Genomic DNA, 57,671 nt, shown 5'->3' with positions numbered 1-57,671 from the left:
TAGGATATAAGCCAAGTGATAAACACAATTTCAATTTCTTATTGACAGGTGCACCACAATACCATGATCAGAATTTTACTAAATCAATTAGTACATATTTGCAATACGGTAGAAAATACAATAATAACTACGGATACTTAAATGGTCAGTATTTATCTGAAAGAACAAACTTTTACCACAAACCGGTAGCTAATTTAAACTGGGATTTCAATATTAATGAAACAACACAGTTATCAACTGTATTATATGCTTCTTGGGGTAGAGGTGGTGGAACCGGTAATTACGGAACCAGATTAAGAACAGCTGATGGTTTAGTTGATTTTGACACAATGTATGCTAATAACCTAGCTACAGCAAACGGAGAAGGATCGTATTCAAACGGAAACTATCTTATCAGAGCTTCAATGAACAACCATGCGTGGTACGGAATGGTTACTAATTTGAAAAAGAAAATTAATGAAAACCTTTCTTTTAATGCAGGGATGGACTTAAGAACCTATTATGGTACACACTATAGACAAGTTGCAAATTTCTTAGGCTTAAATTCATGGACCGAAAGTAGAAACTTAAAAGGACAGAATGATTTACCTACCGGTACTATTGTTTCAAATACAGTTACAGATTACGGTATTGCTAAACCTTGGGAAGCAATGTTTAATACTGTAGGGGAAAGCCAAAGAATTGATTACGATTATAGTGAGAGAATTTCTTACGGAGGAGTGTTCGGACAAGTAGAGTATGCTACAGAAAAGGTATCAGCCTTTTTCCAAGGATCAGTATCTGAACAAATGCACCAAAGATTTGACCGTTATGATTATTTGCCGGAATATAAAGATGCTAAGAAAGTAGACAACTTTGGTTTCAATACTAAAGGTGGTGTAGCTTATAATATTACAGGGCAACACACAGTTTTTGTTAATGCAGGATATTATTCTCGTCAACCGTATCATGATAATATCTATTTGAACTATACAAATGCAGTTAATCCTTTAACAGAAAACGAAAAAATATTAGGGTTAGAAGCAGGATATACATTTACTTCATCAATTTTTACCGCTAACTTAAATGTTTACAGAACATCTTGGAAAGATCGTGTAACTACAACTTCTACTGTATTAACGGCAGATGGAACAATTGGAACCACACCGGTATCAACAGGCGATTTGATCTATACAACCAGTCAAAACGATGAGCAGTTGCATACAGGGGCTGAGGTAGATTTCACATTAAAACCAATAAAAACATTAAGTGTTAAAGGTTTTGCATCAGTTGGAAACTGGGAGTACAGAGGAAATGCTGTTCAAAGAAAATATAATGAAGGCTTAGATGTATTAGATGAATCAAAAGTTGATATTGAAGGAGGTAAAGTAGGTGATGCTGCTCAAACAACTTGGGGGTTAGGTGCTAAATATGAAATCTTTGAACGTTTCTCAATTGACGCTGACTGGAGAAATTACGATAAATTGTATGCAAATGTTTCTGCAAGAAAAGAAAATATAGAGTTACCGTCTTATGATTTAGTAGATGCAGGTATTTCATATAAAATGTTAGTAGGGAAAGATAAAAAGAACTCTGTTGGTTTCAGATTCAATATGAATAACGTTTTCAATGAAGTTTATTTATCTGAATTAACTACAGCAAACAAAGTTCAAGCCGGAGATGAAACTTGGAATGGAATTAATGTTTCAAATGCAGGATATTTCGGTTTAGGAAGAACATGGAATTTCTCAATCCGTTACAATTTCTAATGACTGTTTAGTTTTAATTATAAAAAAGCCCTTTAGCAATTTTGTTAAAGGGCTTTTTAAATTTTATATCTTTGTAAAAACACAAATAAAACTAATCAGTATGTATACAGCCGTTCAAACTGCCCATTCTATTTTTGCTTATGTAGTATTAGCACTATTGTTTTTAGCTAGTATAAACGCCATTGCAGGTTTGGCAAGTAAGAGACTTTTTAAAGATAAGGATCTGCGTTTGTCCTTATTTGCACTTATTGTTACCCATTTACAATTAGTATTGGGAATTGTTGTTTATTTTATCTCTCCGTTAGGATTATCCGCATTCGGACAAATGTCAAACTCTGCTTTGCGACTTACATCTTTAGAACATCCGCTAATTAATGTTATTGCTATAGCATTCGTTACAATCGGTTGGTCTAAGCACAAAAGAGAAGAAAGCAACAACGGGAAGTTTAAAAAAATAGCCCTGTTTTATTCTATTGGGTTCTTGTTGATTCTATCCAGAATTCCTTGGTCAAACTGGTTAGGCTAAAATAGTATGCATCTGTTTTCATGGAATAATAGATTTTTTAGGTTTTCCCTGATAGCTCTCCTGTTAGTAGGGGGCTTATCCTTGAGTTTGGGATTCAAAGCGTCTGAAACAGATGATTCTAATAAAATAAAGCGTGATTCAGTACAACAGGATTCACTAAAAAGAAATAAATTCTACAAAACAAATGTCCATGCGTCTTATTATCATGATAAATTCAATGGCAGAAAGACAGCAAGCGGACAACTATTTGATAATAAATTATATACTGCAGCACATAGAACACTGAAATTCGGGACAAAAGTTAAAGTGATTAATCCCGATACCGATAAATCAGTGATCGTGGTAATTAATGACAGAGGACCGTTTGTTTCGGGTAGGGAAATAGACCTCACCAAAAAAGCCTTTAGTGAAATAGCAGATAGTAAAAGAGCAGGTTTCTTAATTGTAAACCTAGAGATCATAGAGTAAGTCAGGTATTTTGCCTGACTTTTTTCTTTAAGTAAATTTAACAAAACTTTAAGTTCGGTTGCAACCGAACTAACCGAACTATTAATTATTTTTGCGTCAAAATTGTAATTATGGATAATAATGCAGAAAAGGAAAAAGAAGAATTAATAGAAATGTTTGGGGTACATTTTGAAAAGTTTCACATGTTGCCACCTTTAGCAGCCAGAATCTTGGCTACTTTAATTCTGAACTCCAGAGAAAAAGACCTGAGTTTTGAAGATTTGGTGTGTATTACAGGGGCAAGTAAAAGTTCGGTCTCAACAAACATTAATCTGCTACTTAAACTAGAAAAAATCATCTATTATACAATTTGCGGAGATCGTAAAAAGTTTTTTAAACCTGCCAGCCTAGCCGATAGAATTAAAAACCATCTGGTTTTTATAAAGTCAGAACAAAATATAATAAAAAGAATCAGTAGTTACGAAGAAAAGTACAAAAGAAAACCTTTGACGGTTATGGAAGAGAAAAGTCTGGAGATCTATCGTGAATACGTCAATAATTTTGAAGTGCTGCTTCAGGATTCCATCAAGAAAATAGAAGAATTAGAAACCAAATAACCCATTTATTTTATAGTTGAATTTTATGAAAAAGAAGTTTGTTTCAGCCGTAGTGTTTGTTAGTGTTCTTTTTGTTTCGTGTAAAAAAGAACAACAGCAACAAGCGAAACCAGTAATGCCTTATAAAGTTGTACAAATTGCTAAGACCAATACAACATTGCAGGCAGAATATCCGGCTACCCTTGAAGGGGTCATGGATATTGACATCCGTCCAAAGGTTGACGGTTATATTCAAAAAATCTTTGTTGATGAAGGACAGGAAGTAAAAAAAGGACAAGTTCTTTTTAAATTAGAAACCCAATCTGTATCCCAAGACGCAGCAGCAGCAAAAGCAAAAGTAGATGCTGCTCAGGTTGAAGTGGATCGTTTAGTTCCGTTAGTGGAAAGAAACATCATTAGTAAAGTACAATTAGAAACAGCTAAAGCAAATCTTGCAAGCGCAAAAAGCACTTATCAAAGTGTAATTGCAAATATCGGATATGCTACTATAACAAGTCCGGTTAACGGAGTTGTAGGTACAATCCCGTATCGATTAGGAACGTATGTAAACAGTCAGACAGATCAACCGCTAACCCGTGTTTCTGATATCACTAAAGTATATGCTTATTTCTCAGTAAGTGAAAAGCAGCAACTGGATATGGTAATGAATTCCGAAGGAAAAACATTTCAGGATAAAATTGCTAAAATGCCGGCTGTAAGCCTGATCTTAAGTAATGGGATAGAATACAGTCAAAAAGGAAAAGTAGAAACTTTTAGTGGTTTAGCTAACCCGGAAACAGGTTCGTTTAATGTGAGAGCTGGTTTTCCTAATCCGGAAAAGATATTACGTTCAGGAGGAACAGGAACTGTAACAATTCCGACAGATTTAAAAGATGTAATTCTTATTCCTCAAAGCGCTACTATGGAAATGCAAGATAAAACAATTGCTTTAGTAGTTGATAAGGAAAACAAAGTGAAAATGGTACCGGTTGAAGTGCGTCCGGTTCCCGGAGGAAAATTCTTTGTAGTAGACAAAGGCTTAAATGTAAACGATAAAGTTCTTATCGAAGGAGTAGGACTAATTACAGAAGGGACACCTATTAAACCGGAAGTAGTTCCATTGAACGACATATTAAATCCGACTGCAAAATAATCGACTAATCAATATTTGAAAATATTATTTTATGTTAAGAAAATTTATTGACAGACCCGTGTTGTCAACGGTGATTTCTATTATCATCGTGATTTTGGGAATCCTGGGGCTTATCACTCTTCCGGTATCTCAATATCCGGAAATTGCACCGCCAACAGTTACGGTATCGGCTAGTTATCAGGGAGCCAGTGCCGAAGTAGTGATGAACTCGGTAGTTATTCCGTTAGAAGAGCAAATCAACGGGGTAGAAGATATGACCTATATGACTTCTACTTCAAGTAATGACGGTTCGGCAACGATTAATATTTATTTTAAGCTGGGTACAAATCCGGATATGGCTGCGGTAAACGTTCAGAATCGCGTGTCAAGAGCCACTCCGTTATTACCACAGGAAGTTACCCGGGCAGGTGTTACAACAGCTAAGCGTCAAAGTGATAACATTTTGATCTTTGGTTTGTATAGTGCCAATGAAACTTATGATATGACATTTCTCCAAAACTATGCTAATATCAATATTATCCCTAAATTAAAAAGGGTAACAGGTGTTGGTGAGGCTATGGTTTTCGGACAGAAAGATTATTCGATGCGTATTTGGTTAAAACCGGATGTAATGGCTTCACATAGTTTGGTTCCGGCTGATGTAATGAATTTATTGTCGGAACAGAATATTGAAGCGGCTCCAGGACAATTCGGTGAGGATAGTGACCAATCTTTTCAATATACTCTAAAATATAAAGGACGTTTACAAAGTATCAAAGAGTTTGAGCAAATAGTAGTGAAGTCAACAGAGAATGGAGAAGTTTTACGTTTAGGAGATATTGCCCGTGTGGAACTAGGGGCTCAAAATTATGCAAGTAATACTTTGATCAACGGACATCAGGCAGTGGCAGTAGCTATTGCACAGACTGCCGGTTCAAATGCACAGGAAGTTATTGAAGGTTGTTTGAAAGTTTTAGAACAATCAGAAGTAAGTTTCCCTAAAGGAGTTGAATACGCATCTTTGGTTAACGCAAATGATTTCCTGGAAGAATCCATTTCAAAAGTACTTCATACCTTAATTGAAGCCTTTATATTAGTGTTTATCGTGGTATTTGTATTCTTACAGGACTGGAGATCTACATTGATTCCGGCAATTTCAGTACCGGTAGCTATTGTAGGTACATTTTTCTTCCTGAACTTATTCGGATTTACGATAAACATGTTAACCTTGTTTGCATTAGTGTTGGCAGTAGGTATTGTTGTGGATGATGCTATTGTGGTAGTAGAAGCGGTCCATGCTAAAATGGAAGCCGGCGAGCACAATCCTAAAAAGGCAGCTCACAGTGCAATGGATGAGATCAGTGGGGCTATTATTTCCATTACCTTAGTAATGTCGGCCGTATTTATCCCTGTTTCGTTTATTAGTGGATCAGCCGGAGTATTTTATAAGCAGTTTGGTTTAACATTAGCCGTTTCGATTGTTTTATCAGCGATTAATGCACTTACTTTATCACCTGCATTGTGTGCTATTTTCTTAAAACCGCATGATGAACATGAAAACAGTAAGAAAGGACTTTTGAAACGTTTTTACACAGCATTTAATGTTGCTTTTGATTCTACAACCAGTAAATACAAAAGATCAGTTGAGTTTTTCTTGAATCGTAAATGGTTAGCATTCTTCGGCATCATTGTTTTTGCAGGAATCTTCGTTTTCTTAATGAATATTACACCAAAGTCTTTCGTGCCGAATGAAGATACCGGAACAATTATGTCTGACGTGTCATTGCCGCCAAGTACTTCTTTAGAGCGTACGGAAGCTGTACTGTTACAAATTGAAAATGCCGTAAAAGACATTCCTGAAATTGAAAGAGTTTTGCGTATTTCAGGGCGAAGTTTGATCAGTGGTACGGGAAGTAATTACGGAATGATCATCGTAAACTTAAAGCCATGGGCCGAACGTAAAGAAGTGAATCAGGAAATTAATGCAGTTGTGGGCGAATTGTTTAAAAGAACAGCTACGATCAAAGATGCTAGAGTAATTTTCTTTGCCCGCCCTACTTTAACCGGTTTCGGTTTCAGTAGTGGATTTGAATTTCAGTTACAGGATCAAAAAGGAGGAACTATTCAGGAACTGAATACCATTAAAGATAAGTTTTTGGGAGCATTGAACAGTCGTCCTGAGATTAAGTATGCAACGACTTCATTCTCGCCTAACTATCCGCAATATCAAATTGATTTGAATGTTCCGGCAATTAAGAAATCAGGTTTAACAGTATCGGATGTGTTGGGTACTATGCAAGGATATTACGGTGGGGTTTATGCCTCTAATTTTAATAAGTTTGGAAAACAATACCGTGTAATGTATCAGGCCGAACCGGAATACAGAAGTGATCCGGAATCGTTGAACAAAGTAATGGTTCGTACGGCTAGTGGCGTTATGGCACCGATATCACAGTTTATTGATCTGAAAAAAGTATTCGGACCACAGGTAATCAATCGTTTTAACTTATTTACTTCCGTAAATATTAATGGAGCGCCTGCTGACGGATTCAGTTCAGGAGATGCTATTAACGCTATTGAAGAAGTAGCTCAGCAAACTTTACCGATAGGATATGGTTATGAATATTCCGGAATGACTCGTGAAGAGATCAATGCCGGTGGTCAAACAGTCTTTATTTTCTTATTGTGTTTGATCTTTGTTTATTTCTTGTTATCTGCACAGTATGAAAGTTATATGTTGCCGTTTGCAGTATTGCTATCCTTGCCGGTTGGTTTGGCAGGAGCCTTTATCTTTGCTTATTTGTTTAATGTGAGCAATAATATTTACCTGCAAATTACATTGATCATGCTGATCGGTCTGTTAGCGAAAAACGCCATTTTGATTGTAGAATTTGCTGCTGATGCGAGAAGAAAGGGAATGAGTATTTCCCAAGCAGCCGTTCAGGGTGCTGTAGCGCGTCTTCGTCCGATTTTGATGACCTCATTTGCCTTTATTCTGGGGTTAGTTCCGTTGATGTTGGCACAAGGAGCCGGAGCCGTCGGAAATCAGTCGATCGGTACAGGAGCAATCGGAGGGATGTTGATAGGAACTATTTTTGGTGTTTTGATTATTCCGGTGCTGTTTGTTGTATTCCAAAGTTTACAGGAAAAAGTAAGTTCAAAAAATGCATAAATAAGGGCGGCCAAAAAGAGTAATAAATATAAAATTCAGTGATATGAAATAGAATTGAAAGACGGGGAAAGTCATTGGAATTTGATAATCACGATGATATTTTCAACCTGACAGAGCAAACTAAAGAATCAGACAGGTTTGAAGAATTTGCACCGACTTTCAGAGCATTTATGGGAAAACTGAAAGGAAAAAATTAGCCGTAAAGAGAAAAAGATACCACATAACGGGTAAAATAGTCATAAAATGAAAAAAATCATTCTTTTAATAGTTGTAGGGTTGACAATGCAATCGTGTTTTGTTGCCAAAAATTATAAAAAACCCGAAGTAGATACAACTAATTTATATAGAACAGAAGAAGTCTTAGACAGCACTTCCATAGGAACCCTATCTTGGAAAGAGCTTTTTACGGATGTTAAATTGCAAGAGTACATCAACGAAGGGATCCAAAATAATTTAGATCTTCAGATTGCTTTGCAAAACATGGCTTCAGCGGAAGCAGTGTTAAAGCAGGGAAAAGCAGGCTACATACCTTCTTTGACTGGTAATGCAACTTGGACACATCAGGAAACATCCTCAAATAGTCAGTTTGGGCGACTTTTCAGCAGTATCGATCAGTATGAACTATCGGGCGTGTTAAGTTGGGAAGCAGATATTTGGGGTAAGATCAGAAGTACAAAGAGAGGTGCTTTAGCGGCTTATCTTCAAACAGAAGCCGCTAAAAGAACAGTTCAGTCAGAACTAGTTGCCCAAATAGCCTCTTTATATTACCAGATGTTGGCAACAGAAGAGCAAATCAAAGTGGTAACACAAACGTTAGAGAATCGTAAAAAAAGTGTTGAAGTCATCCATGCTCTGAAAGATGCCGGAAATGTTAATGAAGTAGGAGTTAAGCAAACGGAAGCGCAACAATATGCTACCGAAGTAACGCTTAGTGATTTAAAGTACAATCTGAGAGTACTGGAAAACTCATTTAATGTGTTGTTAAACAAAAAACCGGGTTCTGTTGAAAAGGGTAATTTTAATGAACAGAATATAACGGTTGATATCAAAACAGGAGTGCCGGCAATGTTGTTGAGCAATCGTCCTGATGTAGTTTCAGCCGAATTAAATTTCAGAAATACTTTTGAACAAACCAATGTGGCTCGTAGTAATTTCTATCCTTCATTAACAGTAACAGCTACGGGAGGTTTTCAAAGTTTAGAGTTGAAAGAATGGTTTAGTGCGAAATCATTATTTGCAAATATTGTAACAGGTTTAACACAACCGATCTTCAACCAAAGAAAAATAAGAACACAATATGAAGTTGCTAAAGCAAATCAACAAGTAGCTTATTTACAGTTCGAAAAATCGCTTTTAACCGCCGGAAAAGAAGTGTCAGATGCTTTAGCAAGCTATACAAATGAAACAAATAAGCTGGTGTCTCGAAAAAAGCAATTAGATGCATTAAAGGCAGCCGCAAATTATTCAGATGAATTGCTTCAATATGGTATGGTAAACTATTTAGAAGTATTAACGGCTAAAGATAATGCGTTAAGTACTGAGATAAATTATATTGATAATAAGTACCAACAGTTGAATGCTGTGATCAGCTTATACAAAGCACTGGGTGGCGGAGCAAATTAAAAAATAATGCTGTCTGAAAATCCATTTTACTGAATATTTGGTTTTCTGAGAGAAAGGGTTGATTATTTCTTAGGAGGTAAAATGATTTCAGACAGCTTTTTTATTAGATATGGAAACAAAGAAACACGAGTTGATTCAGCGAACATTGGATTATTTCCTGAAATACGGAAGTAAAAATGTTACTATGGATGATATCTCTTCTGAGTTTGGTGTTTCCAAAAAGACGATCTATTCCTGCTTTAAAAATAAGGAAGAACTCGTTCGTGACTGTACCCAATTTTTGTGGGAAAGATTTCTTGAAGAGTTAGATAAAATTGAAGTGAAAGATCCGATCAGAAAAATTATTCTGATCTATCAAAAAGCAATAGAGCATATTAGTTCAATAAGACCTGTGTTTGTTTTCTCTTTAAAAAAGTATCACAAAGAGTCATTTGAGGATTACGATCTCTATAAAGCATATTTCAGAGATCACATTGTATTACCATTGCTTAAACAAGCTCAGGAGGAAGGTAAGATCGATACTGAGATATTACTGGAGCTGTTTTACCAAGTAAACTTTGATGATATCGCAGAGCGATTGTGGCAATTAAAATTCTTTGAAGAATATTCCAATAAAATGGCACTGGAATATTTTGTGATCCAGAAACTTAAAGGCATTGTGAAAGTAGACTATCTGGATTTGTTTTTATTCTCTTAATTTTATTTTTTACCAAGTGGCGTAAGGATGTTGGCTTAAATAAGAGTTGTAATAGCGGGGATCCTGTGTAACTTCTTCACCTAACCATTCCGGTTTTTCAAACTCCTCGTCTTCTGATTTTAATTCCAATTCAGCTAAAACCAAGCCTTTGTTTTCTCCTTCAAAAACATCTACTTCAAAAACATGAATCCCGACCATTACCTCATAACGGGTTTTATCGATCATTCCTTCCTCACAAAGTACTAATAAAGCGTCAGCCTCATGAACATCAATTTCCTTTTCCCATTCAAACCGGCTGATTCCGTTTGCACTACTTTTTCCCTTAACCGTAATGTACCCTTTGTTCGATTTGATGCGAACCCTAACCGTGCGTTCGGGAGCAGAGTTTAAGTACCCTTGAACAATTCGGTTTATACAAGTACTTTCTTTGACGAAATCGTCTGATTTGACCAAAAATTTACGTTCAATCTCTTTCAAAGTTTCTTCTTTTTTATGTCACGAAAGTATTAAAAAATACCAGTATTTGCTATATTTACGGGAGATTTTTACCTATGAAAATTTTTAGAAGAAATACCAACGACACCTTTGAAAGCCTAACGAAATCTTATTTTAATGAATTACACGTCTGGAAAGATACAGAGAATAAAGTAGAGATTTTAGCAGGCCTGATAGATACCATTCGCCCTAAGAAAACAACAAACCTGAAGTTCTTCAATATCGATCCTATAATTGATTTTTTTAAGGAGAATGAGGTAGAACGCCAAAATTTTATAGCTTTTTTAAAAGAAATCTTAGTTTATAAACGAATTAATACCATTTTTTCAGATGCCGGGATTTTACAGGAAACCGATTTCTTCTATGAGGTAAGAAAACGCATTTTTGCAAAGATAATACCTTATCAGGCACCTAAGAATACTTTAGAATTTGTTCTGAATCAGGTATTTTATGACGCTTCAGATCCGGAATGGCTGGAAAAAATTCCAATGATCCAGCTAACGGAACTTTTTTATCTGTTAGAATTCACCAATATTTACGAAGAGAATCAACCGGATTTGTTTTTGGCTGAAGTAATACAATCGATGAATCTGTTATTGCAACGTTCCAGTGGTAAAGCACTAGAAACAGATGTGGTACAAATGGTTCCGGAATATCATGAACATAGAAGTCCTTTTTCCGGTTTTGAAAAAGAACTATATCTTTTAGAAGATATTCTGAAAGAAGAGAATACACCCTGTTATGTTAGCTCTGAAGATATTATTTACAAGCAGTTGAACATTATGTTCCGGCAGTGTAATGATTTTGTAGACAAAGCATTTCATAATGCCTCAAAATACGGGATATCTTTACGGGTAAACCAAAACCTGCTGCGCATTCGACAGCAATTAAAACGCTTGGGAGAACTAATGCCTTTTCTGGTCATTGATAACGAAGAAGACAAGACACCTAAGACCATTCAATTAGTTCTGCTGCTTATCAGACACAATTCCCAGAAAAATAATATTGAAACTTTAGTAAGCGACAGCGTTCAGGTGCTTTCCTATGAAATTACACAGCATACGGCCAAAACCGGAGAAAAATATATTACAGAAACCCGCAAAGAATATTTTAAAATGTTTAAAGCGGCTTTAGGAGGAGGTTTTATCGTGGGAATACTTTGTATTATTAAAGTATTGTTCTCTAAACTTCCGGTGAGCGATTTCGGTCATGCAGTACTCTATAGTATGAATTATGCTTTCGGATTTATAGCGATTTATTTAATGGGATTTACATTGGCTACAAAACAACCCGCAATGACCGCTTCGGCACTTGTTAGAGCCATTCAGGAGGGCATGAAAAAAAAGAAAACCCTTCCGGAAGAAAAACATCATGAATTTGCAGTTTTATTTTCGCATATCTTTCGCTCACAATTTATTGCCTTTTTAGGCAATATTATCATGGCCTTCCCAATTGCATGGTTAGGGATTTGGCTGATAGATACCGCTTTTAGTTATAATATCGCAGAGCAAAAATGGCTAAGACTCATAAATCATTTAAGCCCGGTGAAATCCCCTGCTGTTCTACATGCCGCTATTGCCGGGATATTTCTTTTTCTTTCCGGGATCATATCCGGAAGTGTATCAAACAGAGATAAGCATTTTCAGGTATATTACCGTATCCAGGAACATCCTTGGTTGAAACGGAACTTTGGAAAGGGTATGGCGAAAAGAATTTCAGAATGGTATGAAAGGAAATGGGCCGGAATAATATCTAATTTCTGGTTTGGAGTATTCATGGGAACAACAGCCTCTATAGGTGCTTTTATAGGGCTTAATCTGGATATCCGTCACGTTACATTTTCCGCGGGGAATTTTGCATTAGCGATGTATGGTTCGCAGTATCAATTGACCATTTCACAGATCGCATGGGGATCCGTAGGATTGGTTCTGATCGGATTTATTAACTTTATAGCGAGCTTCGGTTTGTCATTAGCATTGGCCTTTAAATCCAGAAACATACCGTTTCAGGAATTGAGATCGATCAGCAGAGCAGTTTGGAGATATTTCAGAAAAAAACCATTGCGTTTTTTCTTTCCGGCAAAGATAAATGATGCCGAAGCTAAATAGAAATCATTTTTGTTATGGATTCCAATTTGTTTGCCAATCGAAAAATAATCCACATTGATATGGATGCCTTTTATGCCTCTGTAGAACAAATGGATAATCCTGAATTAAAAGGCTTACCGATCGCTGTCGGAGGAAGCGAACAGCGAGGAGTAGTAAGTGCAGCTAGTTATGAGGCAAGAAAATTCGGTGTGCGCAGTGCAATGAGCAGTATTCATGCCAAAAGATTATGTCCGGAACTTATTTTTGTAAGACCCAGATTTGACCGTTATAAAGAAATATCTAAAAAAATCCGGAAGATATTCCTAGAGTATACTGATCTGGTAGAACCCTTGTCATTAGATGAAGCTTATTTAGATGTCACAGTTAATAAAAAAGGGATGCCCAGTGCCACATTAATTGCTCAGGAGATAAGAAAAAGAATCCTTACAGAAACAGGTTTGACCGCTTCGGCAGGGATTTCAATTAATAAATTTGTCGCAAAAGTGGCGTCTGACTACAATAAACCAGACGGGCAAAAAACAGTTAATCCTGAAGAAGTGGAAGCCTTTCTGGAACAATTAGATATTAAAAAGTTCTATGGGATCGGTAAAGTTACAGCAGAAAAAATGTATCAGTTAGGAATATTTACCGGACTGGATCTAAAACAAAAAAGCCGGGAGTTTCTGGAAAAACACTTTAGTAACAGCGGAACTTATTATTATCAGATCTCAAGAGGAATACACCACAGTGCCGTAAAACCGAATCGCACGATTAAATCGGTAGGAGCAGAGCGCACATTCTTTGAGAATCTCTCATCTGAAATTTTCCTGGAAGATAAGATTATAAACATCGCCGATGAATTGGAAAAACGTTTGCAACGCAGTAAAATAGCCGGTAAAACGATCACGCTAAAATTGAAATACTCTGATTTTTCACTACAAACCAGAAGTAAGACATTACCTTATTTTATATCCGATAAGAATTTAATCATTGATGTGGCAAAAGAGCTATTGTATCAGGAGCGACTGAAAAATTCTGTACGGCTTCTGGGAATCTCTCTTCACAATCTGAACAATCAGTTTTCAAAAGACATTGAACCTAAACAAAAAAGTATCTCTATTCAGTTGCAGTTTAATTTTAAGGATTAAAACTTTAACAAAATATACATTTTTTCTGTATCCAATTTAACAAATATAGCACCTATATTTGTTACGGTTAATAGCAGTAATTTTATTTCTTATCAAGAACATCTAGTCCCGAAATCCTTTCGGGACTTTTTGTTTTTATAGATTTTTAAAATTGTAAAAAATAAAATTTCAACAAAATATAGTTTAATAAAGCAATAATGCTACTTTCTTCAATGAATTTGCAAAAACTCTTTATATTTATTGTATAACCTGTTTAGTTATTTTTAAAGTCAACAACAATGTTAGATGTTTTGAAAAAAATTCTAATATTTCTGAATGGGGGATGCTTTTTTTCTTGCTTGTTGTCTCGATAAAAATCATTAAGTTTAGTAAACGAGGTAATAGAAAAAAATAAAAAGCAGGCTTTTGCCTGCTTTTTAAGTAATCAAAAAAATTATAAGAGATTTTTATTCGATTTCAGAAACTCTTAAGGTATTTACCATCCCTTTTTTCATGATTGGCATAGCAGCAAGATTAATTACCATGTCGCCAATATTTAGATAACCTCTTTCTTTACAAATATGATTCAGATCGTCAATAGTGTCGTCAGTACTGACAAATTTATCATAATAATAAGCTCTTACGCCCCATAAAAGGTTTAACTGTGTTAAAATACGCTTGTTAGAGGTAAAAACTAAAATATGGGATTTAGGTCTCCAAGCAGAAATCTGGAAAGCCGTATAACCTGAATTCGTTAATGTTGTAATTGCTTTAGCATTGATGTCATCTGCCATAATAGCGGCATGATAACAGATTGATTTTGTAATGAAACGCTTTGTGCGGATATGAGGTGGGTTTAAAGGTACTTTGATCAACGGCGAATCTTCAACGCTCTCAATAATTTTTGTCATCGTTTCAATAACCTGAACCGGATAGTTTCCTACTGAGGTTTCTCCCGAAAGCATAACGGCATCAGCACCATCCATAACTGAATTGGCAACATCATTGACTTCAGCTCTTGTAGGCGTTAAACTTGTGATCATAGTTTCCATCATCTGAGTAGCTACAATTACAGGGATACGGGCTGTTTTAGCTCGGTTTATCAGTTTTTTCTGAATCAATGGTACTTCCTGAGCAGGTACTTCTACACCAAGATCCCCTCGGGCAACCATTAAACCGTCGCAGAAAGCTACGATTTTGTCGATATTTTCAACTGCTTCCGGCTTTTCGATTTTTGCTACGATCGGAATCTTATGATCAGAGTGTTTAGCAATAAGGTCTTGTAAGTCCTCTAAATCTTTCGGAGTTCTTACAAATGAAAGAGCAATCCAGTCAACATTACATTCAATAGCAAAAATAGCATCGCGAATGTCCTTTTCGGTAAGTGCCGGTAGCGAAACTTTAGTATTAGGCAGGTTAACCCCTTTTTTAGATTTCAAAGGTCCTCCTTGAATTACAACAGCTTCTACTTCTGTCTTTTTATCCGTTTTAGTGACTTCAAAGATCAACTTTCCGTCATCAAGTAAAATGCGTTCGCCCGGGTTTACATCATTAGGAAAGGTTTTATAGTTCATGTAAACGCGTTCTGCTGTTCCTAAAATATCTTCTGCAGTAGTAAAGGTGATTTTGTCTCCTTTGTTTACAACAACATCTTCTTTCATTACACCTACACGAAGTTTAGGTCCCTGTAAGTCAGCCAGGATCGATGTAGTATGTCCCATTTCATCATTTAGCTCACGAATCATATCAATTCGTTCCCTTACATCTGTATAATCAGCATGTGAAAAGTTAATTCTGAAAACGTTAACACCTGCTTCGATCATGTCTTTTAAAATGTGTTTTTCACTACAGGCAGGTCCTAATGTTGCTACAATTTTAGTTTTTTTAGTTGTTGGCATTTTTAATTAAAAAATTAAATTATTTTTTGATTTTAGTTTGTCTTGGTTTATGGTATAAGCCATAGTAATAAATTTAATCCGGCTTAATTGTTTAAGAACAATATCTGAGTCAAAAAAAGAATCAGTATTGTCAACTTTTAAGATGTAATCGGCTTTTTTAAATTCAGGTACTAAATGAATAGTGGCATCAACGTTATCAAACAAACTTGCAGTTTGCTGTTTGGTTGTCAGTACACTTTTGTTTTCAACTAAATGCCAGCAGATATCCTGTATTTCATCATCAAAGATAAAATGCTCAAAAGAGCTTTTGCTATCTAAAACACTTACTTCAATTGCATTCGAATTTTTCTGAAGTTTAATATTGAGTAACTGATTAATAAAATAAGCCAATCTGTAATCTTCCAAATTAGAATGAATGGCGATTAATTCATAATCAGTTGAAATAAAATCGTTTATTTGAATTTTATGAATAGCCATTAGTCCAAATTTGCTCCGTAAATATACTATTAATTAGGTACAAAAATGCTACTTTTGGTAAGAGTTAACGATTTTTTATAAACGAAATCGATATAGTCTCGGTTATTTCTTTTGTATTTTTTCCTGTAGCGCAAAAAAAGCACGTTGGGACGCTTTTTCTTCTGCTTTTTTCTTTGAAGTAGCCCGTGCTTTGCCCATTACTTTATCATCGATTAGTAACTTAACACTAAAGTAACGTTGCTCTTCATTTTTAGTGGTGTCATCAACAGCGTCATAATGGAACGTTTTTTTCTCTTTTTGGCACCATTCTATAATTAAACTCTTATAGCTAATGATTTTGCCTTCTAATTGAGCAATGTCTACATAAGGTTCAATAATTTTCTTTTGGATAAATTTTTCACAATAAATGAATCCTTTATCGAGATAAATAGCGCCGATAAAAGCTTCAAAAATATTTCCGTGAATGTTTTCTCCGAAATACTGAGGATTTACTTTGCTTTCAACAAAATCGATTAATTTAAAATCACGTCCCAGTTCGTTAAGGTGTTCCCTGCTTACTATTTTAGAACGCATTTTAGTTAGATAACCTTCATTTCCGGTAGGGACTTTGTTGTAAAGGTGAGCGGCGATCACACTGCCTAACATTGCATCGCCAAGAAATTCGAGGCGTTCATAGTTGAATGGGTTGCCTTTAGCATCTACTTTATTAGTCGATCGATGTGTAAAAGCTTTTTTGTAATAGGTAAGATTGTTAGGTTTAAAACCCAGAATTTCGTAAAGTTGATCAAAAAAAATCCCGTCTTCAGGAGAACGGGAATTTTTGTATATTTTTTTGAAAAGTTTACGCATGGAATTAATCTTCAAATTTTTTGAATAACACACACGCATTATGACCTCCGAATCCAAAAGTATTACTCATGGCTACTTTGACTTCTCTTTCCTGTGCTTTGTTTAAAGTCAGGTTCAAAGAAGGATCGATCTTTTCATCATAAGTTGTATGATTGATCGTAGGAGGAACAATACCGTGTTTGATGGCCATAATAGAAGCAATAGCTTCAATAGCGCCGGCAGCTCCCAGTAAGTGACCTGTCATGGATTTAGTTGAGTTGATATTGATGTCTTTGGCATGGTCACCGAAAACAGCCGAAATAGCTTTTAATTCAGCCACGTCTCCAAGAGGAGTAGAAGTACCGTGAGTGTTGATATGGTCAACATCTTCGGGATTTATACCGGCGTCTCTCAAACAATTTTCCATTACAGCTATAACCCCGATTCCTTCCGGATGTGGAGCCGTTAAGTGATAAGCATCTGATGATAAACCACCACCGCCTACTTCACAATATATTTTTGCACCACGAGCTTTAGCATGTTCGTACTCTTCCAATACTAATGCACCGGCACCTTCTCCTAAAACAAAACCGTCACGAGTAGCATCAAAAGGTCTTGAAGCCGTTTCGGGTGATTCATTTCTTGTAGAAAGAGCCTGCATAGAGTTAAATCCGCCCATTCCTGCAATAGTTACGGCTGCTTCAGACCCTCCGGACACAATAACATCACACATTCCTAAACGAATGTAATTTAAGGCATCTACAAGAGCATTAGCTGAAGAAGCACAAGCAGAAACTGTAGTGTAGTTAGGTCCCATAAACCCATTTCGCATAGAAATGTGTGCAGGAGCAATGTCTGCGATCATTTTAGGGATAAAGAACGGACTGAAACGTGGCGTTCCGTCTCCCTGAGCATAGCTCATTACTTCATCTTGGAAAGTTTGTAAACCTCCGATACCGGCACCCCAGATGACACCAACTCTTTTTTTATCTACATTTTCCGGTGTTATTCCGGCATCTTTTATAGCTTCATCACTGGCAACTATAGCATACTGCGAAAATTTATCCAGTCTTCGTACTTCCTTACGGTCTATAAAATCTTCAACGTTGAAGTTTTTAACTTCGCAGGCAAATTTTGTTTTATGTTTCTCGGTGTCATAATAAGTAATAGGTGCAGCACCACTTTTACCGTTTATTAAGCCATCCCAGTATTCTTGAAGGGTATTCCCTATAGGAGTTAAAGCCCCAAGACCTGTAACTACAACACGCTTTAATTGCATAAACTAGATTTTTATGTTATATAAAAAAACCCAAAGTGCTTTTAAGGTAACTAAAAGAAACAATGGGTATTACATAATGCTTTATTTAATGATTGTAATACAATCAATGTTTTTAAAATGAATAAAATTTCAAATGCAAATGTAGTAATTACATTGAAAAAATATTAGCGAAAGCTTAGAAAATCAGTTGCTTTTTGGGTTATAATCAACTGATTAAATAATAACACCCGCAATAAGCTTATTACGGGTGTGTATTAATATTATTTCTTAGCTTCCTCGATGTAAGAAATAGCTTGACCAACAGTAGCAATGTTTTCAGCTTGGTCATCTGGAATTTGAATGTCAAATTCTTTTTCGAATTCCATGATTAGCTCAACAGTGTCTAATGAATCAGCTCCTAAATCGTTAGTGAAGCTTGCTTCAGCTACAACTTCGTTTTCGTCAACACCTAATTTGTCCACGATGATCGCTTTTACTCTTGATGCAATGTCTGACATAATCTTTCAATTTTTTAATTTAATTTGTTGGCAAAAATAAAAAACTTTATTTTAAAACAACATTTTTGACGTTAAATGTGTTTACGAAATTAAAAAAAATAATTCACAAAGTGATTTTTTTTCTGTTTTTTACCAATTATTATTCTTTTTTTTGTGCTGTTAAATCAAGGGGTTATGAGAAGAATAGTAATCTTTGCTTCCGGAGCAGGTTCTAATACCGAAAAGATTATTTTGCATTTTAAAAATTCTACTTTTGCAAAGATTTTTGCTGTTTTTTCCAATAAAGCTAATGCAGGAGTTTTAGAAATTGCAAGAAAAAACGGTATAAAAAGTATTGTTTTTGATAGGGAGGAGTTTGAAAATGGTGGCGTTACACGACAAATTGAGGAAATTAAACCGGATTTGATCGTCTTGGCCGGTTTTTTATGGAAATTTCCTGCTGATATTATAGCCTTGTATCCTGATAAAATTATAAATATTCATCCGGCATTGCTTCCGAAATACGGAGGAAAAGGAATGTATGGAAAATATGTTCACGAAGCGGTTCTTCATAATAAGGAAAAAGAAACGGGGATCACAGTGCATTATGTGAATGAACATTATGACGAAGGAGAATATATTTTTCAAAAAGTAGTTAATATAGAACAATGCACTTCACCGGAAGAAATTGCACAAAAGGTTCATGAACTGGAACATGAGCATTTTCCGAAAATTATTGAGAAGTTGTTACAATAAAAGGCTTATCCGATATTATAGTGGGAAAAAAGAAAAAATATTATACTGTTTGGAGAGGACACCATACCGGAGTTTTTGAAACATGGGAAGATTGTCAGGCTCAGATTAAAAATTATCTGGGGGCACAATATAAATCATTTCTTACTTTTGAAGAAGCTAAAAAAGCTTATAAAGACGACTACAAAAATTATATAGGTAAACCAAAGACGTTTAAAAGCGAGCTTGATAAAGCTCAACTTCAAAAGATCGGTTTGCCGAACTATAACTCTATTTCAGTGGATGCTGCGTCCAGTGGTAATCCGGGAATAATGGAATATAGAGGAGTGGATACTAAAACGAAAAAACAAATTTTCATTCAAGGACCGTTTGAAGAGGGGACCAATAACATCGGTGAATTTTTGGCCATTGTACACGGATTAGCATTTTTAAAAAAGCACCAAAGTAATCGTATTATTTATACGGACTCCAGAACAGCAATGAGCTGGGTAAAAAAAAAGAAATGCAATACAAAATTAGAACCTACAGCAAAGAACAAATCTCTTTTTGAGCTCATACGACGGGCAGAAATCTGGTTAGAGAAAAACACCTATACTACGCCAATAGTTAAATGGGAAACTAAAGCCTGGGGAGAAATTCCGGCTGATTTCGGGAGAAAATAACCAGACTTTTAAAGTTTAATCAAGGGAAACCCTTAGATTAAAATTCGACAATTACCCTTAAAAAATCCCTAAAACATTTGGGCAATTTTGCCATGTAAATTATTTACACGCTTTTATTTACAAGTGCTTTCTGTTTAAATAATTGCGATTCTTCAGGTACGGGATCAGGTGATGTGTCGTTTTATAAAATCACTTTTGATGGAATAACTTATGAGAGTGAAATGCTAAGTAGTGCAATGGCAACTTTTACTGAACTCACTACCTTAAATGCAGTGCGAGACTTTATTAGGTACTTTTAACAAGATGAAGAACTAGAATGCAATCACATTTTTTATGAATTGCATGATTTGAAATTGAAGGAAACAACCCTCAGGGGATAAAGACCATAGCCCAAATAGGAATTAATGATCTGAAGACTTGATTAACTTGGTTTTATAGTTTTTCAAAAGTATAAAAAAACTAACAGATTTACTTTTAAGAATTAAGGAAACGAAACCTTGTTTCAGAACAGTTTTTGTTTACTTTTTAAGTTGTTTTCGTAAAATTTAACTTTTGCAACTCTGCTGAGAAAAGATTATCTTTGCACCTTATTTTTTATAGAAATTCAATGAACAAATTATTGATTGTAGGAACGGTAGCTTTTGATGCTATCGAAACTCCTTTCGGGAAAACAGATAAAATTTTAGGAGGTGCGGCAACGTACATTGGTTTAGCTTCTTCTTTTTTTAATGTCGATGCAGGAATTGTATCCGTTGTAGGGGAAGATTTTCCAAAAGAATATTTAGATTTATTAGAGAATAAAGACGTAAATATCGAAGGTGTAGAAGTGGTTAAAGGGGGAAAAACATTCTTTTGGAGCGGAAAATACCACAACGATCTGAACTCTCGTGATACTCTGGTAACGGAGCTAAATGTTTTGGCTGATTTTAATCCTGTAGTTCCGGAAGCCTATAAAAATGCGGATGTAGTTCTGTTAGGTAACTTACATCCTTTGGTTCAAACAGCTGTTTTAAATCAGTTGACTGAAAAACCAAAGTTAATTGTATTAGATACAATGAACTTTTGGATGGATAATACATGGGATGAATTGATGGAAGTGATTAAGCGTGTAGACGTGATAACCATTAATGATGAAGAGGCTCGCCAACTTTCTGGAGAATATTCTTTAGTTAAAGCTGCTGAAAAAATTCATGAAATGGGACCGAAATACGTTGTGATCAAAAAAGGAGAACACGGTGCATTATTGTTCCACAAAAAAGAAGTATTCTTCGCGCCGGCACTTCCGTTGGAAGAAGTTTTTGACCCCACAGGTGCGGGAGATACATTTGCCGGTGGTTTTGCCGGATACATTGCCCAAAGTGAGAATATTTCATTTCACAATATGAAAAACGGGATTATTTATGGATCCAATCTGGCTTCCTTTTGTGTAGAACAATTCGGAACCAAACGAATGGAAGATTTAAAAAGAGAAGATGTTAATACCCGTTTAAAACAGTTTAAAGCATTGACTCAATTTGAAATAGAATTAGACGAGTAAGATTATGCCCCGATTTTTCGGGGCATTTTTAATTTAGATTTTAAAAACAAACCAATAACAAACAACACAACAACTCATGAGCGACGCTATTAAACACGAATGTGGTATTGCTTTACTTCGATTATTAAAACCATTAGAATATTATAAAGAAAAATACGGATCAGCTTTCTACGGAATACAAAAAATGTATCTGTTGATGGAAAAGCAGCACAATCGCGGACAGGACGGAGCCGGTCTGGCTAGTATAAAATTTGATATGGAACCCGGCCAACGATACATCAGCAGAGTGCGCTCCAATGATGCCCAACCGATAAAAGATGTTTTTACTCAAATCAATGACCGTATCAATTTTGAGCTGGAAGAACATCCGGAACTTCATGATAATGTTCAGTTGCAAAAAGAAACTATTCCTTATATAGGTGAACTGTTCTTAGGTCACGTTCGTTATGGAACATTCGGAAAAAACAACATCGAAAGCGTTCACCCTTTTTTACGCCAGAATAACTGGATGCACCGTAACCTGATTGTTGCCGGTAATTTCAATATGACCAATGTTAGAGAATTATTTCAGGATTTGGTAAATCTGGGGCAACATCCTAAAGAAATGGCAGATACCGTAACGGTAATGGAAAAAATAGGTCATTTTCTGGATGATGAGGTTAACGATGTGTATAAAGAATGTAAAAAAGAAGGACTTTCAAAAATGGAAGCCTCAGCGGCTATTGCTGAAAGATTAAACATACAGAGAATATTAGAGCGTGCCTCAAGAAACTGGGACGGAGGCTATGCAATGGCCGGATTACTAGGGCATGGTGATGCTTTTGTGATGCGTGATCCCGCAGGAATACGTCCAACATATTATTATCAGGATGATGAGGTTGTGGTTGTAGCTTCTGAGCGTCCTGTAATTCAAACTGTTTTTGATGTGCCTTTTGATAAAGTTCAGGAATTAGATCCCGGTAAGGCTATAATCGTTAAAAAAAGCGGAGATGTTTCAATTAAAGAGATCAGGACTCCTTTAATTAAAAAAGCATGTTCTTTTGAACGGATATATTTTTCAAGAGGTAGTGATGCGGAAATCTATCAGGAACGTAAAGATTTAGGAAAAAGAGTCTTTCCGGCGGTTTTGAAAGCTATTGATAATGATACAGACAATACAGTATTCTCATATATACCTAATACAGCTGAAACTTCCTTTTTCGGTATGGCCGAAGCGGCTCAGGATTTTTTAAACCAAAGGAAAGCAAAAGCCATTTTAGAAGCGAAAGGACAACTGACAGACGAGCAATTGCATAAAATATTGGATGTTAAGATCCGAACAGAGAAGATTGCGATAAAAGATGCAAAGCTTAGAACCTTTATTACTGAGGATAGTAGTAGAGATGACTTAGTAGCGCATGTTTATGATGTGACTTATGGAGTGGTTAAACATACAGATCATTTAGTAATCATTGATGATAGTATTGTGAGAGGAACAACTTTGAAGCAGAGTATTATTAAAATGATGGATAGACTAAGACCTAAAAGTATTGTAGTTGTTTCTTCTGCACCACAAATACGTTTTCCGGATTGTTATGGTATTGATATGGCTAAGTTAGAAGGGTTGGTGGCATTCAAGGCAGCACTTGAGCTCTTAAAGGAAAGAAATATGCACAATCTTATCGAAGAGGTTTACCAAAAATCAAAAGCACAGGAAAATTTCTCAGATGCAGAAGTGGTCAATTATGTAAAGGAGATCTATGCTCCTTTTACAGATGAGGAAATATCAGACAAGATCGCTCAAATGTTGACTCCGCCAAACACAAGTGCTACTGTTAAGGTTATTTATCAAAAAGTAGAAGATTTGCACAAAGCATGTCCGAAAAATTTAGGAGATTGGTATTTTACCGGTGATTATCCTACAGCGGGAGGAAACCGGGTAGTGAATAGAGCGTTCATGAATTTTTATGAAGGGAAAGATGCTCGCGCTTACTAATTTATTGTATTTTGTCGATTTTTTTAAGCATTTGTCAATTTTTTTAGGATATAATTTAATTATCGCCATATCTTAGCACTACCAGAAAATTAGTAGGTTAAGTTTTATGGTAGATTTGGGGGCAAAAAGGTGAAAGAAATTTCACCTTTTTTTTGTTTTTAACTTAGATATATTAAAAAAAGAGTTTTAAAAATGCAGTTTATCGGTTTTTTGTGTTGTTCAACAATTTTTTTATGAAATAATTTAGATGTCGCCATATCTTAGCACTACCAGAAAATTAGTAGGTTAAGTTTTATGGTAGATTTGGGGCAAAAAGGGTGAAAGAAATTTCACCTTTTTTATTTTTACTTAGTAAGGAACTGAAAAGAAAAAGGGAGAACATTACATAATGTTCTCCCTTTTTTAACTAAAAAATATAAAATCAATAAAATTTATTTTTCAGTAGCAAAACGTCTGGCTACTTCAGTCCAGTTAATTACATTGAAGAAAGCTTCAATATAATCCGGTCTTCTGTTTTGATAATGTAAATAGTAAGCATGTTCCCAAACGTCTAATCCTAAGACTGGGTTTCCTCCACAACCGATACCCGGCATTAAAGGATTGTCTTGGTTAGCAGAAGAGCAAATTTCTAACTTACCACCTTCGTGAACACATAGCCAAGCCCAACCACTACCGAAACGAGTAGCAGCCGCTTTTGAAAACTGATTTTTGAATTCTTCAAACGAACCGAAATCTCTGTCAATAGCTTCAGCTAATTCACCGGTTGGAGCACCACCACCATTAGGGCTTAAAATGGTCCAAAATAAATTGTGATTGTAATAACCACCTCCGTTATTTCTAACAGCAGTGTTATTCATGTCCAGATTAATTAAGATGTTTTCGATTGTTTTACCTTCTAAATCTGTACCTGCAATTGCATTATTAAGATTAGTAGTGTATCCGTTGTGATGCTTTGTATGGTGAATTTCCATGGTTCTTGCATCAATATGTGGTTCCAATGCATCGTATGCATAGGGTAATTTTGGTAACTCAAATGCCATAATATTATATTTTTAGATTATTAATATTTTTCCCAAATTTACGAAATAAACTTTGTTCTGTAAAATAGATAGTTTTTATATCACCATAATTAAGATAAATATAACAATTTGAAACAAGCCGCTTTTACAATTTACGATGCTTCAGCAGGTTCCGGGAAAACGTATACACTCACGAGAGAATATTTAAAAATCTTGTTTCGGGCGCAAACTCCTGATGTTTACAAAAGAATTCTGGCTATTACTTTCACAAACAAGGCTGTTGAGGAAATGAAGAATCGAATTGTAAATAGTTTGTATGAATTCTCAAAAGGCGATACTGCAGAAAAATATGAGCCGCTTTTAAAGGATATTTCTGTTGAAACCGGTTTGTCAATTGCAACGATAAAAGAAAAAGCGAAGGAAATTATCACGCATATTATCCATAATTATACAGCTTTTGGAATTTCTACTATTGATAAATTTACACATAAGGTCATTCGTTCTTTTGCGCAAGATCTTAACTTGCCGTCCAATTTTGAAATTGCTTTAGATACAGATACGCTGTTACAGGAAGCGGTAGATGTAGTTATTGCCAAAGTAGGAGAAGATGAGGCAATTACTCAGTTCTTGCTTGAGTTTACGAAAGCGAAGACAGATGATGATAAGAATTGGGACGTTTCACGCGAACTTTTTGAGGTTGCTAAATTATTGGTGAACGAAAATAATGCAGCAGAAATAGCTGCTTTTGAAGATAAGAATTTCGGTGATTTTAGTGATATAAAGAAAGTCTTGAAAATAAAAGTTCAGGAACTGACGGAAAACACTATGGAATTAGGAAAAGCAATAAAAAATCTTATTGCTGATGAGGGAATTGATATTAACTCTTTTCAGGTTTATTTTATAAGACATCTCGATAATATTCAGGAAAATGAACTTAAACCGACACAGAAGAAATACTGGGAGCCAGAAGATATTAAGGTGAAAGCCAAAGCCAAAGATGCGGATAGTATTGAACACTGGAAGCCCGAGATATTGAAAAAGCTGGCTCAGGTTTATGCTAACTATGGGAAAATAGCTTTTTATGAAGCCTTTTTGCAAAATATCAATCCGCTTTCATTGCTTAATATTATTCATTTGGAGTATAAAAAAATACAGGAAGAGCAAAATGTATTGTCGATCTCTGATTTTAATAAAATCATTTCAAATGAAATTCAGGATCAGCCGGCGCCTTTTATTTATGAAAAACTGGGAGATAAGTATCGATATTTTTTTATTGATGAATTTCAGGATACTTCCGTGTTGCAGTGGCATAATTTAATTCCCTTGATTGATAATGCTTTGGCTTCTGAAGAAAATGGTGTGCAGGGCTCTTTGATGATCGTGGGCGATCCCAAACAAGCCATTTACCGTTGGCGGGGCGGAAAAGCAGAACAGTTTATAGCTTTGAGTAAAGATCAAAATCCGTTTTCTAATAAATCAAAACAAGTGGAAAGGCTCAAGGTCAATTACAGAAGTTATGACGAGGTAGTTGACTTTAACAATGCGTTTTTCGCTTTTTTGTCCGGGAAGTTTGAAAATGAAGATTATATAAATTTATATAAAGAATTTTCATTTCAGGAAAAGAACGACAAACCGGGAGGTTGTGTTTCGGTTTCTTTTATTGATATTCCGGATACAGAGAATGCTGAAACTTTTGATGATGATTCAGATTATTCTATAAAGGAAAAGATTTATCTGGATAAGACGAAAGAAATCATCGAAAATGTGAGACAAAACGGATTTGACTATAAGGACATCACGTTGCTTACGAGAAGAAAGTCTGAAGGGGTATTGCTGGCCAATTATTTGACCGAAAGCGGAATTCCGATCCTTTCCTCAGAGACTTTATTGATTCAAAATGCAACGGAAGTAAAATTACTCGTTGCTTTGCTTCGGTATTTGAATAACAGTAAAGATGAAGAATCAAAAGTCTTTCTGCTATACTATGTGGCTAAATACAAACAAACGGAATTGCCGGTGCATGATTTTATTGTGAAACTGAAAGGGTTGACCGAAAAAGAAATCGAACTGGAGCTTCAAAAAGCAGGGGTTCAGGTGTCATTTGCTCATTGTAGAAAAAAATCCTTGTATGAAGCCGTAGAATTATTAGTGACAGCTTTTATACAGCCAAAAGCGAATACGTCTTATGTGCAGTATTTTTTAGACTTGGTTTTAGAGCGTGACAGTAAAACACAATCCGGTATTGCAGATTTTCTGGAGTATTGGGATAAAACCGGATTTCAGAAAAGTATTCCTTCTCCGGAAGAAAGTGATGCCGTTCGCATCATGACTATTCATAAATCAAAAGGATTAGAATTTCCGGTGGTCATTTACCCGTTTGCTGAAGAAAATTTCAGTAGAAGAATTAAAGACAAGCTTTGGATTGATTTTGATGAAGAAGATCAAATCGATTTTCCGAAAGCTTTGGTGAATCAAAAAAGTGAGGTCGAGACTTATGGTCAAAAAGCAAAAGAAATTTATCAGGAAAGAAGTCAGGAGGAGATTTTAGATGCAATTAATGTACTTTATGTGGCACTTACAAGAGCCGAAGAACAGTTGCATATTGTGTCAAATTATTTAGTGAATAAAAGTGGACTGCCTAATAATTTATCATCCTATTTTATAGAGTTTTTACAGCTGTATAAAGGATTTGGGGAAGAAAAAAGAACAATTACTTTCGGTAGTCCTGAAAGAATTTCTTCTGTTCATCAAGCAAGGGGAAAGCAAGGAAAGATTGAAGTTGTGTCTGAAAAATTACCTTTTCAGAATATCAGGATCGCTCAGAGAGAAGCTCTGATGTGGGGGAGTAATCAGCAAAAAGCTATTGATTTCGGAAACGTATTGCATGAAATTTTATCCTATATCCACAAAAAAGATGATCTTGAAATGGCCTTGGAGCAGGCAAAAGAAAACGGCTTGATTACAATGGGACAACAAAAAGAAGTAAAAGAAGTATTGGTACAAATAGTAACACATCCTGAACTTCACGAGTTCTTTAATTCCGAAGGCGAAATTTACAATGAACGAACGATTATCGATCAGCAATTAGGGAATATAAAACCGGACAGAGTAGTCGTTGAGGAAAGGAAAGCCTATTTGTTGGATTATAAAACAGGAGATAAAAAAGAAGAGCATATCCGGCAAGTATTGAGTTATACATCTGCTTTAGAAAAAATGGGTTTTAGTGTGGTGAAAAAAGTTTTGGTCTACACAATAGGAGATCAGGTAGAAGTTGTAATTTTGTAAACAACAAAAAACTAAACTAAATAAAATGTACGGAAAAATTAAACAACACTTACAAAATGAGATTGAGACCATAAAAGAGAACGGTCTATATAAAAAAGAAAGAATCATTACTTCGCCGCAAGGAGCAGAAATTACCATTTCAACGGGAGAGACTGTTTTGAATTTTTGTGCTAATAATTATTTAGGACTTTCATCACATCCGGAGGTAATTCAGGCAGCAAAAGACACGATGGATTCACACGGTTTCGGAATGTCATCTGTTCGTTTTATTTGCGGAACTCAGGATATTCATAAAGAATTGGAACAAAAGATCGCTGATTTCTACGGGACTGAAGATACAATTTTATATGCAGCGGCTTTTGATGCTAATGGTGGCGTGTTCGAACCGTTATTAGGGGAAGAAGATGCTATTATCTCAGATAGTTTAAATCACGCTTCTATTATCGACGGTGTTCGCTTGTGTAAAGCGGCTCGTTACAGATATGAAAATAATAATATGGCAGATCTGGAGCAGCAATTAATTAAAGCCAATGCTGAAGGTCGTCGATTCAAATTGATTGTAACAGACGGGGTCTTTTCTATGGACGGCTTAGTAGCGCCTTTGGACAAGATCTGTGATTTGGCAGAACAATATGATGCCATGGTAATGGTTGATGAATGTCATGCAGCCGGATTTATTGGTGCTACAGGTAAAGGTACTTTAGAAGCTAAGGGTGTGATGGGAAGAGTTGATATTATCACGGGAACACTCGGGAAAGCGCTTGGAGGAGCAATGGGAGGATATACTACAGCCAAAAAGGAAATCATAGAGATCTTACGCCAGCGGTCACGTCCGTATTTGTTTTCTAATTCTCTGGCACCAAGTATTGTCGGAGCTTCTTTGAAAGTTTTCGAATTATTAGAAAAAGACACTTCATTACGCGATAAGTTAGAGTGGAACACTAATTATTTTAAACAAGGAATGAAAGCAGCCGGATTTGATATTATAGACGGAGATTCTGCTATTGTCCCGGTTATGTTGTACGATGCCAAATTGTCGCAAACAATGGCTGATGAATTGCTTAAAAAAGGAGTGTATGTGATTGGTTTCTTCTATCCGGTTGTTCCTAAAGATAAGGCGAGAATCAGGGTGCAATTATCGGCAGCACATGAGAAAGAACATTTAGATAGAGCTATTCAGGCCTTTACAGAAGTTGGTAAGTTGTTAAATATCATAGGATAAGAAATTTTAATATTTACTTTTTTTAACAAAGTTTTTTGTAATTAAAAAAAAATATTACTTTTGTTCTAATTATAACGCATTGTAATTAAAATAGTAAAGTATGAAACATTTAAACAAATTATTTGCTGCTGCTTTTATGTTTGCAGGTTTAGCTACTCAAGCACAGGACAGCAACAACCCATGGGCAGTATCATTTGGTGTTAACGCTGTTGATACTAAAATTAGTGCTGAAGGAAACGATAGTCCGAAATTTGTGCAATTAGTAAACGCAAAAAGTAACTGGAACATCTTGCCATCAGTTTCTTACTTAAACGTATCCAGATACGTTGGAGATGGTTTTTCAGTAGGGTTAACAGGATCTGTTAACAAAATTGACAAATGGATCGACAGAGTTCCTGGTACTGAATCTACAGATTTAGTTTACAACCCAGGTGATTTATCATATTATGGTATCGATGCAGCTGTTAAATACAGCTTTATGGATTTAATCGGTACAAAATGGTTAGACCCATCATTACAAGTTGGTGGAGGTTACCAATTCGTTGGTGATGCTTCTGCAGGTACTGTAAACGGAGGTGTTGGTTTAACTTTCTGGTTCACAGAACAAGTAGGTTTACAATTACAAACTACTTACAAACACTCATTTGATGATAATAGAGTGCCGGATTTAGATGTTCCTACTCACTTCCAACATTTTGCAGGTCTTACTTTCAAATTCGGAGGTAAAGATACAGACGGTGACGGTATCTATGATAAAGATGATGCTTGTCCGGAAGAAGCTGGTTTAAAAGAATTCAACGGATGTCCTGATACAGACGGTGACGGAATTGCTGATAAAGATGATTCTTGTCCGGATGTAGCTGGTTTAAAAGAATTCAACGGATGTCCTGATACAGACGGTGACGGAATCATTGATTCAGAAGACGCTTGTCCGGATGTAGCTGGTTCTAAAATCATGAAAGGTTGTCCGGATGCTGACGGTGACGGAGTAGCTGATAAAGATGATAACTGTCCTAACGTTAAAGGTCCTAAAGAAAACGCTGGTTGTCCTTGGCCTGATACAGACGGTGACGGAGTAGCTGATAAAGATGATCAATGTCCTACAGTTGCCGGTACAGTTGCTAACCACGGATGTCCTGAAGTTTCTGATGAAGCTATCAAAAAATTAAACGAGTATGCTAAAACTATCTTGTTTAACTCTGGTAAATCTTCATTCCAAAAACAAACGTATCCAGTTTTACAAGCTATTACAGCTATCTTAAAAGAGTATCCTTCTGCTAAATTCTCTATCGAAGGACATACTGATAGCCAAGGTTCAGATGCATTAAACCAAAAATTATCTGAAGAAAGAGCTTCTGCTGTTGAAACTTATTTAGTAGAAAACGGTATCGATGACTCAAGATTAACTTCTGTTGGTTTTGGTGAAACTAAACCAATCGATACAAATAAAACTGCTAAAGGTAGAGCTAACAACCGTAGAGTTGAAGTTAAATTAGTAAAATAATTTCTACCGGAAATAGTTTAAAAAAATAGATAAAGAAAACGTCCCGATTTTAGGGACGTTTTTTTATTTTTATAATATGATGGCAAAAACCTTTCTACAAACACTTTCCGGTAAGATATTAGCTGACTATGAAGATGATTTGAGCAGAGCGGTTATCGTTTTGCCTAATAAGAGAGCCCGTGTTTTTTTACTGGATATTCTCAGGGAAGAATGGTCGGAAACTAATTTTGCACCAAAGATTGCCAGTATAGAAGAGCTTATTCAGGAAATCTCAGGCATTAGAAGTGTTGATAGTATTGAACTTTTGTTTGAGTTTTATGATGTTTACCTTTCAATGACAGAGAAAGAAGATCAGCAGTCTTTTGATGTGTTTTCAGGTTGGGCAAAAATAGCAATTCAGGACTTTAATGAAATCGATCGTTATTTAATAGAGCCGACTTACATATTTTCTTATTTGAGTGATATTGAAGCTTTAAAACGGTGGAAACTTGAACACAACGATACTACAGAGCTGATCGATAAGCATCTGGCTTTCTGGAAAAAATTACCTCAGTATTACGAACAGTTGTATAAACATCTTAAAGAAAGGGGAGTTGGTTACCAGGGATTAATTTACAGAGAAGCAGTTCGTAAATTACCTGCTTTTTCTTCAGAAAAAGCTAATTATGTTTTTGCAGGGTTCAATGCCTTGAATGCTTCAGAAGAAAAGATCATACTGCATTTCATAACAAATGGTTTAGGTAAGGTTTATTGGGATATCGATAATTATTTTCTGGAAAATGTACATCATGATGCCGGCTTGTTTATCCGACGTTTTAAGAAGAACTGGAAACCTTATTTAGCGTCAGATTCTTTTGATTGGGCCTTTAATCATTTTTCAGAGGAAAAGAATATTAAGATAATCGGTACTCCAAAATCAGTTGGTCAGGCCAGAATTGCAGGAAAGCTGGTGAGTGATTTGACAGAAGATGGACATACTTTAGATAAAACAGCATTGGTTCTGGGCGACGAGAACTTATTACTTCCGGTTTTAAATAGTTTGCCGAAAAAGGTTGATAGCCTTAACATCACTATGGGTTATCCCAGTAAAAATAATCCGGCGCAACTTCTTATTGCAAAGATCATTAAACTTCATGTAAATGCACTGACACGCAATGAGCAGCATTACACGTTGTATTATAAAGAAGTACTAGAAGTTCTGAATCATCCCTTTATAGAACCATTCGGTAATTTTCACGAACTGGTACAAATTATTAATTTCAATAACTTCACTTTTTTCTCCTTAGAAACGCTTTTCCGTTTAAAGAATGAAGTTGCATTTGTAAATGAAGCTCTTTTCACAACATTATTCTCTCGTTGGGATGGTATGAGCGTCATTCAAATTCTGGAATCACTTAAGGGGATCACAATTATGCTTCGCGACTTTCTTAGGTCAGAAGGAGAGGATGAGAAAGTTTCGCAGGCTTTCGTATATAGCGTTTATAAGATGCTTAATAAGATGATTGTTTATCAGGAAAAATATGAAAAAATGATCTCCGTAAAAGACATTCAGGCAACGTATAAACAGATTGTGGATCTGGCAGAGGTGTCTTTTGAAGGGGAGCCCTTGACCGGTTTGCAGGTAATGGGTGTTCTGGAAAGCAGGGTTTTAGATTTTGAAAATGTAATCATAACTTCTGTTAACGAAGGGAAGTTTCCTTCAGGAAAGAGTCAGCAGTCATTCATTCCTTATGATGTAAAGCAAGAGATCGGTTTGCCAACCTATAAAGAAAAGGATGCTATCTATAGTTACCATTTTTATCATTTGCTATTTCGGGCAAAAAATATTTTTCTTTTGTATAATACGGATAGTGAAGGGATCGACGCAGGAGAAAAAAGTAGGTTTATTACTCAGTTGGAGATTGAAAAACTCCCCAAGCATCACATGCAACAACTGATCTATAATGCTGTTTTGCCTGATAAACCGTATGAAAAAATTCGAATTGAAAAATCAGAGCTTGCCTTAGATCGCTTACAGGAAATTGCAATAGGAAAAGGATTTTCACCTTCTTCTTTAACGGCTTATATCAGAAATCCGATCCGGTTTTATTTTCAGAGAGTCTTAGGAATAAGGGAATCGGATGAAGTAGAAGAGAATATTGCTGTTAATACACTGGGAACTATAGTTCATGAAAGTTTGGAACAATTGTATCAGCCATTCGTAGGAGATTTTTTATCGCTTCAAAGTATTGCGTTAATGACAAGCCAACTTGATGATGTGGTTTTGCAAAAGTTTAAAGAAGTTTATAAAGAAGGTGAGATCAAAAAAGGTAAAAATTTTTTAGCTTTTGAGGTAGCTAAACGAAATGTATACAACTTTTTGCAGTTAGAAAAGAATAGGATAGAATCCGGTGAAACAATTAAGATCTTAATGTTGGAAACAGAATTAAGAGGAGAATTAGAACATGCTCGATTGCCTTATACAGTAAAGATCTCCGGAAAAGTAGACAGAATAGAGCTATGTGACGGAAAATTGCGCATTGTGGATTATAAAACCGGAAAAGTAGAAGCAAGAAATTTAAGGATCAAGTCTTTTGAGGGCATGACAGAAGATTTAAAAAATGAAAAATCCATTCAGTTGCTTTGTTATGCATTAATGTATGTTCAACAATTCGGGTTTCCGAAAGAGGAGATTGAAGCCGGAATTATTTCATTTAAGAATCTCAAAGGAGGATTTATGCCTTTCGCATACGATAAGGAAACCTATATTACTCTGGAAATAGTAGAGCTTTTTAAAGAAGAATTAGCATTTTTAATAGCACAAATCTTAAATCCTGATTTAGCTTTTGAAGAGCAATGGGTTTAGTTGAAACAAGTTTTTAAAAAAGAAAGAATCTCATGAGTAGTTTCCTTTTTGTTCTCTAAGTGGCTCATGTGTCCTCCATGCAATGAAACAACCTTGGTGTTTGTGCCTTCTGCTTGTTTAAGACTTTCTTCATAATTTAGAACAGGGTCATTGTTTCCTAAAATGAGAAGTTTAGGAAAATCAGACTGGTGAAGAATAAATTCCCGGTCTTTACGGTTTTTTATCCCTTCCTGGGTAGCGATGATGCCTTGAAGCGGAGTGTTGATAGCATCTTTTTTCACTTGTTCTATTTCTGCTTGCATAGTGGTTTGGTTTTCCTCGCTGAATAAGTTGGTAATCGCCATATTAATTGCAGCTATATGGTTTTTTTTGAAAACTTTAATAGCCCGGTCTCTGTTTTTCTTTTTTATTTCCGAATCCTCCTTTGAAGTCGAATTCAGAAGAACGATACCTTTTACGGCTTCGGGATATAATTCGGCAATAGCTAAAGCAGCATATCCGCCCATAGAGTGACCTATAAAAACGGCTTCTTTAATTCCTGATTCCCGTAGTACGTGAAAAACAACATCTGCCATGTCTTCCATAGCGTGTACATAACCCAGTGAGTCAGATTGACCATGACCTAAAAGGTCAATGTTAATAACACGATATTGTTCTTTTAAAAGCGGTTCTAAATGACGCCACATTTTTTGATTTTCTAAAAAGCCATGAAGAAGAACTACGGCATTTCCGGAGCCTTTATCACTATATGCTATAGAAGCATTTTTGTAATGTGTTTTTTTCAAAAGAATCAATTTTTTGCAAAAGTAAGGATTAGAAAGCAATAGTGAAGTGTTTATAGATCAAGAAAAAGTATTAGTACAGAAAGAAAGTTTAGAAGAATGAAAGAAATAATAAGAAGTAGTAGATTGTAATTATTTATGCTTAGGAATCCGAAGCAAATGGTTATTTTTGAGAAAACGAATTAGTTATGTTTGATGATTCTCCGAAGCGGTTTGACCGGATTGTTGCCCTACTCATACAATTGCAATCAAAAAGAGTTGTAAAAGCACAAGAACTGGCAGATCGTTTTGAGGTAAGCTTACGAACAATCTACAGAGATATTCGCTCTTTGGAGGCTTCCGGAGTTCCGATCTATGGAGAACCGGGTGTCGGTTATTCATTGGTAGAAGGGTACCGATTGCCTCCGGTAATGTTTACCCGTGAAGAAGCCGGTAGTTTTATTGCGGCTGAAAAATTGATGCAGACATTCATTGATAAAGAATTAGGAGCACATTACACTTCTGCTATGTTTAAGATCAAATCTGTTTTGAGAAATTCTGATAAGGATTGGTTGTCGGCCATTGAGTCAAAAGTTATTGTTCAGAGAACCGGAAGTAAGTTGTTTAATGATGCTGTGCCGGAAGCAATGGCTGTTCTTTTTGAAAGCATTGCTGATAAAACACAAGTGAAATTACAATATCAGTCATTTGAGGCTGAAGAGGTGTCGGAAAGAACTATCGAGCCGGTTGGGATCTTTCACGATAATAATAACTGGTATGTGTTCGGTTTCTGTCATCTGAGAAAGGATTATCGTCAATTTCGGGCAGACAGGATTCAAGGTATCAAAATAACAAAGTTTCCGTTTGTAAAAGAACACGGAGCTTTAGAAATGTACCTGAACAAAGAAAAAGAATATCCTACTACAAAAGTGGTGCTTTTAGTAGATAAAAAGATTTCCAAATATCTTGAAAATGAGAAAAAATACCATGGTTTTATTTCTCAGAAAAATGTAGAGGATAAGATAGAGATGACTTTTTTAAGTCGTGACGTTGAAAACGGTTTCTCAAGATGGGTGTTGATGTTTATGGATTTTGCCGTTATAGTCGAGCCACAAAGGTTAAAAGAACGGGTGTTGGAATTGTTGGAAACTTATAAAACAGGCTTGTTAAAATAAACCCCGAAAATGCTTCGGGGTCATACTTTATTATAATTCTCTTTCCCAAAAAAGAGGAGGTGTTTGTCCAAGTGCTCTTAAATAAACGTAGGCTTGCCCTCTGTGATGAATTTCGTTATCAATGAAGTATAAGATGTTTTCAATGATCGGGAACTCATATTGCCCGAAAAGATTGAATGTTTTTTCAAAATCTTCAATGGAAAGTTTACTCCAATACTGGTTGATCTCCTCTGTAGCTTCATCCCATTTTTGTAAATATTGTGCTTTTGTGGTTAATGATGCGTTTTGTCCTTCTTGATACGGTTGCTCGTCTCTGTTTACGATCCCTTTTAATGCGGGAGCGGCAATAGCTAAAAGTTCGGAAATCAATTGAGAAAAAGGACGCATCCCTCCGATAGAGAAATCAAAGAAATCTTTTTCGGGAAAGACCTCAATAACACGACGGGTTAGGGTACGGTGACCTTGCCAGTGTTTTAACAGGTGTTCAGGGCTGATTACTTGTGCATTAGTGTTCATTTTGTTTGTTTTTTTATGTTTATGAAACAAAATTAAAAACACAATGTGACAACAGTTTGTCAGTAGCTTTTTCTGATTATAAAAAAATCGGTTCTATAAGAACCGATTTTTATTTTATGAATTCATTAAGCTTTCAATTTCGTCAGCTTCAATAGGGATGTTTTTCATCAGATTAAATGGTTCGCCCGAAGGTTGGATAACAACATCATCTTCAATTCGAATACCGAAACCTTCTTCAGGAATATAAATTCCCGGTTCAACGGTAAATACCATGTTGGCCTCCATTGGTAGATGTAACAAACCATAGTCATGCGTGTCTAATCCCATGTGGTGTGAGGTTCCGTGCATGAAATACTTTTTGTAAGCCGGCCAGTCCGGATTTTCATTTTGAACATCGGCTTTGTCTAAAAGCCCTAACCCTAATAGCTCAGAAGTCATGATTTTACCTACTTCAATATGGTATTGTTTCCAAAGTGTACCCGGAACCAACATTTTAGTGGCTTCATTCTTAACTCTCAGAACAGCATTGTAAACCGCTTTTTGACGCTCTGTGAATTTTCCTGAAACCGGTATGGTTCGAGTCATATCGCTTGAATAATTAGCATATTCTGCTCCTACATCCAGTAACAATAAATCTCCTGCTTTACATTCTTTATTGTTTTCAATATAATGTAGAACATTTGCACTATCACCACTTGCAATAATAGGAGTATAGGCAAAACCTTTAGAGCGGTTGCGTAAAAACTCATGGGCAAACTCTGCTTCAATTTCATATTCCATCACTCCCGGTTTTACAAAGTTCAGGATTCTTCTGAACCCTTTTTCAGTAATGTTGCAGGCAGTCTGAATAAGTTCTAATTCCTGAGGTTCTTTAATTGAACGTAGTTTTTGTAAAATAGGATTTGATTTTTCAACTTTATGTGCCGGATAAATTTCTTTGAACCACTTAATAAAACGATCTTCCCGAGTTTGAGTGTCTACTGAGGCACGGTAATGTTCATTCGTATTTAGGTATATAGTATCGGCGTAACTCATGACCTCTTTTAAGGTTTTGTGAAAATCTTTAAGCCAGATAACGGTTTTAATACCTGAAACCTCAAAAGCTCTTTCTTTAGTTAATTTTTCGCCTTCCCAAACAGCAATATGTTCATTGGTTTCCCGTAAGAATAAAATTTCTTTCAGGTGTTCGTAAGGAGCATCAGGAAACAATAAAAGAATACTTTCTTCTTGATCAACACCACTCAAATAGAAAATATCGCGATGTTGGGCAAAAGGTAAAGTGCTGTCAGCACTTACAGGGTAAATATCGTTAGAGTTAAAAACAGCGACACTGTTAGGTTTCATCTGTGCCGTGAATTTTTGACGATTTTTGACGAATAATTCACGGTCTATAGCATGATATTTCATAGTAATATAAGTATAGATTTTTAATGTATCAAAGGTAAAAAGATAATTATGGAATTGTTGTTAATTGAATCAAAAAAATAAAAACGAAAGCCTTTTATGTATATTAAAATAGCAAAAAAAACGAATTTTAATTCTTTTTATATAATGGTTTGTGTTTGTATTTTATTGTTAATCAATATATTAAAATTCATTTTATATTCATTATAAATTAACTCGAAAAGGTTGTAGTTAATTTCAAATAAGCGTATTTTTGTTTGATTTTTATAAAACTATTACAATCAAATAAAATTATGGCAAAATCAGCGCTCTTAAAGTCATCTATTGCAAAGAAATACTGGATGGCTCTTACAGGTTTATTTTTATGCTTGTTTTTGGCGGGTCACTTGGCAGGTAATTTACAATTGTTGTTACCTAATGCAAGCGAAAAATTTAATGCATACGCATTATTTATGACTACCAATCCGGCAGTAAAAATTTTATCGTATTTAACGTATATTTCAATTATATTCCACGCGGTAGATGGAATATTATTAACGTTCCAGAACAAAGCGGCTCGTCCGGTTCGTTACGTTAAGACAAATCCGGCTGCTAACAGCGGTTTTGCTTCTCGTAACATGGCAATCTTGGGAACGGTAATTTTGGTTTTCATCGTAACTCACATGGTGAATTTTTGGGCAAGAATGCATTTCGACAAAAATATGCCATTAATGAAAACTACTATTTCTGTTAAAGGACAACAACCGAAAGAGTTTTATGTTGGTACAGCAGAAGGACAATACTACATGGTAGATCAGGTAGCTTTGGCAGGAGAAATTAAAGATACAACTGCTAATAGAATGATGCCTCCTAAGCAATTAAAAATTGTTAACGGAACTGAAGTTCATAATGCAGCAGCTAATGTTAAGGTTGGAAATGTCTATAAAGATTTACATAAGATAACAGTAGACTTCTTCAGAGATCCTAAAGTTGGATTGTTAGCTACTTTAGGATATGTAATTGCTATGTTAGCGCTTGCTTTCCATTTATGGCATGGTTTCCAAAGTGCTTTCCAATCATTAGGGATAAATAATAAATTCACGCCAACAATCAAGTTTGTCGGTAGAGCTTTTGCAATCATAGTTCCGCTATTGTTTGCTATTATTCCTTTATATATTCATTTTACAAAATAATCAACACATATTATTATGAAGTTAGATTCTAAAATACCTGAAGGACCATTAGCACAAAAATGGACTGAACATAAAAATCACTTAAAATTAGTTGCTCCTAATAACCGTCCGAAGATTGATATTATTGTTGTAGGAACAGGTTTAGCTGGTGCATCAGCAGCAGCTTCCTTAGGAGAAATGGGATATAATGTTAAAGCATTTTGTTTTCAGGATTCTCCAAGACGTGCACACTCAATTGCGGCACAGGGAGGTATTAATGCAGCAAAAAATTATCAAAACGACGGAGATAGTACTTATCGTTTGTTTTATGATACAATTAAAGGAGGTGACTACCGTGCACGCGAGGCAAATGTTTATCGTTTAGCGGAAGTTTCCGGAAATATTATTGACCAATGTGTGGCTCAAGGTGTTCCTTTTGCTCGTGAATACGGCGGAACTTTAGACAACCGTTCATTCGGTGGTGTACAGGTAAAACGTACGTTCTATGCTGCAGGACAAACCGGACAACAGTTGTTGTTAGGGGCTTATTCAGCTTTGTCAAGACAAATCGGTTTAGGACGTGTGAAAATGTACAACCGTCACGAAATGCTAGACTTGGTAAAAGTAGACGGGAAAGCACGTGGTATCATTGCTCGTAATTTAATTACAGGTGAAATTGAAAGACATTCGGCGCATGCTGTAGTAATTGCTTCGGGAGGTTACGGAAACGTATACTTCTTATCAACGAATGCAATGGGAAGTAATGTAACGGCTTCATGGAAAATTCATAAACAAGGAGCTCATTTTGCGAATCCGTGTTATGTACAAATCCACCCGACTTGTATTCCGGTTCACGGAACTAATCAGTCAAAATTAACTTTGATGTCTGAGTCACTTCGTAACTCAGGACGTATTTGGGTTCCTAAGAAAAAAGAAGATGCAGAAGCAATCAGAGCCGGTAAATTAAAGCCAACTCAAATTGCTGAAGAAGATAGAGATTATTACTTAGAGAGAAGATACCCTGCTTTCGGTAACTTAGTGCCTCGTGACGTAGCGTCAAGAGCAGCTAAAGAGCGTTGTGATGCCGGTTTCGGTATTGAAAACAATGCAACCGGAGAAGGTGTTTATCTGGATTTCTCTTCTGAAATTAAAAATAAAGGAAAAGAGGTAGCTTACGCTCACGGTAACCACAATCCGTCTGAAGAAGAGATCATCAAGTTAGGAAAACAATGGATCGAGGAAAAATACGGTAACTTATTCCAGATGTATCAAAAGATTACTGACGAAAACCCGTATGAAACCCCAATGAAGATCTACCCTGCCGTTCACTATACTATGGGAGGTGTTTGGGTTGATTATAACTTACAATCATCAATTCCGGGTTGTTTCGTAGCCGGTGAAGCGAACTTCTCTGACCACGGTGCTAACCGTTTAGGAGCTTCGGCTTTGATGCAAGGTTTAGCTGATGGGTATTTTGTATTACCTTATACAATTTCTAATTATTTAGCTGAAGAGATTAGAACAGGTAAGATTTCAACAGACTTACCGGAGTTCCTTGAAGCTGAAAAACGTGTAAAAGATCAGATTGGAAAATTCCTGAACAACAACGGTTCCAGATCAGTAGATCACTTCCACAAAGAGTTAGGAAACATTATGTGGAATAAAGTAGGAATGGCTCGTAACGAACAAGGCTTAAAAGAAGCTATCGATCAGATTGCTAAATTACGCGAAGAGTTCCATAAAGATGTTTATGTTCCGGGATCAGCAGACGAATTGAACCCTGAATTAGAAAAGGCTTTCCGTGTTGCCGATTTCTTAGAATTAGGACAATTAATGGCAATGGATGCTTTACAGCGTAAAGAGTCTTGTGGAGGTCACTTTAGAGACGAGTACCAGGATGCAGAAGGAGAAACTCTTCGTGACGATGAGCACTTCTCATTTGTTGGAGCTTGGGAATATAAAGGAGAAGATATCAATCAAGAGCAATTACACAAAGAAGAACTTAAATATGAGTTCATCAAAATCGCAGCTAGAAATTATAAATAATTAGATTATGGCTTCAAAAAGTATCAATATAAACCTTAAAGTTTGGCGTCAAAAAAACGCTAAAGCGAATGGAGCAATGGAAACATACAAATTAGATGATGTTTCTACAGATAGTTCCTTTTTAGAAATGTTAGACCAATTGAATGAACAATTGGTTACAGAGAAAAAAGAACCGGTAGCATTTGACCACGATTGTCGTGAAGGAATTTGCGGTATGTGTTCTTTGTTCATCAACGGACGTGCTCACGGACCGGAAACCGGAATTACAACGTGTCAGTTACACATGCGTTCTTTTAAAGATGGTGATACTATTTACATCGAACCTTGGAGAAGTAAAGCTTTCCCGGTTGTTAAGGATCTAGTAGTAGATAGAAGCGCTTTTGATAGAATTCAGCAAGCCGGTGGTTTCGTTTCTGTAAATACTTCAGGAAACACTATTGACGCTAACTCTATTCCGGTGCCGAAACAGGATGCTGATAAAGCTTTCGAAGCTGCTGCATGTATTGGTTGCGGAGCTTGTGTAGCTACTTGTAAAAATGGTTCTGCGATGTTGTTTGTAGGAGCAAAAGTTTCACAATATGCATTGTTGCCGCAAGGGCAAGTTGAAGCAACGGATCGTGTAATGAATATGGTGCGCCAAATGGACGAAGAAGGATTCGGTAATTGTACCAATACCGGAGCATGTGAAATTGAATGTCCGAAAGGAATTTCATTAGAGAACATTGCCCGTATGAATCGTGAGTTCTTAAAAGCGAGTACAAAATAATCGGATATCAATTGAAAGGTACCTTTCAATTGAGTAAAATAATCTAAACCTGTCAGATCTAAAACCTGACAGGTTTGTTTTTTTAAGTACATTTGTGAAAAAGGAAAAAGAATGAGAGTAGCTTTAGTGCAAACGTCTTTACATTGGGAAAATCCTATCGCTAACCGATTAACATTGGAAAGCAAGATTTTATCCTGTCCTAAAAAATTTGATCTGTTGATCTTGCCTGAAATGTTTACTTCCGGTTTTACAATGAATCCTGAGCGAGTGGCTGAAACGATGGATGGAGAAAGTATCCTATGGCTTAAAAGTCTGGCAAAATCAAAAAAAACAGCTATTACAGGGAGCTTAGTGATCGAGGAAGAAGGAAATTACTATAACCGATTGGTATTTGTTTTTCCTGACGGAGCTATTCAATACTACAATAAACGTCATTTGTTTACTTTGGCAGGTGAAGAAGAGGTATATACAAAAGGAGAAAAGAAATTGGTAGTAGAATATAAGGATTGGAAAATATGTCCGCTAATTTGTTACGACCTGCGATTTCCTGTATTTGCCCGAAATATTGAGAATTATGATCTGTTAGTATATGTAGCCAATTGGCCTAAGCCGAGAATACAGGCTTGGGATGCGCTTTTAAAAGCCAGAGCAATAGAAAACATGTGTTATGTGGCGGCAGTTAATAGGATCGGATCAGATGCAAACGGCATGCCTTATGTAGGACATTCACAAGTGATAGATGAGTTGGGTAACGAAATAGTAGCTCCTTTTGAAGAAGATGCCATAAAAGTGATCACATTAGATAAGAAGAAAGTTACGGAAAGCCGAAACAAGTTCAATTTTTTGAAGGACAAGGATGTTTTCGAAATAAAAAGAGATACCTAAATATAAAATAAAAAAGAGCCATTGGCTCTTTTTTATTATTTTAAAAATCTTGTTCAACATCCCAGTTAGCTCTTACATCGATCTCTTTTGGGTAATATTCTATCTCTTCAGCCTGGCGTTTTTCTAAAAAGTTTCCGGTGTCCCATTTTTTATTTCCGTTATCATCATAAATAACCCTAAGGGTATATTGGTTAGGTTCAATAGCATCAAATTGTAAGGTTCTTTCTCCGGTAGAAACGGCAGACTCTTTAACGGTACCATCGCTAGTCAGTATTTGTAAGATAAGAGGAAAGCGTTTAACAGATTTTAAATTAACCTTTAGGTTTCCGTAATCTGTATAGGATTTGGTTGAAATTCCCACAGCTAAAGTGTCATTTATGGTTCCGTAAAAATCCTCAAAGGCTCCGGGCAGAGCCGTTAAAGCATATTTTTGATTTTCTTTCTTCTGGAAATCAAGGATGATCTCATTTTCAAATAATCTATATTCCAGTACAAAAGATACTTTAACAGAATCTTTATCCAGTAAAGTGATCTTTTCCTGATTGATCTTTTCTATCGGAGTAGCAGGAATTAACCGGAATTGATCCCTGAAATGCAATACTCCGGTCGATTTAGGAGTAATAGAAAGAGAATCTTTTGTTTTTAACTCTTTGAGCTTAGTTGTAAACGATTTTTCAAAATCACCATTGCTTACAGTAATATTAAGAGAATCGGCTTTGAGTATCGGAATGAATAGTTGAACGGAATCTTTACCGGTTTGAGGGAATTTAGTCATCCTTACCGGAACATCTTCTTCTCCGTTCTTGATCTTGATCTTGGCATTTTTCGGATCTCCTTCAAAGCCCATATAAAGTTTATTGTTTGTTTCCTGAATCGGTTTTACAGCCTTAAAAGGAGTTTCTTCTTTAAAAAGTTCCAGTTCAAAAACAGTATCGTTTGGGATAGTAATAACATTTTTTAAAAAGCCTATTTTATCGGCTTTCGGATCAAATTTATAATTGTTGTTTTTGTCTTTTAGCGCAACAATATAATACTGACCTTCTTTTAAGTTTTCTAATGAAAAGAACTTTAAACTGTCTAACGTATTGGTTACATATAAAGGTACTTCGTTATAAGCAGTGGAATCAGTATACGTTTGGGCATCATACAATTGTACGGAAACAAAATTATCCGGTTTCTGTTCAACAGCATCTTTGATTTTTCCGATTATAGCCAGCGAGTCAATATAACTTCCGGTTGAAAATACATATTTGTATTGAGAATAAGGATTTCCTTCATTATTATCAGTGATACTTTGTCCGAAGTTAAAACTATAAGTAGTATTAGGTTGTAAAGTATCTTTTATTCTGATAGAAATAAATTTACTTGCACTTCCTTGCGGTAAAATTGTAGGTTGATTTTTCATGGGAGGTGAAATGATCAACTGCTTACTGATGTCTTTTACTTTGATAAGTTCATTAAAAGTAATTCTGATTTCTTGAGCATTAAAGTTAGTTTGATAATTTTCCGGATGAGAAGAAAGAATTGCCGGTGGAATAGTGTCTTTAGGTCCTCCTGTGATAGTGCCTCTTTTGGCACAACCGGTAAAGGCTATTGTAAAACTCAGAATGCTAAATATAATGATAAAATAAACTTTCTTCATACCGTAAAAACTAATTCATCACAAAATAACAACTTATATTATTACAATGCTAAATTTTTAAAATTATTTATGATAAGGTATAAGCTATTGTCAGAATACTGATTTTTGTATTCGGAATTTCTAATAAAGCATTTCCGCAGGATTCTAAGGTTGCACCGGTCGTTAAAACATCATCAATAAGTAAATAATGTTTCCCTTCGTTTTCTTTATTGTATTGAACGGCAAAAACATTCTTTTTGTCCATCTGGCGTGATTCCTTATTCTTTTTAGTTTGCGTTTTGGAATATGTTTTTCGGTATAAAATAGTCGGATTATAATCCACTTTACAGGTTTCGGCTATAGTTTTGGCAAAAGTTTCTATTTGATTATAACCTCTTTCTTTGAGTCGTTTAGGGTGTAATGGGACCGGGACAATACAGTCTACATGGTATTTTTCAATAACTTTTCTAATGTCGCTGCTGTAAATCATGCCCAGTTCTTTTCCAATTGCGGTTTTATTGCGGTATTTGAGATTGTGGATCAATTCTTTTACGTTGTTTTTATGTGTAAAGTATAGAAAAGAACAACTGAATTCTAAAGGTAATAAACCGTAAAATTTTTTATGTATTTCATTTTGTTCCGGAGATTGATGATGATACGTTCTGGGTAATGTATGTCGACATGCTGTACAGATAACCCTCTCGTTTTTAATTAATAACGAACCACAACCGTAACAAATATCCGGAAAAAGCAGTTTTAACAGATTTTTTAGCATCTTGTCGATAAATATTCAGAAATATACTAAATATTTCCTTAATTTAAAGAAAAAAAGTAAGAATGGCGTTAAAAGCAGCGGTTAATTTAAAATATGTGACACTCGCGGCAAGTGTTATAGCTGTCTTTATTTCTTTTGGTTATTTGAATGTTTACCAAAAGTATCAGATGCTGAATAAAAAATCGACTATTGAAAATCAATTGCTCCAAAACCAATTGAGCGAAATGATCCGAAAATATGATTCTGTATATTATATTCTGGAGCAAGGAAATGTGATAACCGTTAATAAAGAGATTAAAAATAAGCAAGAAACGCTGAAATTAGAAATTGATAATAATGAAATCGTTGATCAGATCAACGAACTGAAAAAGAGCATTACCAGCGATGAAGACAATATTCTGGAGTTAAAAGGGAAAGTAGAGTCTAACCGGAATACGTTATTAAAATTACAGTCTTTGCGCAAAGCCAATAAAAAAACAAATCCCGGAAAATTAAACGCTTTGAATGTAAAAGCCAGAGGCGTTAAGATATTGTCCAATGTCTATAAAGATTCTAAAAGAAAAAAAATTCAGGAAATACGGGTTTGTTTTACATTAGAAGCAAATGAGTTCGTATTGCCCGGAAACAAAGATATCTACATACAGGTAATAAATCCTGAAAATGAAGTCATATCAATAGATCAGACGTATATAGAACAAAAAGGAATTGTACTGCATTATAGTGGTTATATTGAAACGTTCTATAATCAAAAAGATACAGATGTTTGTACCTATATTCCTTTAGAAAAGGCAAAGGTCAGTAAAGGAACATATAAGATCAATATCTTCAATAAATTCTTTAAAATAGGGACTACTACCTTTCAATACAATTAATTCCGTATTTTAAACAAAAAAACTTTTCTAAATTTCAATCCTATTTTTACTTTTGCAACATGGCAAAACAAGACGATTTATTTAAAAATGTAGTTTCGCATGCAAAAGAGTACGGATATATATTTCCGTCAAGCGAAATTTACGACGGTTTGAGTGCAGTATATGATTATGCTCAAAATGGTGTTGAACTAAAGAAAAATATTCGTGAATACTGGTGGAAATCCATGGTGCAAATGCATGAAAATATTGTAGGTATTGATGCTTCGATCTTCATGCACCCTACAACTTGGAAAGCTTCAGGTCACGTTGACGCTTTTAATGATCCGCTGATTGATAACAAAGACTCTAAGAAAAGATATCGTGCAGATGTTCTGATTGAAGATTATTGTGAAAAATTATATCAAAAAGCGCAGAAAGAAATCGAAAAAGCAAAGAATCGTTTTGGAGAAGCTTTTGACGAAGAGCAGTTTGTAACCACTAATCCGAGAGTATCCGGATACCTTTCTAAGAAAAAAGAAATTTTAGAAAGAATGGCTAAAGGTTTAGATTCCGGAGATTTAGCGGATGTAAAAGCTTTAATAGAAGAGTTAGAAATAGCCGATCCTGAAACCGGTTCTAAAAACTGGACAGAAGTACGTCAGTTCAACTTAATGTTCGGTACAAAATTAGGTGCTTCTGCTGATTCAGCAATGGATCTGTATTTACGTCCGGAGACCGCTCAGGGTATTTTTGTGAACTTTTTGAATGTTCAGAAAACAGGGCGTATGAAAATTCCTTTTGGTATTGCGCAAACAGGAAAAGCATTCCGTAATGAAATTGTGGCGCGTCAGTTTATTTTCCGTATGCGTGAGTTTGAACAAATGGAAATGCAATTCTTTGTGAAACCGGGAGAAGAAATGAAATGGTACCAATATTGGAAAGAAACACGTCTGAAATGGCACCAGTCATTGGGTATGGGAGCTGAAAATTATCGTTACCACGACCATGAGAAATTAGCACACTATGCAAATGCTGCCACAGATATTGAGTTTGATTTTCCGTTTGGTTTTAAAGAGTTGGAAGGAATTCATTCCCGAACAGATTTTGATTTAAAAGCGCACGAACAATATTCCGGAAAAAAATTACAGTATTTTGATACGGAAGAAAATAAAAGTTATGTTCCTTATGTGGTAGAAACATCTGTAGGTTTAGACCGTATGTTTTTAGCCGTTTTCTCTAAATCACTTCAGGAAGAAACCTTAGAAGACGGATCAACAAGAACAGTTCTTCGTTTGCCTTCAGTATTGGCACCAACAAAAGCAGCCGTTTTACCATTGATAAAAAGAGATGGTCTGCCGGAAGTGGCTAAACAAATTGTAGAAGATCTGAAATGGGATTTCAATGTGGCATACGATGAAAAAGATGCAGTAGGTCGTCGTTACCGCCGTCAGGATGCTTTAGGAACACCATTCTGTATTACAGTAGATCACCAGACTTTAGAAGATAAGACTGTAACCATTCGTCATAGAGATTCAATGGAGCAACAACGTGTTGCCATTACTGAATTGCGTGGTTTGATTAATGAAGAGGTGTCGATGCGAAATTGGTTGATGAAAATGAAATAAAAAAACAGTTCAGTTTATACCGGAAAGCCGATGATTTTATCATCGGCTTTCTTTATTAACATAGGTTAAGCATTTTGATTTTTTTTCTGCGGAAATTTGTCTTGTTAAATTAAAAAAAGAAATCATGAAAAAATTAATGACCTTAGTTATAGCTTTTACATTTGTTATAGCTGCTAATGCACAAACTAAAACACAAACGTGGAATTGTTGATCCATATCACTCCTTTTTAACCTTTTCAATTAAACACTTAGGGATTTCGTTTGTTGACGGGAAATTTGACCAATATCAAGGAACATTGAAAATGACAGGAGAAGATGTTACTACTACAAACTTTGATTTTTCTATTGATGTGAATTCAATTAACACAGGAGTGGAAGCTCGTGACGGGCACTTAAAATCAGCAGACTTTTTTGATGCGGCAAAATATGATAAAATCACATTCAAACAAACATCAATTAAAAAAATTAAAAAGAACAAATACCGTTTAACAGGAGATTTAACAATCAAGAATGTAACAAAATCAGTGACATTTGAATTGGTTTACGGTGGAAAAATCGATAATGACGGTTTTGGTAATGAGAAAGTAGGTTTCCAGGCGACTACTACAATTAACCGTTTTGATTTTGGTGTAGCTTATGACCCAACCGGTCAGGCAGTAGCTAAAGAAGTTCAAATTACTGTAAATTTAGAATTTGCTAAACAAAAATAAACGAATCAATTATTGTTTATATGAAAAGCCCCGCATTTGTGCGGGGCTTTTTTGTCGATAGAATGGAGCAGTTGGTATATTCAGATAGCTGATTGGTCTATTTTGTTTTTTTAGATTTTGCTTCGAAGGTAACTTTGAGTAAAAATTTAAAAGAATGAATACTGTAAAATTAATAATTGCCTTACTTTTTTCGGTCTTGACGTTCGGACAGGATGTCGCGAAAAAAGAGAAGTGGACTTTGGAGGATTGTATTCAGTATGCAAAAGAAAAGAATATAACCATACAGTCTGCTGCGTTAGATCAGAATTCTGCTGAAGTAAATTATAGTCAGTCAAAATCATCCAGATGGCCTAATTTGACAGGTAGTGCTTCTCAAAGCTTATCAAATGGTAATACTATTGACCCTATTACCAGTGATTATGTTGCACAGCAAATCCACTCAACAAGTTTAGGACTGAATACCTCAGTAACATTGTTTCAGGGAAATCAGGTGAACAACCAGATCAAACAAAACAAGTTTCAGGTAGATCAGAATTCTATGTATGTAAAAGAAGCAGAGAATAATGTTGTTTTAAGTATTGTAGAAGCTTATATGCAGGCATTGTATAGTAATGACGGTGTGACTATTGCTTTAAAAAATCTAGAATCTTCTCAAAAACAGATGGAAGTTGCAAAAGCGCGTTTTGAAGCAGGAAGTGTAGCCAAAAAGGATTATACAGATGCAGTATCGCAAGTAGCAACTAATAAGTATAGCCTTATTGCTGCACAAAACACTTATGATTTGCAATTACTGACATTAAAACAATTATTAGAGTTAGAGCCAGAGGATGCTTTTGAAATTGAAACAACCGTAAATAATTTAGTAGTTAACGAATTGCCGGATAAAATAGAAGTCTATACTAATGCTTTAGCTCAAATGCCTGAAATTCAGGCTTCGAAATTAGGGATTGCTATTTCGGAAAAAGATCTGGATATTGCAAAAGGAACTTTTTTACCGACACTTACTTTGTCAGGAAGTTTAGGTTCAGGATATACCAGTACACAGAATTTGGGCTTTGCCGATCAGCTCGATTTGAACTTTAATCAAAGGGTAGGCTTGTCTTTATCTATTCCTATTTTTAATAGAAATCAAAGCAAATCACAGGTTCAGAATGCAAAGATTAGTATTGAAAAATCAAAAATTGAATACCGGACTGTACAAAAAGAATTGTATAAGAAAATAGAAACGGCATGGCAAAATGCTAAAGCTTCCTTAGAGCAGACAGAGCAAGCCATAGCAGCAAAAGAAGCCGCTCAGGAATCGTATACATTAGCTCAAAAAAAATACGAGCTAAATGCACTTAGTACATCAGATCTAGTAGTGGCGCAAAATACACTGACAAATGCAGAACAGAATTATTTTCAGGCAAAATACCTAAGTATTCTATACACACAATTATTACAGTTTTACCAAAGCAATGAAATTAAACTTTAAGAATATGAACAATAAAAAAATAAAATGGATAGCCTTAACAGGAGTTACTGTTATAGTTCTTACACTGGCTTATTTTCTCTTTTCGGGAAATAAAGAGTCTGAGATTAAGGCAGAAACGGTAAAAGCTAAAAAAGCAAATGTTGTATCTGCTGTTACGGCAACGGGAACAATAGAACCGATCACTCAGGTAGAAGTAGGGACACAGGTTTCCGGAGTAGTAGAAAAGATCTATGTTGATTATAATAGCGAAGTAAAAGAAGGACAATTGATAGCCGAATTGGATAAAACCAATCTGCAGGCAGCACTTGTTCAGGCTAAGGCTTCTTATGACAGTGCTTTAAATGAACAAAATTATTTAGAGACTATTTATAAAAGACAAAAAACACTTTTTGAGAATAATGTGATCAGTAAGTCAGATTATGATGAAGCAAGATACAATTACAATAATGCAAAAAGTGCTGCTATACAAAAGTTATCGGAATTACAAAAAGCACAAACCAATCTGAGTTATGCAAATATCTATTCTCCTATAGACGGAGTTGTTCTGTCAAGAGATGTAGATGAGGGACAAACAGTAGCAGCAAGTTATAGTACCCCAACCTTGTTTACTATTGCTAAGGATCTTAAAGAAATGCAGGTTGAAGCCGATGTTGATGAAGCCGATATCGGACAGGTAAAAGAAGGGCAGAGAGTTACTTTTACGGTAGATGCTTATCAGGACGAAGAGTTTTCCGGAAAAATAACGCAGGTACGGCTAAATCCTACAACTACATCTAATGTAGTGACTTACACCGTTGTTATAAAAGCGGAAAATCCGGAATTAAAATTAAAACCGGGACTAACGGCAACTATTTCAATTTATACTTTAGAATTACAAGATGTATTAACTGTTGAAGCCAAGGCTGTTAATTTTATTCCGAATGAGGCTTATTTAGAGCAATTTAATGGACAAAGTGAAACAGTAACCGGTAAAAGGCTGAAACAATCAGTTGCGGATTATGAGAATCAAACAACATTATGGGTGTTGGAAAACAATCAAATTGTATCCCGAAATGTAAAATTAGGAGCAAGTGATGGCGTAAACGTACAGGTTTTAAATAATTTGTTAGAAGGAGAAGATGTTGTGTACGGATTAAAAGAGGTCAGCGGGCAAGAGGCAAATACAGAAAGTAGTAGTGCCGAAAGTCCTTTTATGCCAAAACCACCCGGAAAAAAGAAATAAAAAAATGGAAAAAATAATCATAAAAATAGAAGAACTTAAACGCTCTTTTGTGATGGGAGATGAAACCGTCCATGCGTTAAAAGGGATATCATTTGCTATAAAAGAAGGGGAGTTTGTAACCATTATGGGATCCAGTGGTTCCGGAAAAAGCACCATGTTGAATATTCTGGGGTGTTTAGACCAACCAACATTAGGGACGTATGAAATAGACGGAGTCTCTGTAAAAGAGTTAAGTAAGAATGAACTGGCCGGAATTAGAAATGAAAAGATCGGATTTATTTTTCAATCGTATAATCTTTTACCCAGAACAACGTCAATAGAAAATGTTGAATTGCCTTTGTTTTACAATAATGAGGTTACATCTACAGAGCGAAAAGAAAAAGCAATTGAAGCCTTAAAATTAGTAGGACTGTCAGAACGTTTATACCATACTCCGGCTCAGTTATCAGGAGGGCAGCAACAAAGAGTTGCGATTGCAAGGTCACTGGTTAATAATCCGGTGGTTATTCTGGCAGATGAGGCAACAGGGAATTTGGACACAAAAACATCTTATGAGATTATGGCACTGTTTCAGAAACTGAACAAGCAGGGTAAAACAATAGTTTTTGTAACACACGAACCTGATATCGCTGCTTTTAGTTCGAGAACAATAGTGCTTAAGGATGGAAACATTATTAAAGACGAATTAAATAATAATGTTCTGTCAGCAGCAGAAGCTTTAGCAAACATTAAAAAGACAGAAGACTAATGAGACTTTTAAATTTATTTAAAATAGCATGGAAAGCCATAGTGCTTAATAAGGTCAGAACATTCCTTACAATGTTAGGAATTATTATAGGGGTAGGGTCTGTTATAGCCATGTTAGCCATTGGAGAAGGTTCAAAAGAAAGTATCAAGACACAAATTTCCAGTATGGGATCTAATATGATAACCATTCGTCCGGGAGCAGATATGAGAGGAGGAGTGAGAATGGATCCGAGTGAAATGCAGTCATTGACGCTAAGTGATTTTAATGTGTTAAAAGCAACGGCACAAAATATCACCGCTATATCTCCTTTAGTTAACGGAAGCGGACAGGCAATTAACGGTTCAAATAACTGGCCGACCTCTATTTACGGAATTTCCCCCGATTACCTCACTATTAAGGTATGGGATCTTAGCTCGGGGAGTATTTTTACGAATGCAGAGGTCAAATCAGCGGCCAAGGTAGCTGTTGTGGGGCAAACAGTTGTGTCTAATCTTTTTCCGAATGGAGACGATCCGGTAGGAAAAACAATCCGGTATAATAATATTCCGCTTAAAATTATAGGGGTATTAGAAAAAAAAGGAGAAAATACCTTCGGACAGGATCAGGATGATGTTATTTTAGCACCATTTACAACAGTACAAAAACGTATTTTAGCGATCGATTATTTACAGTCAGTTGTAGCTTCCGCAAAGAGCGAGAATGATGCTCCGGCAGCGGTGGAAGAAATTTCAGAGATATTAAGAAAACAGCATAAGATATCAGTAGGAGACGACGATGATTTCAATGTCTTTTCAATGGAAGAATTGATATCAACATTCAGTTCAACCAGCGAAATGCTTACAGTATTGTTAGTAGCTATTGCCAGTATATCCCTTCTGGTGGGAGGAATAGGAATTATGAATATTATGTACGTTTCCGTAAAAGAAAGGACCCGGGAAATAGGATTAAGAATGGCAGTAGGAGCCAAGGAAGCTGATATTTTGATGCAATTCCTTATCGAAGCTATGATGATCAGTATCACAGGAGGTCTTATAGGAGTTTTTTTAGGGTTAACGTCTACGATCTTTATAGAAAAAGTATTAAATTGGCCTACGGCAGTTACCAGCTATTCCGTGATAATATCTTTTATTGTATGTGCCATAACCGGTATCTTTTTCGGATGGTATCCGGCTCGTAAAGCAGCTGCTTTAGAACCGATATCCGCATTGAGATACGAATAATTAAACTAATGAATATTGTTAAGAATAAAAGAAGCATTGTTTTTTTCCATTTTTTAGTTTGGATAATACTTTTTAGTCTTCCGTATCTGCTCTCTTCAGGTCAGTCGGAAGCACTTCAAAAAGTATTGGTACATTCTTGGATACCACTGTGTTTTTATGCTTTGATTTTTTACGGAAACTATTTTATTTTGATCGATAAATTTCTGTTTCGGGAAAAGATCCTGCTGTTTGTTGTATTGAATGTAATCATGGTAGCCGTATTTGTTTTAGTCAATAATGAGATAAAAACATTTCTTGTCGATCAATTGATAAGGCCTGAAATAAAAGGGCAGGGACCTCCTAAAAAGCTTTTTATTTATGTGGATATCATATCTTTTTCTGTTCCCGTCGTTTTTTCCATTGCGTTAAAAACAACGCAAAAATGGATTAAAACAGAAGCATTGCAAAAAGAAGCCGAAAATGAACGTTTACAATCAGAATTACAACACTTAAAATACCAATTGCAACCTCATTTTTTTTTCAATTCTTTGAACAATATCTATGCAATGGTAGATGTTTCCCCGGAACAATCAAAAGATGCTATTCATAGTTTGAGTAAATTGATGCGTTATTTCTTGTATGAAACAGACCAGAAAGAAGTAGATCTCAATAACGAGATTACCTTTATGGTTAATTATATAGAATTAATGAAATTGAGATTTAATCAAAATGTAAATGTAATCTATCATTTTCCGCAAAATGCTAAAGAAATAAAAATAGCGCCTCTTCTTTTTGTATCTTTAATTGAAAATGCCTTTAAACATGGAGTCTCCGCCAGTGAGAGTACCACGATCTCTTTTGATATGAAAGTTGAGGATCATACGGTTATTTTCAGATCAGAGAATGAAAATTTCTCTAAAAGTACTGCTGACAGAAGTGGTTCCGGCATTGGGTTAGAGAATTTAAAAAGAAGATTGACATTACTTTACAAAGATCGGTATACAATGGATATAGAGATCGGTAATAAGAATTATATAACAACTTTGGCTATTAATTTGTAGCAGATAACAGGGTAAGTTGCTGTCAAAATGTTAAAGAGAACAGTTGTTGAATTAAAGAAATTTGGGATGGAAGAAGGTAAACTAAGTTGTTTAATTGTAGATGATGAACCTATGGCGCTGGATTTAGTGGAACGTTATGTTCTGAAAACACCATTCCTGCAATTGGCAGGGAAGTGTAATAGCGCTGTAGAAGCCTTAGCTTATATTGAAAAAGAAAAGGTAGATGTTGTTTTTCTAGATATTCAAATGCCTGATCTGACCGGTTTGGAATTCGCTAAAGTAGTTCCGAAATCAACACGTATAATTTTTACCACTGCTTTTAATCAATATGCTATCGAAGGCTTTAAAGCGGAGGCTTTGGATTATTTACTGAAACCGTTCAATTATGCTGAATTTCTCTTAGCAGCTAATAAAGCAAAACAATGGTTTGCACTTTGGAAAAAGAGAAAAGAAAATATAAAAGAGAATTCTTTTTTCTACGTGAAATCAGAATACAAGCAACTGAAAATTTCATTCGATGAAATACTTTATATTGAAGGACTGAAGGATTATGTCAAAATTTGGCTTAAAGACAATCCAAAACCGATTTTAACACTTATGAGTCTGAAAAGTTTGGAAGAAGTATTGCCTTCTGACAGATTTATGCGGGTACACAGATCATTTATTGTGTCGTTGTCCAATGTTGAAGTGGTAGAAAGGGGTCAGATAGTGATAAATAAACAAAGAATTACGGTTTCAGAACAATATAAACCGCAATTCTTAGCCTATATAAATGATAATTCTTTAGAATAAATTATTCTTCTTTTATTGCATTCCAACCTCTGGCTTTTAAAGCAATTTTAGTGTTGGCACGAGTAATAAGGTGGGTACCTTCTTTTTCTTCCGTCATATGTCCGATAACAGTGAAGTTCGGATTCCCTTTTATTTTGTCATAATCTTCCGTTGAAATGGTAAACAGTAATTCATAATCTTCACCGCCGTTTAAAGCAATAGTTGTGATATCCAGATTAAATTCTTCACAAACATTGATCAATTGCGGATCACCCGGAATTTTATCCTCATATAAGTTGCATCCTACGCCGCTTTGTTTACACAAATGCAATATTTCGGACGATAATCCGTCTGAAATATCGATCATAGCGGTAGGTTTTATTTCGAGTTTTTCTAAAATCTCCTTGATGTCTTTTCGTGCTTCCGGTTTAAGCTGTCGCTCTATTAAGTAAGTGTAAGCCTCTAAATCCGGTTGGTTGTTAGGGTTTACCAAAAAAACTTGCTTTTCCCGTTCTAAAACCTGTAACCCCATATAAGCGGCTCCTATGTCTCCGGTAACCACTAGTAGATCATTGGGTTGGGCTCCGCTACGATATACAATATCGTTTAAATTGGCTTCGCCTATAGCTGTAATGCTAATAATTAACCCTTTTTGTGAAGAAGTTGTATCTCCTCCGATAATATCAACATTATAGATCTTAGCGGCTAATTTTATTCCTTCGTAAAGTTCTTCAACAGCTTCTAAAGGAAATCGGTTAGAAAGAGCTAATGAAACTGTGATTTGTGTAGGTGTTGCGTTCATAGCACAAATGTCAGATACATTAGCTGCTACAGCCTTATATCCTAAATGCTTTAAAGGCATATACGCCAAATCAAAATGAACACCTTCTACTAACAGATCCGTAGAAATAACCGCTTTTTTATCTTTAAAATCTAAAACAGCAGCATCATCTCCGATACCTTTCAAAGTTGATTCTTGAGATATTTCAATATTTTTAGTCAAATAATCAATTAGTCCGAATTCACCTAAAGACTCTATATTGGTTTTATGTTGGTTTTTATCTTCCAGCATGTTCTTAATTTTTGTGCAAAGATAAGGCAATAAGTTTTATCTGTATTTTAGATTTAACGATTACTTTATTTTGAATAAAGACAATCTTAATAAGTAGTGAGTAATTTTGCAAAAAAAATTAAACATGGAAATCAATCAACATTTAAAAGAAGTTTTAAACGTAGGTGTTGCTCCGCTGCAAAACAAAGAGGAGCAAAAGAAACCACAGAAAAATAAGAAAAAAAGAAAATCTAAATTTTCATTTTTCAATTTATTTTAGTGAGTATTCAACTCATTTAGTTTGTCAAAAATTAAATGGGATTCATAGCCTTTCCGATATAAAAAGTCGGCAAACTTCTTGTTTTTTTTAGAACCTTTCGGTTCTTTTAAACTAATCCAGTGTTTTTCGGCCAATTGGTGAAAATTATCAAAATATTCTTCTTCAGAAATTTCAGCCAGTGCTTCCCGAATTAGTCGGGATGAAATATCCCTAAACTTTAATTCATTCGTAATGCGTACTCTTCCCCAGTATTTATAACGATGTTTACCGCGAACAAAACTCTTGGCAAAACGTTCTTCATTGACAAAGTTGTTTTCCATTAAATGGAGTAAAATTTTTTCTTTAGCTTCCGGTATTAAATGAAACGATTTTAACTTCTCATAAATTTCTTTATAACAACGATCTTGGTAGGAACAATAATATTCCATTTTAGCTGTGATTTCAGCAACAGAAAGTGTTTTTTCAGGTTTTGAACTCAATTTCTTAACAATTTATTAAAGCCTTTTTTTAACAAAAAGACTGATTCTCAAATATTTTTGCATAAATTTGCCCGCTTTTCTAAAGGCGAAACTAATTTTTATTAACCCAAATTAGTAAAAAAATGAAATTAAAATTACTACTCTTAACATTATTTTTTTCAGCTCTTTCTTTTGGGCAAACGACAGTTTCTTATGACTTTTCAGCAGCAGGAGCTGTTACTGGATTAAATCAAGCGGCACCAGGTATTGCTTTAGACGCAAATATAGGCTTTGGCTCTTTTAAAAATAGTGGAACTTCTAATCCTGCTATTTTTAGTGGTCAGTTAAGGTTATATCAAAACGCAACAAAAGGAGGCTCTATAATAGTTTATGCTTCAAATGGAGTTACTATAACAGATGTAGTGGTTCATGCTTCTGGAACTACAGGACCTGCGGCTTACACCGTTGATGGAGGGGGAGCTACTAATCTAGCTGCTGGAACTACTTATACAATGTCCGGTTTGACAGCTACTAGTGAAGTTGAATTTTATCAAAAAGATGGTAGTAGTAGTAATAGGATTTATGTAGATTTTTTTGAGGTAACTTATATCTCCGGGGTTTCGACCTATACAGTAACCTATGACGGAAATGGAAATACAGGAGGTTCCGTGCCTACAGATGCTAATGCATATAATTCAGGAGATACTGTTACTGTTCTGGGGAATACAGGCGGTTTAACAAATACGGGATATACATTTAATGGTTGGAATACGGCGAATGATGGTAGTGGAATTGCTTATGCAGCCAGTACAACTTTTACTATTACTGCTAATACAACTTTGTATGCTCAGTGGTTGTTGACTTCACCACCGGTTATTACGAGTGCTTTAACGGCAACAGGGGTTATAAGTACTGCTTTTGCGTATGATATTGTTGCTACAAATACACCCACCAGTTATAATGCAACCGGTTTGCCTGCCGGTTTGTCGATTAATACAACTACAGGAGAAATTACAGGTTCGGTTGCAACACCGGGAACTTATAATGTAACTATTAGTGCAACTAATGCTTATGGAACGGATACTGAAACTTTGGTAATTACAATTACGGATAGCCCTTGTTTATCTGAATCAAGTTTTTCGGCTACGCCTTCAGGTTGGGATGCTAATAGTGTTACATATTCTTCAGGAGAAGCCGTTTTTGGAAGCTTTGCGGGTGATTTAACAACTTTAGCGCTTTCAAATCCCGCAAGTTTAACATTTGATTTGAGAAGAACAACAAATACAAGTGCAAAAGATTTAATAATTGAAGTTTCAACAACTTCTCAGACAGGACCATTTACTACTGTCTTTACATACGACCATTCTAATACTACTTCAGGAAGTATAACTGCTTGTACAGTTGATTTATCTGCATATACTTCTTTTTCTACAGTTTATATAAGATTTACAAAAGCATCTTCTACTACTTCACCGTGGTATTTGAGTAATGTTAATGTGTTTTGTGGAACACCTTGTACTCCGGCGGTCGTATCAGTAACGCCTACTTCCGGACCTGTAGGTACTGAAGTTACAATTACAGCTTCGTCAGGAGATTTAACAGGTTCTTCTGTGTCTTTTGGAGGAGTAAGTGCCAGTATAGTTTCTAATTCTGCAACGGAAATAGTAGCAATAGTGCCTAGTGGAGCTACTACCGGAGATATCATAATTAC

The 57,671-nt window shown here is 35.6% G+C and carries 49 protein-coding genes (2 of these 49 cut by a window edge); 35 read left to right on the top strand and 14 right to left on the bottom strand.

The window, feature by feature from the left end; genetic code table 11:
* The 9 genes from NHF50_RS06140 to NHF50_RS06100 form a co-directional block, all read left to right on the top strand.
* Positions 1 to 1,748, top strand: partial view of a TonB-dependent receptor gene (locus NHF50_RS06140; RefSeq protein ID WP_252775388.1) — the 3' portion only. 904 nt of this gene lie to the left of the window's left edge; only the last 1,748 of its 2,652 coding nucleotides appear in the window; its start codon lies off the left edge, out of view; the stop codon is at positions 1,746 to 1,748.
* 100 nt (positions 1,749 to 1,848) lie between these two features.
* The gene (locus NHF50_RS06135; protein WP_109568874.1) at positions 1,849 to 2,274 is read left to right on the top strand and encodes a hypothetical protein; all 426 of its coding nucleotides are present in this window, start codon (positions 1,849 to 1,851) and stop codon (positions 2,272 to 2,274) included.
* An 87-nt stretch (positions 2,275 to 2,361) separates the two neighbouring features.
* Positions 2,362 to 2,742, top strand: a complete 381-nt coding sequence (locus NHF50_RS06130) for a septal ring lytic transglycosylase RlpA family protein (protein ID WP_374672837.1) — start codon at positions 2,362 to 2,364, stop codon at positions 2,740 to 2,742.
* A 110-nt stretch (positions 2,743 to 2,852) separates the two neighbouring features.
* Entirely contained in the window at positions 2,853 to 3,338 is a 486-nt protein-coding gene (locus NHF50_RS06125) for a GbsR/MarR family transcriptional regulator (RefSeq protein ID WP_109568872.1), read from the top strand.
* A gap of 25 nt (positions 3,339 to 3,363) precedes the next feature.
* Positions 3,364 to 4,470 carry an efflux RND transporter periplasmic adaptor subunit gene (locus tag NHF50_RS06120; RefSeq protein ID WP_252775386.1) on the top strand — a complete coding sequence of 369 codons (1,107 nt, stop codon included), beginning with the start codon at positions 3,364 to 3,366 and terminating at the stop codon, positions 4,468 to 4,470.
* A 31-nt stretch (positions 4,471 to 4,501) separates the two neighbouring features.
* Positions 4,502 to 7,621 carry an efflux RND transporter permease subunit gene (locus tag NHF50_RS06115; RefSeq protein ID WP_109568870.1) on the top strand — a complete coding sequence of 1,040 codons (3,120 nt, stop codon included), beginning with the start codon at positions 4,502 to 4,504 and terminating at the stop codon, positions 7,619 to 7,621.
* Positions 7,622 to 7,695: 74 nt separating this feature from the next.
* Positions 7,696 to 7,818 carry a DUF3861 domain-containing protein gene (locus tag NHF50_RS06110; RefSeq protein ID WP_252775385.1) on the top strand — a complete coding sequence of 41 codons (123 nt, stop codon included), beginning with the start codon at positions 7,696 to 7,698 and terminating at the stop codon, positions 7,816 to 7,818.
* A gap of 46 nt (positions 7,819 to 7,864) precedes the next feature.
* Positions 7,865 to 9,244, top strand: coding sequence for an efflux transporter outer membrane subunit (locus NHF50_RS06105; protein WP_252775384.1), 1,380 nt, complete (start codon positions 7,865 to 7,867; stop codon positions 9,242 to 9,244).
* 109 nt (positions 9,245 to 9,353) lie between these two features.
* Positions 9,354 to 9,941, top strand: coding sequence for a TetR/AcrR family transcriptional regulator (locus NHF50_RS06100; protein ID WP_252775383.1), 588 nt, complete (start codon positions 9,354 to 9,356; stop codon positions 9,939 to 9,941).
* A gap of 9 nt (positions 9,942 to 9,950) precedes the next feature.
* Here NHF50_RS06100 and NHF50_RS06095 read toward each other — a convergent pair whose 3' ends face one another.
* Positions 9,951 to 10,418: a CYTH domain-containing protein gene (locus NHF50_RS06095; protein ID WP_109568867.1), complete on the bottom strand. Its 468-nt coding sequence runs from the start codon at positions 10,416 to 10,418 to the stop codon at positions 9,951 to 9,953.
* Between the two features lie 74 nt (positions 10,419 to 10,492).
* On the opposite strand from NHF50_RS06095, the gene NHF50_RS06090 reads away from it, so the two are divergent.
* Complete coding sequence (locus NHF50_RS06090) at positions 10,493 to 12,544, top strand: site-specific recombinase (RefSeq protein WP_252775382.1); 2,052 nt, start codon at positions 10,493 to 10,495, stop codon at positions 12,542 to 12,544.
* Positions 12,545 to 12,558: 14 nt separating this feature from the next.
* Positions 12,559 to 13,671, top strand: a complete 1,113-nt coding sequence (gene dinB, locus NHF50_RS06085) for a DNA polymerase IV (protein ID WP_252775381.1) — start codon at positions 12,559 to 12,561, stop codon at positions 13,669 to 13,671.
* Positions 13,672 to 14,117: 446 nt separating this feature from the next.
* On the opposite strand, the gene pyk is transcribed toward dinB, so the two are convergent.
* From pyk to NHF50_RS06060, 5 genes are all read right to left on the bottom strand, one after another.
* Positions 14,118 to 15,548, bottom strand: coding sequence for a pyruvate kinase (gene pyk, locus NHF50_RS06080; RefSeq protein WP_109568845.1), 1,431 nt, complete (start codon positions 15,546 to 15,548; stop codon positions 14,118 to 14,120).
* Between the two features lie 6 nt (positions 15,549 to 15,554).
* A complete protein-coding gene (locus NHF50_RS06075; protein ID WP_109568844.1) occupies positions 15,555 to 16,025 on the bottom strand; it encodes an IPExxxVDY family protein in 471 nt (156 codons plus the stop codon).
* A gap of 102 nt (positions 16,026 to 16,127) precedes the next feature.
* Entirely contained in the window at positions 16,128 to 16,874 is a 747-nt protein-coding gene (gene rnc / locus NHF50_RS06070) for a ribonuclease III (RefSeq protein ID WP_245896542.1), read from the bottom strand.
* A gap of 4 nt (positions 16,875 to 16,878) precedes the next feature.
* On the bottom strand, positions 16,879 to 18,132 hold the full coding sequence (fabF, locus tag NHF50_RS06065; protein WP_109568842.1) for a beta-ketoacyl-ACP synthase II: 1,254 nt from the start codon (positions 18,130 to 18,132) through the stop codon (positions 16,879 to 16,881).
* 260 nt (positions 18,133 to 18,392) lie between these two features.
* On the bottom strand, positions 18,393 to 18,629 hold the full coding sequence (locus tag NHF50_RS06060; RefSeq protein WP_002988156.1) for an acyl carrier protein: 237 nt from the start codon (positions 18,627 to 18,629) through the stop codon (positions 18,393 to 18,395).
* A 174-nt stretch (positions 18,630 to 18,803) separates the two neighbouring features.
* Here NHF50_RS06060 and NHF50_RS06055 point away from each other — a divergent pair, with 174 nt between their 5' ends.
* The 4 genes from NHF50_RS06055 (at position 18,804) to NHF50_RS06040 (ending at position 23,535) form a co-directional block, all read left to right on the top strand.
* The gene (locus tag NHF50_RS06055) at positions 18,804 to 19,364 is read left to right on the top strand and encodes a phosphoribosylglycinamide formyltransferase (RefSeq protein ID WP_252775380.1); all 561 of its coding nucleotides are present in this window, start codon (positions 18,804 to 18,806) and stop codon (positions 19,362 to 19,364) included.
* A gap of 17 nt (positions 19,365 to 19,381) precedes the next feature.
* Positions 19,382 to 20,023, top strand: a complete 642-nt coding sequence (locus NHF50_RS06050; RefSeq protein ID WP_252777311.1) for a viroplasmin family protein — start codon at positions 19,382 to 19,384, stop codon at positions 20,021 to 20,023.
* Positions 20,024 to 20,630: 607 nt separating this feature from the next.
* The gene (locus NHF50_RS06045; RefSeq protein ID WP_109568839.1) at positions 20,631 to 21,560 is read left to right on the top strand and encodes a PfkB family carbohydrate kinase; all 930 of its coding nucleotides are present in this window, start codon (positions 20,631 to 20,633) and stop codon (positions 21,558 to 21,560) included.
* Positions 21,561 to 21,636: 76 nt separating this feature from the next.
* Positions 21,637 to 23,535, top strand: coding sequence for an amidophosphoribosyltransferase (locus tag NHF50_RS06040; RefSeq protein WP_252775379.1), 1,899 nt, complete (start codon positions 21,637 to 21,639; stop codon positions 23,533 to 23,535).
* A 431-nt stretch (positions 23,536 to 23,966) separates the two neighbouring features.
* On the opposite strand, the gene NHF50_RS06035 is transcribed toward NHF50_RS06040, so the two are convergent.
* Positions 23,967 to 24,575 (bottom strand): superoxide dismutase, encoded by a 609-nt coding sequence (locus tag NHF50_RS06035; protein WP_109568837.1) that lies wholly within the window; start codon positions 24,573 to 24,575, stop codon positions 23,967 to 23,969.
* Positions 24,576 to 24,683: 108 nt separating this feature from the next.
* Here NHF50_RS06035 and NHF50_RS06030 point away from each other — a divergent pair, with 108 nt between their 5' ends.
* The 4 genes from NHF50_RS06030 to NHF50_RS06015 all read left to right on the top strand — a co-directional run bounded on the left by NHF50_RS06030 (position 24,684) and on the right by NHF50_RS06015 (position 33,410).
* A complete protein-coding gene (locus NHF50_RS06030) occupies positions 24,684 to 27,839 on the top strand; it encodes an exodeoxyribonuclease V subunit beta (RefSeq protein ID WP_252775378.1) in 3,156 nt (1,051 codons plus the stop codon).
* A 25-nt stretch (positions 27,840 to 27,864) separates the two neighbouring features.
* On the top strand, positions 27,865 to 29,061 hold the full coding sequence (gene kbl, locus NHF50_RS06025) for a glycine C-acetyltransferase (RefSeq protein WP_252775377.1): 1,197 nt from the start codon (positions 27,865 to 27,867) through the stop codon (positions 29,059 to 29,061).
* A 100-nt stretch (positions 29,062 to 29,161) separates the two neighbouring features.
* A complete protein-coding gene (locus NHF50_RS06020) occupies positions 29,162 to 30,565 on the top strand; it encodes an OmpA family protein (RefSeq protein WP_109568834.1) in 1,404 nt (467 codons plus the stop codon).
* A 76-nt stretch (positions 30,566 to 30,641) separates the two neighbouring features.
* Positions 30,642 to 33,410 carry a PD-(D/E)XK nuclease family protein gene (locus tag NHF50_RS06015; RefSeq protein ID WP_252775376.1) on the top strand — a complete coding sequence of 923 codons (2,769 nt, stop codon included), beginning with the start codon at positions 30,642 to 30,644 and terminating at the stop codon, positions 33,408 to 33,410.
* Here the strand turns inward: NHF50_RS06015 and NHF50_RS06010 are convergent.
* Complete coding sequence (locus NHF50_RS06010; protein ID WP_252775375.1) at positions 33,407 to 34,195, bottom strand: alpha/beta fold hydrolase; 789 nt, start codon at positions 34,193 to 34,195, stop codon at positions 33,407 to 33,409. The genes NHF50_RS06015 and NHF50_RS06010 overlap by 4 nt on opposite strands.
* A 185-nt stretch (positions 34,196 to 34,380) precedes the next feature.
* Between NHF50_RS06010 and NHF50_RS06005 the strand changes: the two genes are divergently transcribed.
* On the top strand, positions 34,381 to 35,346 hold the full coding sequence (locus NHF50_RS06005) for a YafY family protein (RefSeq protein WP_252775374.1): 966 nt from the start codon (positions 34,381 to 34,383) through the stop codon (positions 35,344 to 35,346).
* 30 nt (positions 35,347 to 35,376) lie between these two features.
* Here NHF50_RS06005 and NHF50_RS06000 read toward each other — a convergent pair whose 3' ends face one another.
* Entirely contained in the window at positions 35,377 to 35,862 is a 486-nt protein-coding gene (locus NHF50_RS06000; RefSeq protein WP_109568831.1) for a DinB family protein, read from the bottom strand.
* A gap of 114 nt (positions 35,863 to 35,976) precedes the next feature.
* Complete coding sequence (locus NHF50_RS05995) at positions 35,977 to 37,269, bottom strand: aminopeptidase P family protein (RefSeq protein WP_252775373.1); 1,293 nt, start codon at positions 37,267 to 37,269, stop codon at positions 35,977 to 35,979.
* 290 nt (positions 37,270 to 37,559) lie between these two features.
* Here NHF50_RS05995 and NHF50_RS05990 point away from each other — a divergent pair, with 290 nt between their 5' ends.
* The 4 genes from NHF50_RS05990 to NHF50_RS05975 all read left to right on the top strand — a co-directional run bounded on the left by NHF50_RS05990 (position 37,560) and on the right by NHF50_RS05975 (position 42,114).
* Positions 37,560 to 38,438, top strand: a complete 879-nt coding sequence (locus NHF50_RS05990; RefSeq protein WP_252775372.1) for a succinate dehydrogenase cytochrome b subunit — start codon at positions 37,560 to 37,562, stop codon at positions 38,436 to 38,438.
* A gap of 15 nt (positions 38,439 to 38,453) precedes the next feature.
* Positions 38,454 to 40,463 carry a fumarate reductase/succinate dehydrogenase flavoprotein subunit gene (locus tag NHF50_RS05985; RefSeq protein WP_252775371.1) on the top strand — a complete coding sequence of 670 codons (2,010 nt, stop codon included), beginning with the start codon at positions 38,454 to 38,456 and terminating at the stop codon, positions 40,461 to 40,463.
* Between the two features lie 7 nt (positions 40,464 to 40,470).
* Complete coding sequence (locus tag NHF50_RS05980; protein WP_254005778.1) at positions 40,471 to 41,229, top strand: succinate dehydrogenase/fumarate reductase iron-sulfur subunit; 759 nt, start codon at positions 40,471 to 40,473, stop codon at positions 41,227 to 41,229.
* A gap of 111 nt (positions 41,230 to 41,340) precedes the next feature.
* Positions 41,341 to 42,114, top strand: a complete 774-nt coding sequence (locus tag NHF50_RS05975; protein ID WP_252775370.1) for a nitrilase family protein — start codon at positions 41,341 to 41,343, stop codon at positions 42,112 to 42,114.
* Between the two features lie 40 nt (positions 42,115 to 42,154).
* On the opposite strand, the gene NHF50_RS05970 is transcribed toward NHF50_RS05975, so the two are convergent.
* Both NHF50_RS05970 and NHF50_RS05965 read right to left on the bottom strand, forming a co-directional pair.
* On the bottom strand, positions 42,155 to 43,756 hold the full coding sequence (locus NHF50_RS05970) for an Ig-like domain-containing protein (protein WP_252775369.1): 1,602 nt from the start codon (positions 43,754 to 43,756) through the stop codon (positions 42,155 to 42,157).
* Positions 43,757 to 43,823: 67 nt separating this feature from the next.
* Positions 43,824 to 44,510 (bottom strand): ComF family protein, encoded by a 687-nt coding sequence (locus NHF50_RS05965; protein WP_252775368.1) that lies wholly within the window; start codon positions 44,508 to 44,510, stop codon positions 43,824 to 43,826.
* A 62-nt stretch (positions 44,511 to 44,572) separates the two neighbouring features.
* On the opposite strand from NHF50_RS05965, the gene NHF50_RS05960 reads away from it, so the two are divergent.
* From NHF50_RS05960 to NHF50_RS05920, 9 genes are all read left to right on the top strand, one after another.
* Positions 44,573 to 45,382, top strand: a complete 810-nt coding sequence (locus tag NHF50_RS05960; protein ID WP_109568823.1) for a hypothetical protein — start codon at positions 44,573 to 44,575, stop codon at positions 45,380 to 45,382.
* A gap of 59 nt (positions 45,383 to 45,441) precedes the next feature.
* Positions 45,442 to 46,986 (top strand): glycine--tRNA ligase, encoded by a 1,545-nt coding sequence (locus NHF50_RS05955; protein ID WP_252775367.1) that lies wholly within the window; start codon positions 45,442 to 45,444, stop codon positions 46,984 to 46,986.
* Between the two features lie 176 nt (positions 46,987 to 47,162).
* Positions 47,163 to 47,696, top strand: a complete 534-nt coding sequence (locus tag NHF50_RS05950) for a YceI family protein (protein ID WP_252775366.1) — start codon at positions 47,163 to 47,165, stop codon at positions 47,694 to 47,696.
* A 154-nt stretch (positions 47,697 to 47,850) separates the two neighbouring features.
* On the top strand, positions 47,851 to 49,170 hold the full coding sequence (locus NHF50_RS05945; RefSeq protein ID WP_252775365.1) for a TolC family protein: 1,320 nt from the start codon (positions 47,851 to 47,853) through the stop codon (positions 49,168 to 49,170).
* 4 nt (positions 49,171 to 49,174) lie between these two features.
* Positions 49,175 to 50,392: an efflux RND transporter periplasmic adaptor subunit gene (locus tag NHF50_RS05940; protein WP_252775364.1), complete on the top strand. Its 1,218-nt coding sequence runs from the start codon at positions 49,175 to 49,177 to the stop codon at positions 50,390 to 50,392.
* A 4-nt stretch (positions 50,393 to 50,396) separates the two neighbouring features.
* Positions 50,397 to 51,140 carry an ABC transporter ATP-binding protein gene (locus tag NHF50_RS05935; protein ID WP_252775363.1) on the top strand — a complete coding sequence of 248 codons (744 nt, stop codon included), beginning with the start codon at positions 50,397 to 50,399 and terminating at the stop codon, positions 51,138 to 51,140.
* Positions 51,140 to 52,360, top strand: a complete 1,221-nt coding sequence (locus tag NHF50_RS05930; RefSeq protein WP_109568818.1) for an ABC transporter permease — start codon at positions 51,140 to 51,142, stop codon at positions 52,358 to 52,360. Before NHF50_RS05935 ends, NHF50_RS05930 begins: the two co-directional genes overlap by 1 nt.
* Before the next feature lie 8 nt (positions 52,361 to 52,368).
* Positions 52,369 to 53,400, top strand: a complete 1,032-nt coding sequence (locus tag NHF50_RS05925) for a sensor histidine kinase (RefSeq protein WP_252775362.1) — start codon at positions 52,369 to 52,371, stop codon at positions 53,398 to 53,400.
* Positions 53,401 to 53,427: 27 nt separating this feature from the next.
* Entirely contained in the window at positions 53,428 to 54,192 is a 765-nt protein-coding gene (locus tag NHF50_RS05920) for a LytTR family DNA-binding domain-containing protein (protein WP_252775361.1), read from the top strand.
* A 1-nt stretch (position 54,193) separates the two neighbouring features.
* Here NHF50_RS05920 and thiL read toward each other — a convergent pair whose 3' ends face one another.
* Entirely contained in the window at positions 54,194 to 55,243 is a 1,050-nt protein-coding gene (gene thiL, locus NHF50_RS05915; protein ID WP_109568816.1) for a thiamine-phosphate kinase, read from the bottom strand.
* A gap of 124 nt (positions 55,244 to 55,367) precedes the next feature.
* Between thiL and NHF50_RS15750 the strand changes: the two genes are divergently transcribed.
* On the top strand, positions 55,368 to 55,502 hold the full coding sequence (locus NHF50_RS15750) for a hypothetical protein (protein ID WP_256475998.1): 135 nt from the start codon (positions 55,368 to 55,370) through the stop codon (positions 55,500 to 55,502).
* Here the strand turns inward: NHF50_RS15750 and NHF50_RS05910 are convergent.
* On the bottom strand, positions 55,499 to 55,981 hold the full coding sequence (locus NHF50_RS05910) for a regulatory protein RecX (RefSeq protein WP_308219307.1): 483 nt from the start codon (positions 55,979 to 55,981) through the stop codon (positions 55,499 to 55,501). The two genes, NHF50_RS15750 and NHF50_RS05910, sit on opposite strands and share 4 nt — an antisense overlap.
* 122 nt (positions 55,982 to 56,103) lie before the next feature.
* On the opposite strand from NHF50_RS05910, the gene NHF50_RS05905 reads away from it, so the two are divergent.
* Positions 56,104 to 57,671 carry the start of an InlB B-repeat-containing protein gene (locus NHF50_RS05905; protein WP_252775360.1) on the top strand. Its footprint extends 2,497 nt past the window's final position, so only the first 1,568 of its 4,065 coding nucleotides appear in the window; it begins with the start codon at positions 56,104 to 56,106; its stop codon lies off the right edge, out of view.

Source organism: Flavobacterium sp. NRK F10 (genome assembly GCF_024054235.1).
GTDB lineage: Bacteria > Bacteroidota > Bacteroidia > Flavobacteriales > Flavobacteriaceae > Flavobacterium > Flavobacterium sediminis.
The sequence above is the reverse complement of the archived record's forward strand: the minus strand, read 5'-3'. Positions and strand labels throughout refer to the sequence as shown.

Bases quoted from the DNA above. Each gene is read 5' to 3' on its own strand.
- NHF50_RS06000 (WP_109568831.1), bottom strand. From the start codon at position 35,862: ATGAACACTAATGCACAAGTAATCAGCCCTGAACACCTGTTAAAACAC.
- NHF50_RS05945 (WP_252775365.1), top strand. From the start codon at position 47,851: ATGAATACTGTAAAATTAATAATTGCCTTACTTTTTTCGGTCTTGACG.
- NHF50_RS05965 (WP_252775368.1), bottom strand. From the start codon at position 44,510: ATGCTAAAAAATCTGTTAAAACTGCTTTTTCCGGATATTTGTTACGGT.
- NHF50_RS05950 (WP_252775366.1), top strand. From the start codon at position 47,163: ATGCACAAACTAAAACACAAACGTGGAATTGTTGATCCATATCACTCC.
- NHF50_RS05925 (WP_252775362.1), top strand. From the start codon at position 52,369: ATGAATATTGTTAAGAATAAAAGAAGCATTGTTTTTTTCCATTTTTTA.
- NHF50_RS05940 (WP_252775364.1), top strand. From the start codon at position 49,175: ATGAACAATAAAAAAATAAAATGGATAGCCTTAACAGGAGTTACTGTT.
- NHF50_RS06125 (WP_109568872.1), top strand. From the start codon at position 2,853: ATGGATAATAATGCAGAAAAGGAAAAAGAAGAATTAATAGAAATGTTT.
- NHF50_RS06075 (WP_109568844.1), bottom strand. From the start codon at position 16,025: ATGGCTATTCATAAAATTCAAATAAACGATTTTATTTCAACTGATTAT.
- NHF50_RS05930 (WP_109568818.1), top strand. From the start codon at position 51,140: ATGAGACTTTTAAATTTATTTAAAATAGCATGGAAAGCCATAGTGCTT.
- pyk (WP_109568845.1), bottom strand. From the start codon at position 15,548: ATGCCAACAACTAAAAAAACTAAAATTGTAGCAACATTAGGACCTGCC.
- NHF50_RS06055 (WP_252775380.1), top strand. From the start codon at position 18,804: ATGAGAAGAATAGTAATCTTTGCTTCCGGAGCAGGTTCTAATACCGAA.
- NHF50_RS05990 (WP_252775372.1), top strand. From the start codon at position 37,560: ATGGCAAAATCAGCGCTCTTAAAGTCATCTATTGCAAAGAAATACTGG.
- NHF50_RS05960 (WP_109568823.1), top strand. From the start codon at position 44,573: ATGGCGTTAAAAGCAGCGGTTAATTTAAAATATGTGACACTCGCGGCA.
- NHF50_RS06060 (WP_002988156.1), bottom strand. From the start codon at position 18,629: ATGTCAGACATTGCATCAAGAGTAAAAGCGATCATCGTGGACAAATTA.
- NHF50_RS05985 (WP_252775371.1), top strand. From the start codon at position 38,454: ATGAAGTTAGATTCTAAAATACCTGAAGGACCATTAGCACAAAAATGG.
- NHF50_RS05955 (WP_252775367.1), top strand. From the start codon at position 45,442: ATGGCAAAACAAGACGATTTATTTAAAAATGTAGTTTCGCATGCAAAA.
- NHF50_RS06040 (WP_252775379.1), top strand. From the start codon at position 21,637: ATGAGCGACGCTATTAAACACGAATGTGGTATTGCTTTACTTCGATTA.
- kbl (WP_252775377.1), top strand. From the start codon at position 27,865: ATGTACGGAAAAATTAAACAACACTTACAAAATGAGATTGAGACCATA.
- NHF50_RS06115 (WP_109568870.1), top strand. From the start codon at position 4,502: ATGTTAAGAAAATTTATTGACAGACCCGTGTTGTCAACGGTGATTTCT.
- NHF50_RS06090 (WP_252775382.1), top strand. From the start codon at position 10,493: ATGAAAATTTTTAGAAGAAATACCAACGACACCTTTGAAAGCCTAACG.
- NHF50_RS06035 (WP_109568837.1), bottom strand. From the start codon at position 24,575: ATGGCATTTGAGTTACCAAAATTACCCTATGCATACGATGCATTGGAA.
- NHF50_RS06005 (WP_252775374.1), top strand. From the start codon at position 34,381: ATGTTTGATGATTCTCCGAAGCGGTTTGACCGGATTGTTGCCCTACTC.
- NHF50_RS05975 (WP_252775370.1), top strand. From the start codon at position 41,341: ATGAGAGTAGCTTTAGTGCAAACGTCTTTACATTGGGAAAATCCTATC.
- NHF50_RS15750 (WP_256475998.1), top strand. From the start codon at position 55,368: ATGGAAATCAATCAACATTTAAAAGAAGTTTTAAACGTAGGTGTTGCT.
- NHF50_RS05980 (WP_254005778.1), top strand. From the start codon at position 40,471: ATGGCTTCAAAAAGTATCAATATAAACCTTAAAGTTTGGCGTCAAAAA.
- NHF50_RS06015 (WP_252775376.1), top strand. From the start codon at position 30,642: ATGATGGCAAAAACCTTTCTACAAACACTTTCCGGTAAGATATTAGCT.
- thiL (WP_109568816.1), bottom strand. From the start codon at position 55,243: ATGCTGGAAGATAAAAACCAACATAAAACCAATATAGAGTCTTTAGGT.
- NHF50_RS06120 (WP_252775386.1), top strand. From the start codon at position 3,364: ATGAAAAAGAAGTTTGTTTCAGCCGTAGTGTTTGTTAGTGTTCTTTTT.
- NHF50_RS06100 (WP_252775383.1), top strand. From the start codon at position 9,354: ATGGAAACAAAGAAACACGAGTTGATTCAGCGAACATTGGATTATTTC.
- NHF50_RS06020 (WP_109568834.1), top strand. From the start codon at position 29,162: ATGAAACATTTAAACAAATTATTTGCTGCTGCTTTTATGTTTGCAGGT.
- NHF50_RS06045 (WP_109568839.1), top strand. From the start codon at position 20,631: ATGAACAAATTATTGATTGTAGGAACGGTAGCTTTTGATGCTATCGAA.
- NHF50_RS05920 (WP_252775361.1), top strand. From the start codon at position 53,428: ATGTTAAAGAGAACAGTTGTTGAATTAAAGAAATTTGGGATGGAAGAA.
- NHF50_RS05995 (WP_252775373.1), bottom strand. From the start codon at position 37,269: ATGAAATATCATGCTATAGACCGTGAATTATTCGTCAAAAATCGTCAA.
- NHF50_RS05970 (WP_252775369.1), bottom strand. From the start codon at position 43,756: ATGAAGAAAGTTTATTTTATCATTATATTTAGCATTCTGAGTTTTACA.
- NHF50_RS06135 (WP_109568874.1), top strand. From the start codon at position 1,849: ATGTATACAGCCGTTCAAACTGCCCATTCTATTTTTGCTTATGTAGTA.
- NHF50_RS06105 (WP_252775384.1), top strand. From the start codon at position 7,865: ATGAAAAAAATCATTCTTTTAATAGTTGTAGGGTTGACAATGCAATCG.
- rnc (WP_245896542.1), bottom strand. From the start codon at position 16,874: ATGCGTAAACTTTTCAAAAAAATATACAAAAATTCCCGTTCTCCTGAA.
- NHF50_RS05935 (WP_252775363.1), top strand. From the start codon at position 50,397: ATGGAAAAAATAATCATAAAAATAGAAGAACTTAAACGCTCTTTTGTG.
- fabF (WP_109568842.1), bottom strand. From the start codon at position 18,132: ATGCAATTAAAGCGTGTTGTAGTTACAGGTCTTGGGGCTTTAACTCCT.
- dinB (WP_252775381.1), top strand. From the start codon at position 12,559: ATGGATTCCAATTTGTTTGCCAATCGAAAAATAATCCACATTGATATG.